We start from the raw sequence: 55,158 nt of genomic DNA, 5'->3' as shown, positions 1-55,158 counted from the left end.
CGGCCCGAACAACATCGCCTACTCCGCCACCAAGGCCGACCAGGCCCACCAGGTCCGCCTCCTGGCCGCCGAGCTCGGCGCGCACGGCATCCGCGTCAACGGCGTCAACCCCGACGGCGTGGTGCGCGGTTCCGGGATCTTCGCCGCGGGCTGGGGCGCCCAGCGCGCCGCCACGTACGGCATCGAGGAGGAGAAGCTCGGCGAGTTCTACGCCCAGCGCACCCTCCTCAAGCGCGAGGTCCTCCCGGAGCACGTCGCGAACGCGGTCTTCGCCCTCACCGGCGGCGACCTGACCCACACCACCGGTCTGCACATCCCCGTCGACGCCGGCGTCGCGGCCGCCTTCCTGCGCTGACGGCACACCTCGATGACCCTGGTGCGGCTGCGTGACGGCGGCACCAGGGTGGAAGGGCAGCGGATCGACGCCGGCTGTCCCTCGCTCTCTTTCCCTCCCCTCACCGCCACGAGCCACCCGCCCCGCGGAGGAAGCCCCACGTGACCACCACTCCCCCGTCCTCCGCCTCCGCCTTCGCCGCGGTCGATCTCGGCGCCACCAGCGGGCGCGTGATCCTCGGCCGTGTCGGCCCGGACAAGCTCGACCTCACCGAAGTCCACCGCTTCCCCAACACCCCCGTACGACTCCCCGACGGGCTGCGCTGGGACGTCCTCGCCCTCTTCCAGGGCATCCTCGACGGGCTGCGCGAGGCCGCCCGCTCCGGCGGTGTCGCCTCCATCGGCGTGGACACCTGGGCCGTGGACTACGGCCTCCTCGACGCCGACGGCGCGCTGCTCGGACACCCGTTCCACTACCGCGACGACCGGACCGACGGTGTCGCCGAACGCGTCCGGGCCGAGGTCGGCCGCGAGGAGCTGTACGGGATCACGGGTCTCCAGCACCTCCCGTTCAACACCGTCTTCCAGCTGGCCTCCACCGCGGGAACCGTCCAGCGGGACGTCGCCCGCACCCTGCTGCTGATCCCGGACCTGCTGGTGCACTGGCTGACCGGGTCCATCGGCGCCGAGGAGACCAACGCTTCCACCACCGGCCTCTTCGACGCCCGCACCGGCACCTGGTCCAAGGAGCTCCTCAACCGGCTCTCCCTCGACCCCGCCCTCTTCCCTCCGCTGCGCTCCCCCGGCGACCCGGCGGGAACCCTGCTCCCCCATGTCGCCGCGTACACGGGACTCGACCCGCGTACGCCGGTGACGACGGTCGCCTCGCACGACACCGCCTCCGCGGTCGTCGCCGTGCCCGCGACCGAGCCGGACTTCGCCTACATCTCGTGCGGCACCTGGTCGCTCGCCGGCCTCGAACTCGACGCCCCCGTGCTGAGCGAGGAGTCCCGGGCGGCGAACTTCACCAACGAGCGCGGCATCGACGGCACCGTGCGCTATCTGCGCAACATCATGGGCATGTGGCTCTTCGAGGAGTGCCGACGCACCTGGGATAAGGAGGGGCTGCCCAGCCACATCGCCACGCTCCTCGCCGACGCCGCCCGGGCCGAACCGTTCGCCTCCGTCATCGACCCGGACGCCCCCGAGTTCCTCGCCCCCGGCGACATGCCGGCCCGTATCCGGGAGTACTGCGCCCGCACCGGCCAGCGCGTCCCCGGCAGCCAGGGCGCGATGGTCCGCTGCATCCTGGAGAGCCTGGCGCTCGCCCACCGCCGCACCCTGCGGCAGGCCGCCGAACTCGCCGGCCGCGACATCCGCCGGATCCATCTCGTCGGCGGCGGATCACGCAACGACCTGCTGTGCAGGCTCACCGCCGACGCCACCGGCCTGCCCGTCGTCGCAGGACCCACCGAGGCCACGGCCCTGGGCAACATCCTCGTCCAGGCCCGGGCCGCCGGCCTGGTCGGAGACCTCGCCGACATGCGCCGGCTCATCGCCTCCACCCAGCGCCTACGGCACTACACGCCCCGGGGCGACAGCGCCGCCTGGGACGCGGCCGCCGCCCGACTCGACTCCGCCCCGAGGAACCCCTGATGCGCGTCGCTCTCTTCGCCACCTGCGTCAACGACGCGGTCTATCCCGCGACGGCCGTCGCCACCGTCAGGCTGCTCGAACGCCTCGGTGTCTCCGTCGACTTCCCCGTCGCCCAGACCTGCTGCGGACAGCCCCAGTACAACACCGGCTACCGCCGGGAGACCGAGCCCCTGGTCCACCGCATGGCCCATGCCTTCGAGGGCTACGACCACGTGGTCACCCCGTCCGGATCCTGTGCCGCCATGGTCCGCGACAACTACCCGAGGATCGGGCGCAAGGCACAGGCGGAGGGGCGCGGCAACGCGCTGGCCGAGGCCTCCGCATCCCTCGTCCTCAGGACGTACGAGCTGACGGAGTTCCTCGTGGACGTGCTGGGCCTGACGGACGTGGGCGCGTACTTCCCGCACCGGGTGACGTACCACCCCTCCTGTCACGGCCTGCGGCTGCTCGGGCTCGGGGAGCGACCGCGGCGGCTCCTGGAGGCGGTGAAGGGCCTGGAGCTGGTGGAGCTGCCGGGCGCGGAGGAGTGCTGCGGCTTCGGCGGCACGTTCGCGGTGAAGAACCCGGACGTCTCGGCGGCGATGGGCGCCGACAAGATCACGAACGCGCTGTCCACGGGCGCGGAGGTCCTGTGCGGCGCGGACAACTCCTGTCTGCTGCACGTGGGCGGCATGCTGAGACGTCAGGAGGCGCCGCTGCGCGCGCTGCACCTCGCCGAGATTCTCGCGAGCACGGAAGAGGAGCCCTGGGCATGAGCGGGACCTTCGTCGGTATGCCGGCCTTCCCGAAGGCGGCGCACGAGGCCGTACGGAACGAGACCCTGCGGGCGAACCTGCGGCACGCCACCCACACCATCCGCGACAAGCGGGCGAAGGCGGTCGCCGAGCTGGACGACTGGGCCGAGCTCCGCGAGGCCGGCAGGCGCATCAAGGACCAGACGCTCCGTCACCTCGACACATATCTCCTGCAGTTGGAGGAGACGGTGACGGCCGCCGGCGGGACCGTGCACTGGGCGGCCGACGCGGCGGAGGCGAACCGGATCGTCGCCGATCTGGTGAAGGCCACCGGGGAGAGCGAGGTGGTCAAGGTCAAGTCGATGGCCACCCAGGAGATCGGGCTCAACGAGGCCCTGGAGGCCGAGGGCATCGCCGCGTACGAGACGGATCTCGCGGAACTGATCGTGCAGCTCGGCGAGGACCGCCCCTCACACATCCTGGTCCCGGCGATCCACCGCAACCGCGGCGAGATCCGCGACATCTTCCGGGAGAAGATGGGGAGTTGGGGTCGCCCCGCGCCGGAGGGACTGAGTGACACGCCCGCCGAACTCGCCGAGGCCGCCCGCCTGCACCTGCGGGAGAAGTTCCTCCGCGCCAAGGTCGGCATCTCCGGCGCCAACTTCATGGTCGCCGAGACCGGCACCCTCGTCGTCGTCGAGTCCGAGGGCAACGGCCGCATGTGCCTCACCCTCCCCCAGACCCTCATCTCCGTCGTCGGCATCGAGAAGATCGTGCCCACCTGGCGGGACCTGGAGGTCTTCCTCCAGACCCTCCCCCGCTCCTCCACCGCCGAGCGCATGAACCCCTACACGAGCATGTGGACCGGCACGACCGACACCGACGGCCCCACCACCTTCCACCTCGTCCTCCTCGACAACGGCCGCACCGATGCCCTCGCCGACGAGGTGGGGCGACAGGCCCTGCGCTGCATCCGCTGCTCCGCCTGCCTCAACGTCTGCCCCGTGTACGAACGGGCCGGAGGCCACGCCTACGGCTCCGTCTACCCCGGCCCCATCGGCGCCATCCTCACCCCGCAACTGCGCGGCACGCAGAGCGAGGTCGACGCCTCCCTCCCGTACGCCTCCTCCCTCTGCGGCGCCTGCTACGAGGTCTGCCCCGTCGCCATCGACATCCCCGAAGTACTCGTCCACCTCCGCGAAAAGGTCGCCGAGCAGGGCGGGAAGGGACACCGCCTGGAGAAGGCCGCCATCAAGGCCTCCACCTGGGTCCTGAACCACCCCGGCGTCCTCGCCACCGGCGAACGCCTCGCCTCGAAGACCCGCACACTCCACCCGAAAAAGCTCCCCGGGCCGGGCATCGGCCCGTGGACGGACAGCCGCGACCTGCCCGACATGCCCGCCGAACCGTTCCGCGACTGGTGGAAGAAGAACCGCACGTGAACCAGAACTCCCGCGAACGCATCCTGGGCCGCATCCGGCGGGCGCTCGCCGAAGCACCGGTCGCCCCGGAACCCGCACGCGACTACCTCACCTCCCACACCCCGGACGACCCGGCCCGACTCCTCGATCTCCTGCACGAGAACCTCGCCGACTACCGGGCGATCGTGCACCGCACCACGGAGAACGAACTCCCCGTCCTGGTGGCCGCACTGCTCGACCGGCACGGCGCCCGCTCGGTCGCCGTCCCGCCCGGCCTGCCCGCCACCTGGCTGTCCGCGACGACGGCGGAGCAGCGCCACGACGACGGTGCCGTGCTCACCCCGTACGACCTGGACGCCACGGACGCCGTGGTGACGGGGTGCGCGCTGGCGATCGCCGAGACCGGCACGATCGTCCTGGACGGCGGTCCGGGCCAGGGCCGCCGCGCCCTCACCCTCGTCCCCGACCTGCACGTGTGCGTCGTACGCGCCGCCGACCAGGTCGTCGCCTCCGTACCGATGGCGCTGCCCCGCCTGGACCCGGCCCGCCCACTGACGTGGATCTCCGGTCCGTCCGCCACCAGCGACATCGAACTCGACCGCGTCGAGGGGGTGCACGGCCCGCGCGTGCTGCACGTCGTCCTGACCACCCCTTGAAACCGCGTCGGACACGGCGCCCCCTCAAGGAGTGGGGCGCCGTGTCCGCAGTCGGTTGTCGTGTCGCCGGGGTGTCTCAGCCGGCTTCGGCAGGCTGCGCCGGCGCGGCGTCGACGGAGGTGCGGGACGGGCCGCTCCCACCGTCCTGTCCTGCGCCGTCGGCTTCCTCGGCGAGCCGCTGCATGCCGCTGGTGGTCTTCAGCGGCTTCTCCTTGATGAACAGGACGGCGAGGAGCGCGAGGAACGCGAAGGGAGCCGCGACGAGGAAGATCTCGCCCGTGGCGACGCCGTAGGCGTGCTCCACGATCTCGCGGAGCGGGGCGGGAAGGGTCGTCATGTCCGGCACGGCGCGGTCCCCGCCGGAGCCTCCTCCGGTCGGAATGCCGGCGTCCGCGAGCCCCTTGGTCATCTCCGTGGCGACGCGGCCGGCCAGGACGGCGCCGAGCACGCTGGTGCCGATGGTGCCGCCGAGGCTTCGGAAGAAGGAGAGGACGGAGGTGGCGGCGCCCAGTTCGGTGGCCGCCACGTCGTTCTGCGCGGCCAGGACCAGGTTCTGCATCAGCATGCCGACGCCGATGCCCATGACGGCCATGTAGACGCTGGTCAGGCCGAAGCTCGTGTCGGAGCCGATCGTGGAAAGAAGGCCCAGACCGGCGGTCATCGTGATGCCGCCGGCGACCAGGTAGACCTTCCAGCGGCCGGTCTTACTGATGATCTGTCCGGCGACGGTGGAGGAGACCAGGAGGCCGAGGATCATCGGCAGGCTCATGAGGCCCGCGACCGTCGGCGACTTCCCGAGGGAGATCTGGAAGTACTGGGAAAGGAAGACGGTGCCGCCGAACATGGCGAGACCGACGAAGAGGCTGGCGACGGTGGCGAGCGCCACGGTGCGGTTACGGAAGATGCCGAGCGGGATGATCGGCTCGGGCACCCGGGACTCGACGAAGACCGCCGCGACGAGCAGCACCAGGCCGCCACCGGTCAGGGCGGCGGTCTGCCAGGAGGCCCAGTCGAAGCTGTTGCCGGCCAGCGACACCCAGATGAGCAGCGCGCAGACTCCGGCGACGATCAGGAGGGCGCCCAGGTAGTCGATCTTCGCCTCTCGGCGCGTGACGGGCAGCTTCAGCGTCAGCTGCAGCAGCACGATGGCGAGCAGCGCGAACGGGACGCCGACGAAGAAGCACCAGCGCCAGCCCAGCCAGGAGGTGTCCACCAGAACACCACCGATGAGCGGCCCGGCGACCGTGCCGACGGCGAAGACGGCGCCGAAGATGCCGGCGTACTTGCCGAGCCTGCGCGGCGGGATGATCGCCGCCATCACGACCTGCGCGAGGGCGGTCAGGCCGCCGGCGCCGATGCCCTGGGCGACGCGGCTGAAGATCAGCAGCGAGACGTCGTGCGAGAAGCCGGCGAGGAGCGAGCCGACCACGAACAGACCGAGGGAGATCTGCAGGAGCAGCTTCTGGTTGTAGAGGTCGGACAGCTTGCCCCACAGCGGCACCGTGGCCGTCATGGCGAGCAGTTCGGCGGTGACGACCCAGGTGTACGAGGACTGGCTCGCGCCGAGGTCGGCGATGATCCGGGGCAGCGCGTTGGCGACCACGGTGCCGGCCAGGATGGAGACGAACATGCCCGCCATCAGGCCGGACATGGCTTGGAGTATCTGACGGTCGGACATGGCGGCCGGGGACGCGTCGACCGGCGCCGCTGGTGATTTCACAGCATCTCTTCTCAGTGTTTCGTGGTTCACAGGGGTTCTGGGGGCCGCCGCTGGGGGCCCGCCTCGGCACTCGGAAACGCGAGAAGTGGGCTGCCGAGAACGGGAACGCCCGGGACGGCATCAGCCGGCTCGGAATCGCCCAGTACGGGATCGGCCGCGACGGGATCAGCCGGGACGGGATCAGCCGGGACGGGGGTCAGCCGGGACGGGATCGGCCGCTCAGCGTTCGTCGGTCTGAACGGGTGGCATGGGGAGGCCTGCGGCGAGGTGCTCGAACGTCTCCCGGAGCACGTCCGCGAAGGGGACTTCCCCCTGCCGGACGCACCAGTGCTCGAAGGCGACGCGGACGGCCGAGCCGCCGACGGCGGCCAGCAGGCGTGGGTACAGCCCCAGTGCGCGGCGTCGCGCCTCGTCCTCCGGCGACGCGAACGCGGGGCGGTCTTCGGCGAAGAGGGGCGAGCCCCTTCCGATGCGCTCCGCGAGCGCCTCGGCGAGGCCGAGTTCATCGGCCATGTGGGCGCCGATCCTGCGTGCGAGGAGCTGGGGTGCCTTGCGCAGGACTTCGGCGTGCAGACGCCACAGCTCCTGTTGCTGCTCGACCTCGCTGAGCTCCGCCGCCAGGGCTTCACGGAGCGCTTCCAGCGGGGAGAGTGCGGGCGGAGCGGCGAGGACGGCTCGGCGGACTCGGTCGCTGGCGTCCGCGCCGACCATGACGAAGACCTCGTCGCGGGATTCGAAGTAGTTGAAGAACGTGCGCGTGGAGACCCCCGCCGCCGCGCTGATGGCATCGACGGTCACGTGCTCGACACCGCGCTCCACGGCGAGACGTACCGCCGCCTCGACCAGCGCGGCACGCGTCGCACGCTTCTTGCGCTCCCTGAGCCCGCCCTCGACGGGAACCCCACCCTCCATAGATGCAGGGTACGCAAAAATGCAGGGTCTGCAAAAATAGCCGGGCGCGGCGCCGCCCCGTGCCGGCGTCCTGCTGGTGGCGACGTCCGCACACGAGGTCGGGTACGACGCACTCGCCGAGTCGACTGCGGTGGGGCGGCGGCCGGTCAGCGGGAGTGGACCCTCAGCAGGGTGTGGCCGGCCACGTCCTCGGTCACGCCCCAGAGCGTGGGGTGGGTGGTCAGGCGCTCGGCCAGGGTGTCGCGCAGGACATCCGCGGAGCCCCAGGTTCCGTACAGCTTGCTCTCGGTGAGCACCACCGGCTTGAGGCCCGCGGTGAGGACCGCCTCCCAGGTGGCCGCCGCGACCCCGGGGGTGTGGGGGCTGCGGAAGTCGTCGAGGGAGACCACCCCGTCCTCGATCAGCAGCTCGCGGGCCGCGGTGATGTCGGCGCGGACGTGGTGGTACAGGTGCGAGGCGTCGATGTGCACGAAGCGGCAACTGCCGGCGGTGACATGGTCGGTGACCTCGGAGGAAGGCCCTTGGATCACGGTCGGCAGCAGGCGGTGGAAGCGTAGATAGTTGGCCTCGAACACCTGACGGGTCAGGGTCGGGTAGTACACCCGCATCTCGGTGGCCGTGGAGTCGTCGGGCGCCTCGCCCGCGTCGAACAGATCACACACGGTGAACTGCTCGCCGTCTGCGGCGTGGTAGCCGATGACAATGGCGCTCTTGCCCTTGTAGACGCCGAGTTCCAGCAGGTCACCGTGGATGCCGTGGGCGCTCTGGTGTGTCAGGAGCCAGTCGAAGAGGAACCGGTCGGCGTCGAAGAACCATCCCTCGACCTCGTCGAGCCGGTCGCGCGTGAGCAGGGGCGGAGCAGTGTCCTGTGCGGTCATGACGGGTCCTCGTGTGTGCGTCGGCGGGGGCGGGTCCGCCACCGGGCGGCCGCAGCCCGTGGCGGGCTAGCCCCAGGACGGCCCGAGGTTACGGTCCCCCGCCGGCGCCCCGCCCGTACCACTCCCCCACCACGCACAACGTCCACGCGATAGGCGTAATCCCGCTGTCGGCCCACGCCGCGGGCGGCCCCATCCGCGGCCGCCGAGAATGATCACGGTCGGTTCACACGCCGATCGACTCGGCCGCCGGGGCTCACCGCGTGCATCGGCTCCTGGCGGCGCAGGTCGAGCAGCATCGCCTCGTAGCGGTCCTCGCCCGTTCCCCAGGGCACCGTCTCGCCGATCGTGCGGTATCCCCAGGCCCGGTAGGCAGCCGAAGCCGCAGTGGCGCCCGGGTGGACGTTCAACAGCACCCGCTCGGCGGCGATGCAGTCGAGGAGCGTCGTGTGGAGACGCCCCGCGATGCCGTGCCCGCGCCACGGTGCGCGCACGGCGAGTTCCATCAGCCCGAAGGTGCGGTGTCCGTCCTCCCGCCGCATGTCCTCGGGCACCGGCACGGCCAGTTCGTCCCACCACGGGGTGTCGGGGGCGAGCGGGTGGCCGTACGCCATGCCCACCGGCTCGCCGTCCTCGGTACGGGCCACGGCGGCACGGAAGGCGCGCTTGCCGACCTGGGAGGGGAAACGGGCGAAGGCCGCGGCGACGCCCTCCTCGGTCTCGCAGTAGGGAGGCTCGGCGAACACCTCTGCATAGATGAGCCTGAACGCGTCCACGGCCTGCGCTGCGGCCGATCCGTCCATGCGCTCGACCGCGATGGTCCCCTGCCACGCCATGTGATGCCCCCTCGGACGGTCTCGCGGATGCACCCTCCGCACCCGTCGGCCGCGGCTTCCCGCCCGGACCGGCTCAGGTCGCCACTTTCGCATCTTGCATGATGACCGGCATGAACACGGAAGCATGCGACCCGGCCGAGCTGGCCGCCCTCCGCGAGATCTTCGCGTCCCGCCCCGAGGCTGCGCCGCCGGCCGGCTGGGAGGCGGTGCGGGCCTTCGAGGCGGAGCACGGCATCGTGCTCCCCGAGCCGTACCGCACCTTCGTGGCGGAGGTCTGCGACGGGCTGCGTGCCGGACCGCCCTACTACGGTCTGCTGCCCCTGGCGCAGACCCCGCCGGACTGGGGCTCGGGCCGCCCCGAGCGTCTGCTGGCCGAGCCCTTCCCGCTCACGGCGGCATGGCTGTGGGACATGGAGGAGGACGAGGAGGTCCTGTCGGAGGAGGAGTTCGAGGCCGGGACGGCCGCCGTGTTCGACCACGGCTCGCTGCTGCTGGGCACCGACGGCTGCGGAATGTACTGGCACCTGATCGTCACCGGCCCACAGCGTGGTCACGTCTGGCAGATCGCCGGCGAGGGCGCGATGCCCTTCGGCACCCAGTCGCCCGACGCCCTGATGCCCGGCGTCCCCGGCTTCGCAGGCTGGGCGACCCACTGGGCCGAGGGGCGCGACTGGTTCGCGGACGCCTGAGTCCTCCTCAATTCGCTTGCGAATGCCCAGGTCAGCCGGGGCAAGATGCGCGCATGAACGTGGACAGGGAAAGCAGCGTGGCCGAGGTCATCGAGCGAGAGCTGCAGTTGTTGAGTCCGGCCGGGAGATCATCCAGGGCACTGGCGGAGCAACTCCTCGATCCGGAGTTCGTGGAAGTAGGTGCCTCGGGGCGAAGGTGGGATCGCCCGTCGATGCTCGCGGCGCTGCCGGTCATGCAGGGTGCGGCCGACGAAGGCCCGCAGTACGTGCCCTCAGAGATGACCGGCACCGTATTGGCGCCGGGAGTTGTGCACCTGACGTTCGAAACCGTGCTCGATGGCAGGCGGGCCCGGAGAAGCTCGATCTGGCGGAAGCTGGATGAGGAGTCCGGGTGGCGGATGTACTACCACCAGGCCACGCCTGTGCCGGATGCCTGAGGCAGTGAGCCTGTTCCGAGCCGACGGTGCCGACGGTGCCGACGGTGCCAACAGTGCCGACCACCCGACGCCGTCCCGACGGCCACCGCCCGAGTCGCCCTCGTAGTCCCCGCCGGGATCGTCGACGTGATGCCCGTCACTCTGCGGGGAACGCGGGGCGGGCATGCACGATCATGATCGGCATGGACGCTCGATTCCTCGGTATCGCTGATCTGACCGAAACCCCCTCCGTGGCGGTCGTCGTCGATGTCATGCGTGCCTACACCGTGGCTGCCTGGGCCTTCGCCCAGGGGGCGGAGAAGATCGTCCTCGCCGAGTCGCTGGACGACGCTCTGGAGCTCAAAGCCCGCCACCCGGATGGGGTGGCGCTCAAGGACGGTCCGCCCGCGCCCGGGTTCGACATGGTCAACTCGCCGGGCATGCTGCGGTCCGTCGACCTCACGGGGCGGACCGTCGTGCAGAAGACCACGGCGGGCACGGTCGGTGCCCTCGCGGTCAAGGAGGCGGAGCTGGTGCTGTGCGCCGGCTTCGTGGTCGCGGAGGCGACGGCTCGGTTCCTTCGGACGCGGGAGAGTGACCACGTCACTTTCGTCGTCACCGGCGAGGACGGCCGGGCCGACGAGGATCTGGCCTGCGCGCAGTACATCGCCGGGAGAGCCTCCGGGGCCGGGACGGACGCTGCTCCCTTCCTCCGCCGCGCTGCCGAGTCGCGCGCCGCCGACGAGTTGACTCAGCGGGTGCGTCGGGGAGTGCACTCCGACGACGTCGCGCTCTGTCTTGAGCTCGACCGGTTCCCCTTCGCCATGGTGGCGACCTTGGAGGACTCGCTCATGGTCCTGCGTCCGTACCCGGTGCCTTCGGCGGCTGACGAGGACCCGGTCCGATCGACGTGAGGCCCCCTGGGGCGTGGGTCGGAAGTGCTCTGGCTTGGCTGACGTGAGTGCGCGGGGGCGGAGTTACCGCTATGTCGGACCGGTCGAGCTGAAGGCTGCGGTCCGGCCTGGCAGCGGCGGGTGCCGGATCAGTTCGGCGGCCGAGTTCGGCGGCTGGATAGCCGAGCGATCGGCGGCGGAGCTGGCCGAGCCGTTCACCTTCGTGGTCGGCACGGACGGTGCGCTTCGGCTGGCGCCGCGGCGAAGCGAGCACGTGGCCTGCGCCGGCGGAGCCGTGGTTCTGAGTGCCGGTGAGATCGGCTTCGTGCGCGAGGAGGACCGGTGGGCCGTGAGCGAGGTCAGCAACCAGTCCACCGGGTACTGCCCGGACGTCACCTCCTGGTCGGAGGTCGCCCGCGCTGTGGACGCTGTCGAGCTCCGTCGGCCCTCCGGCTTCACCCACGAGGTGGTGTTCCGGCGGTGCCCTGACTGCCAGGAGCACAACATCGTGCGCGAGGACGACTTCGTCTGCGTCTTCTGCGGCAGTGATCTGCCGACGACGTGGAACGTGGATCCCGCCGCGGCACACCGGTAGGGACAGCGTCTGCCGGGGCGCCCTGTTCGGCGCAGCCCCGATGGCCTCGGGGGGCGTCCCGTCGGAGGGTGGTTCTGAAGACCGCCCGCTGCCCGAGCCCATGAGGACGTCGCCGATGCACCGCTATCCCCCGATCGCCGACCACGGGCTCATCGGAGACCTGCAGACGTGCGCGCTGGTCTCCGCCGAGGGCGTGGTGGACTGGTTCTGTTCGCCCCGCTTCGACTCACCGAGCATCTTCGCCAGACTTCTCGACCACGAGCGCGGCGGCCACTTCTCGATCACCGTCAACACGCCGGGCACGACGGTGCGTCAGCTGTACCTGGCCGACAGCGCGGTTCTGCTCACCCGCTTCCTCACCCCTGACGGGGTCGGCGAGGTGGCCGACTTCATGCCGCTGGCCGCCGATCCGACCGTACCGACCGACCGGCACACCCTGGTCCGGGTGCTTCGGGTGGTGCGGGGCACGGTCCGCTTCGCGCTGGAGTGCCGGCCCCGGTTCGACTACGGCCGGGAAGCGCACGAACTGGTCGTCGACGGCGCCGGCGCGCGTTTCTCCGGCGCCACCGCCGCCGCGCACCTCCAGGTGCTCGGGCCCGTCGTACTGGAGCGCGACGGTGCGGACGTCCGTGCCGAGGTGGAGCTGACCGCCGGTCAGCGCGCGGCCGCCGTGCTCACCGTGGACGGTCCTGAAGCCGAGCCGCCCGCGCCGGAGGACGAGGCGAGCCTGCTGGCCGCTTTCGACGGGGTCCGCGCCTTCTGGCACGAATGGATCAGCCGCTGCAGCTACCGAGGCCGCTGGCAGCAGCAGGTCAATCGCTCGGCGATCACGCTGAAGCTGCTCACGTACGCCCCGTCCGGCGCGCCGGTCGCCGCCGCCACCATGGGCCTGCCGGAGCAGGTCGGCGGTGAACGGAACTGGGACTACCGCTACACCTGGGTCCGGGACGCCTCCCTGTCGGTGCGCGCCATGGTCGACCTGGGCTTCACCGAGGAGGCCGACGCGTTCCGCCGGTGGCTCGGCGCCCGGCTCCAGGCCGGTGGCACCGTCAGCGGGGAGCCGCTGCAGATCATGTACCGGGTGGACGGCGACCCGCACCTGAGCGAGGAGGTGCTCGACCATCTGGAGGGCTGGCGCGGCTCCGCCCCGGTCAGGGCCGGCAACGGCGCCGCCGACCAGCTCCAGCTCGACATCTACGGCGAGGCCGTCTTCGCCTTCGCGCAGGCGCGCGACCTCGCCCAGCTCGCCGGCTACGACGGCTGGCTGCGCTTCGCCGCCACGGTGGACTGGCTGTGCGAGCACTGGGACCGCCCCGACGAGGGGATCTGGGAGACCCGTGGCGGCCGCCAGGACTTCACCTACAGCCGGCTGATGTGCTGGGTGGCCCTCGACCGTGCCGTACGGATGGCCGTCGCGCTCAGCCGTCCCGCCGACCTGCCGCGGTGGACGGCCGCGCGGGACGCGGTGCTGCACCAGGTCATGGAACGGGGGTGGTCCACCGAGCGGCAGGCCTTCGTCCAGCATTACGGCAGCGAGGTACTGGACGCGTCACTGTTGCTGATGCCGATCACCGGCTTCGTCGCGCCGCGCGACCCGCGCTGGCTGTCCACGCTGGACGCGATGGACAGCGAGCTGGTCTCCGACAGCCTGGTCTACCGTTACGACCCGGCCGCCTCCCCCGACGGGCTGCGCGGCTCGGAGGGCACCTTCTCCCTGTGCAGCTTCCTGTACGTGGACGCGCTCGCCCGGGCCGGCCGCGTCGAGCAGGCCCGCTACGCCTTCGACAAGATGCTGACCTACGCCAACCACGTCGGGCTCTTCGCCGAGGAGATCGGCCCGACGGGCGAGCAACTGGGCAACTTCCCCCAGGCCTTCACGCACCTCGCGCTCATCACCGCCGCGATGGCCCTCGACAAGGCCCTGGACCGCTGAGCGGCTTCCGAGGGCCAATGCCGTGGCGACGGCCGCCGTTTCCGGCGCCCGTCGGCGCGCTGCGGTGTTCTCGCGCGCGGTGGTTCAGGCCACGAGGAGGCGGAGGCCGAGTTCGGCCGCGTCGAGGGCGACGAGTTCGGGGTTCCGCTCGGCCCAGCGGCCTGAGGACAGGTCCTCGCGGAGCCGGTTCACCGCCCGCTGCTCGGCCTGCGGCCCGACTCTGGTCCATACGGACACCGCGCGGCGCACATGCTCGTCCAGGTACGCCTCGGGCCGCCGCCAGTACGCCTCGAAGAAGCCGTCCGCGCAGTCCCAGGGGATGAGCACCGGCTCCATGCGGGCGCCGATCGCGCCGGCCAGCCGGTCGACCGAGGGCCGGCCGGCGACAAGGCCCGCGACCTCCGGCAGATAGTCGCGGGTGAGCCAGAACCGGTCCCGCCAGCCGGTCTCACTGGCGTCGTGCGTGAACACCACCACACGGCGGGCCACGCGCCGCATCTCGCGCAGCCCTGCGATCGGGTCCTGCCAGTGATGAACCGTGCTGAAGGCCATCGCCGCGTCGAAGGACCGGTCCTCGAACGGCAGGCTCTCCGCCGTCGCCGCCAGGCACGGCGCAGCGCCCGCCGGACGCTGCGCCCGCATGACCGCCGAGGGCTCGACCGCGGTCACGTCACGGTCCGGGGGTTCGTAGGAGCCGGTGCCGGCGCCCACGTTCAGTACCGTCCGCGCGTCCCCGAGCGCCTCCCAGACCTTCGCGGCGATCCGCGGCTCGGTACGTCGCGTCGCCGGGTACGCGGAGCCGATGGCCTCGTACAACTGCGCTCCGAACACCTTGAGTTGTTCCTCCGGGTTCGTCCTGATCCCCAAGGCCCGTTCCTCCAGTTCCCTGTCGATGGCCGTCACCATGGCAGCAGCACGGTCGCGCTGGTCGACCAGCAGGCCGCGCATCCGGTGCAGGTGCGCGACCGCGTCGGTGGTCGGGTCGTCGACGAGATCCGCGATCTCGCGCAGCCCGAAGCCGAGCCGCCGGTAGCCGAGCACCTCCCGCAGGCGCTCGACGTCGCCCGCCGAGTAGGCCCGGTATCCGGCCGAGGTTCGCGCGGACGGCTGCACGAGGCCGATCTCGTCGTAGTGATGCAGCGTGCGGACGCTGACGTCGGCCAGCTCGGCCACGCGCCCCACGGTCAGGTGTTCTTCCACGCCACCGACGATGCGGCATGACGTCACGTGAGGGTCAAGCGCCTTCCCTCCTGGTGCGCGCGGAGCCACCCCCGCCGGGGGTCGACGGGGGTGGCTCCGGTGTGGATGGGCGACGCTCTCCGGCGGTCAGGCGCGTACGTGGAGCCCGAAGCCCGTGCGGCCCGTCGGCTCCAGGCCCTCCTTCAGGTGCAGCGAGGGGATCTCGTAATCGCCGAAGTTCTGCCGCCGGAAGGCGATCGGCTCGGTCGACTCCAGGGTGAGCAGGCGCTGCTCCCAGGCCTTGGCGACGTCGCCGTAGTCCTCGTCGGTCATCCGGTCGGTGCCGTACAGCACGAACGGCGGAAGGGCCTCGATGCCGGGGTAGTAGAGGATGCCGTGGTGGATCGGGAACAGCAGGTCGTCGATGGGACCGTTGATCCCGCGGGCCGCGTAATGGCTTTCCGGGCCGCCGGCGGTCACCGACAGCAGGGCCCTGCGGCCCGCGAGGGTGCCTTCGCCGAAGCGCTCGCCGTACTTGGTGTCGCTGTGCTCGCCGACGCCGTACGCGAAGCGGTACGTGAAGACCCGGTCGACCCAGCCCTTGAGGATCGCGGGCATCGTGTACCACCACAGCGGGAACTGGAAGATGATCGTGTCGGCCCACAGCAGCTTCTCCTGCTCGGCCAGGACGTCCGGGGTCAGCGTCCCGGTGTCGAAGGCCCGGCCCGAGTCCAGGGCCACCTTCAGCGGGCTGGACGCGGCGGGGCCGTAGTCGGCGGCGTCGACGACGGCCTTCCAGTTCATCGCGTACAGATCGCTCACCCGTACTTCGTGCCCGGCGGCCTCCAGCGTGGACACCGCAAGGTCCTTGAGCGAGCTGTTGAGCGACTTCGGCTCCGGGTGGGCGTGGACGATCAGCGTCTTCATGGCGACTCCTTCGGATCGGATGCCTTCGATCCTGGGCGCCGGGCCGCCCGTTGTTCAGGGGCGCCTCTTCCGTAGGACCGGGCTTCCTGGTACTGGCAGGGCCACCTTCGCGGGCGTCGCCGAGGTCATACTGGGGGCATGGACGATCTTGCGGGTTTCCTGCGGACGCGGCGCTCCCGGGTCGATCCGGCGGCGGTCGGCATTCCCACCGACAGTCGCCGCCGGGTCGAAGGGCTGCGGCGCGAAGAGGTCGCGCATCTGTCGGGAGTCAGCGTCGACTACTACGTACGCCTGGAGCAGGGCCGCGCGACTCAGCCCTCCGAGCAGGTCCTCGACGCGCTCGCCCGCGTCCTGGGCCTCGACGAGACCGAACGCGGGCACCTCTACCGGCTCGCACGGCAGCGCCGCCGGCCTGCGAAGGCCCCGGGCGGGCGGCTCCGGCCCGAGCTGATGCGCGTCCTGGACCTGGTCACGGACGCGCCCGCGCTGATCATGAACCACCGCCTGGACGTCCTCGCCGGGAACCGTCTCGCCGGGCTGCTCTACGGTCGTCCGATACCCGGCCTGAACACCGCGCGGCACATCTTCCTCGAGGAAGCCGAGCGCGGTCTCTACGCGGGCTGGGACGCATGCACGCTCGACGTCGTCGGGCACCTGCGCCTGGCCGCCGGGAAACACCCCGACGACCCGCGCCTGGCCTCGCTCATCGGCGAGCTCGCGATGGGCAGCGAACGCTTCCGCCGCCTCTGGGCCCGCGCCGACGTACGCGCCCGTACGCACGGACGCAAGGCGTACCGGCACCCGCTGGTCGGGCTGTTGGAACTGCACCAGGAGAACTTCGCGCTGCCCGACGAATCGGGCATGGAACTGATCGTGCTGTCCGCGGCCCCCGACAGCCCCACCGAGGACGGCCTGCGCCTCCTGGCGGGCCTGGGCGCGGAGAACGGTGCCGCGAGGCTTTCGGTGAACGCTCAGGTCCACGAGTAGCCCGACTCCCCTCGACCATCGGAGAACCGCAGGCCGGATACGGTCTGGGCATGACACAGCACCTCCCCCCTGACGTGGCTTCCGTTCTGGAGGTACTCCTCGGCGGCGACGATCCGGTTCACGTGGCGCTCCGTGCTCAGGTGCCCCACCTGAGCGTGTGCGGGCGTTGTACGTGTGGGTGCGGTACTGCCTACTTCGAGCTCGACTCGGCCTCGGTCCAGCCGGCGCCGTCCGGGCCGGGCACCGTGGTCGCGGCCGAGGCCCTTGTCCTCACCGAGGACGGCGACTGCCCCGGTGAAGTCCTGGTCTTCGCCGCCGCCGGCTACCTGTCGTGGCTGGAGGTGTGTTCCTGGAGCGACGACATCGAGGTCACACTGGCCATGGCCGAACGGACCCTGTGCCGTTGACCCCGCTCAGCGGGGTCGAACGCTCCACGGAGCCTCTGCTCCTGCAGATCGGTCATGCGGATCGGTCATGCGGATCGCTCATGACGACGGATCAGGCTCCGATGCCGACCGACGAGACGTACGCGTAGGCGGCGTAGTCGGAGTCGAGATCCGAGATGACGTCGTCCCAGATCTCGTCGACGAGGTTCTGGTCGCGGGTGGCCCAGGCGTGGACGAGGTCGGTCCAGATGTAGCGGACGGTGATGGTGCGTTGGCTGATGTTGGGGCGTTGGTACTTGGTTTCGACGTGGCTCTGGTCGACGGGGTACGCAGATTCCGCATACGGCATGCGACGGCCGCATCTCGCTCCGTCGACGTGGGCTGTGCCGGCGGGTGGTCCGAGGGTCGGTAGGCTCGGCGTGCCGCGTCGGTGTCAGCAGAGGAGAGAGACGTGTTCGTGAAGGTGTGCGGGCTCGGGACGGCCGCCGACATCGATGTGGCCGTCGCGGCCGGGGCGGACGCCGTCGGCCTGGTGATCAGCCGGACCAGTGTGCGCGGGCTCGACCGTGACCGGGCGGCGCGGCTCGCCGCCCATGTTCCGCCGGGCACCCTGTCCGTTCTCGTCGTCAACGACACGCCTGCCGCCGACGCCGCCCGCCTGGCCGGTGAGCTGGGCTTCGGCGCCCTGCAGCTGCACGGCACCGCGTACCGCGAGGAGGACTTCGCGGCCGCGGCCGGGATCTTTCCGCGGCTGTGGCGGGCCACTTCGCTGAGCGACCGGCCCGACACCCGTGTCGGCGCCCACGGCGAGGAGGTCCTCCTCCTCGACTCGCCCCGGGCCGGTTCCGGCGAGCCGTGGGACCTGTCCCTGCTGGAGACGGCCCGCCCCGAGGGCACGTGGCTGCTCGCCGGCGGCCTCACCCCGTACAACGTCGCCGAGGCGATCGAGCGTGCCCGCCCCTGGGGCGTCGACGTCTCCAGCGGCGTCGAGTCCGCCCCCGGCGTCAAGGACCACGACCTGATCCGTACCTTCGTCGCCGTCGCGAAGCAGGCCGCCCCGCAGGGGGCCTGAGCCCGGCCGGGGCGGCCTGCGCACGACTGCGGCGGGTTTCAGGATTCGTCGCCGACGTCGTCGCCCAGGTCGTCCTGGACCCGCAGCCCCGCCACCCACAGCGGCATCATCCAGTGCACGGCGAGCACGCCGACGAGAACCGGGGTCACGGCCGCCCGCAGGGGTGCGTCCGTCAGGGCGCCGTAGGCGCCGGCGCCGAATGCCACGGCCACGAGCAGCCACAGGGTGATGCGGTGGGCCAGGGCGCGCACCCGGTCGCGTTCGACCAGCTGGCGCTCGTCGAGCATCCGGCCGCGCAGTTCGAGCAGTCCGCGCGTGGAGCCGTTGAGCATGCCGGTGAGCAGGATCCAGGGCAGCAGCACCACGGCGACCACGACGACCGGTCCGTATCCGGGCCCGAAGACCGTGGCGATCCAGGCGCCCACTCCCGTGACGGTGAGGGCGAAGTGCGCCCCCACCAGGAGTCGGCGCCGGGGCCCGGTGGCATAGACCGCGGCCGCCCGCCGGTCGTTCATCACGGCGTACATCCGTCGGTCGTAGCGCGTCGTGGTCATCACTGCTTCCTCCCGTAGACCTCGTCGGTGAGCGGCTGGAACGGCTCCAGGGAGAACAGCGCCTCCACCGGAAGCCCGAAGAACCGGGCCACTTTCAGTGCCAGGTCGAGGCTGGGGTTGTACTGGCCGCGTTCGATGTAGCCGATGGTCTGGTAGTGGACGCCCACTGCCTCGGCCAGTGCCTGGCGCGACACTTTCCGCTCTGCCCTGACAACGGCCAGCCTGTTGTGCACCTGCTCGCTCATGTATAAGAAGTACTACATTCGAATGCAGGAGCACAACATCTGACGTCGCCATGTCGGGTGTTGCACGGGCATGTCGATCATGCGAACTACGCGCGTCAACCAGGCCGTACGCCGTTGACGCCCCCTCCCGACCCGGGCAAGACTCCTGCCCCATGCAGCCCTTGCGTGACCGCTCGGTCACCCTCGTCCAGCGCCGACACGTGGACCTCGTCCGTGTCGCAGGCGCGACCTGTCGCTGCGCCTGACGGCCGGGTTTCCGCTCGCCCAGCCGTATTCCACGCTCCTCCGCCCGTCCCGGAGGCATGCCCGTACGTCCGCACGCTCTTCTGGAGACCCGTATGTCCACGCCCCTGTCCCGCCGTGCCCTCGGCGGGGTCGCCGCCGGTGCCGCAGCCGCGGCCGCCCTCGGCTCCGCCGCCCCCGCCGCACAGGCGGCCCCCGAGCCCCACGCGCAGGAGCGTCCGTTCCGAGCCGCGCAGCCGCGCCGCCACTCCCGCCGGCCCAACATCCTCTTCATCCTGGGCGACGACCTGGGCTGGGCCGACCTCTCCTCCTACGGCTCCCCGCACATCCGCACCCCGCACCTCGACCGCCTCGCCCGCCAGGGCGTCCGCTTCACCGACGCCTACTCCGGCTCCGCCACCTGCTCCCCCACCCGCTTCAGCCTCTACACCGGCCGCTACCCGGGCCGTACGAAGGGCGGGCTGGCCGAGCCGATCGCCGACCAGTCCGTCGGCCTGGAGCCCACCCATCCCACGCTCGCCTCGCTGCTCCGGGACTCCGGCTACGCCACCGCCCTCATCGGCAAGTGGCACTGCGGCTACCTCCCGGACTACTCCCCCACCAAGTCCGGCTGGGACGAGTTCTTCGGCAACTTCGGCGGCGCCCTCGAGTACTACTCCAAGCTCGGGCTCGGCGGCGAGTACGACCTCTACGAGGGCGACGCCGAGTACAAGGACCTGCGCTACTACACCCGCATCCTGACCGAGCGCGCGAGCGAGTTCGTCGGCCGTGACCACGAGAAGCCGTGGCTGCTCAACCTCAACTTCACCACCCCGCACTGGCCGTGGATCGCCGACGGCGACGAGGAGCAGAGCGCCGAGATCGTCCGCCGCATCAAGGCCAGCGACCGCTCCGCCCTCTGGCACCAGGACGGCGGCTCGGTCGAGAAGTACAAGGAGATGGTCGAGGACCTCGACCGCTCGATCGGGCAGGTCCTGGCGGCGCTCAAGCGCTCCGGCCAGGAGCAGGACACGCTCGTCTTCTTCGCCAGCGACAACGGCGGCGAGCGCTTCTCCTACAACTGGCCGCTCGCCGGCAACAAGGCCTCGCTCCAGGAGGGCGGCATCCGCGTCCCCTCGATCCTGCGCTGGCCCGCCCGGATCGACGGCGGTCAGTTCAGCGACCTGCCGGTGTTCACGCCCGACTGGACGGCGACGCTCCTCGAACTGGCCGGCGCCCGCCCCCACCCCGCGTACCCCCTCGACGGCACCAGCCTCGCCGGGCATCTGCTGCGCGGCGCCGAGGTGCCCGAACGGGACCTCTTCTGGCGGGTGCGGGGCGAGCGGGCCCTGCGCCGCGGCAACTGGAAGTACTACCGCGGCAAGTCCGGCCGCGACCAGCTCTTCCACCTGTCCGAGGACTCCCGCGAACAGGCGGACCGGGCGCCGTTCGAGCAGGCGCGCATCGGCGAACTGCGGGCCGCCTGGGAGCGGATCGACGCGGGGCTGCTGCGCTACTGAGGTTGTCAGTGCCTCCGTCTAGGTTGTGTCCGTCCGGCCCGAACAGTGGGCCGGGCGGACAGAGGGGACTACCAGCGGTGAGCATCCACCTGCATTTCCGCGCCGTCGCGGAATCCGAGATCCGGGACGACCACACCTGGCTCGCGGCGTTCATGCACGAGGCGTGGGAACGCGTCGAGGAGGAGTACGAGGCGGGCATCGCCGCTTCGATCAACAAGACCTGGGGCCAGGTGAACGACCTCTACGGTGCGGCCGAAGTCCCCGGGGCGGATGCCGAGACGTCTTCGCTGCCGATCTACGGCGGTCGCCCCGTGTGGCACAGCGCCGACGCCGGTCTGGGCGACCCGCCGATGATGGTCCTGGACCCGCCGGGGGTGTCCGAGGCCGCCGCATTCCTCGCGTCGGTCTCCTTCGACGAGTTGTGGAAGGTCGCGGGAGCCAGGTTCGGGGGCCATGGCGAGCACGATGCGCTGATCCGCCAGGAGTACTTCGAGTACCACGAGTTCCTCCTGGCGTTCTACCGTCAGGCGGCTTCGGCGGGCCACGCCGTGGTCAAGGTCGTGTGGGCTTGAGACCTCGTCAGATCAGACCCTGAGCGAGGGCGACGGAGCCCGGGCCCGGTTCCCCGGCGGCGGTACCCTCGCCCTCTCCTCCGCCGTTCCGCTTGCGAGACGTGAACGGCACGCCCTCGCGTTCTGTGACGGCCCGTTCCGGCCAGGCTGGTCCCCGGGCTCGTTGTCAGTGCCGGATGACACGATCCGTCCATGAGCGATGTGTCCTTCGACTGGCATGATTTCCTGCGGCGTTGGCAGGAGGAATGGGTTCCGCCCGCCGACGGGGACGAGGACGACGAGGCCGTCGGTCCCCTGGGGGCGCCCGGGGCGGACGAGAGCGCCATCACGGCGGCCGAGGAGCGTCTTGGTCGGCGGCTGCCGCCCTCGTACCGCGAGTTCCTGGCCGTGAGCGACGGGTGGCATGTGGAGCAGACCGCCGGGGTCTACCAGCTCGGCGGGGTCGCGGACGTCGACTGGTTCCGGGACCCCTACGACATGACCTCCCTGTACGAGGAGAACCTGGGCGAGAACCCGCGCGAGGAGGACGTCCTGCTGGCCGGGATGTGGCGGCGGGCGCTGCGGCTCGAGACGGACTCCGACATGTCGCACGCCCTGCTCGACCCGGGCGACAGCGATCAGGACGGCGAGTGGGCGCTCTACGTGTACAAGGGGTGGGGCGGCGAACTGCCCGACCGTTACCCGTCGTTCCGCGCGTACATGGAGGCCATGTACCGCAGCTTCCACGGCGATCGGGCGGGGGACCCCGCCTTCGTGAACGCGACCACGCGCGTTCAGGACGGCCGGGTGGACGCGGCCCGCCTGCTCGCCCTGCGCGGGCGGTACGAGGAGGCCGTGCCCCTGCTCGAGGAGGCGCTGTCCTTCGGACGGCCGCGGAGCGCCGTGCTGCTGGACCAGATACGGCATCTCCTCGCTCCGGGCGGCGCCCGGGACTACGGCCACCTGCTGGTTGCCGATCCGCGGTATCTGTCCGAGCTCCTCCCGGTGCAGGCCATGGCGCCGGCCCGCGGCGAATGGCGGCTCGGCGGGGACGAGCACTGGCTCGGGATGACGACCGCGCGCGGGGTCGACCGGGAGACCGCCGAGACCGTACTGGGCACGATGCGGGACGGCACCTACCGCTACGCGCCTCCCGGTCCGTGGGGCCGGGCCGTCGCGAAGGCCCGGGAGTCCGCCCGCTGGGGGCGGACCGACGCCGCCTGGCGGGCTCTGCGGGAGGCGTTGCCGTTGTGGGAGGCGCCGGGACCCCTGCTGATCGCCCCGGTCGGTCTGCTCGCCGATCCGGTCCTGGGGGCGCTGGTCACCCCCGAGCGCGGTCGGGAGATCCTCGGGACCCCGCGGGCCGGGGAGACGGGACCCGCTCCCGAACCGGTGCCGGATCTCGACCCGCCCGGCCTCGCGTGGCTGACGGAGCCCGCCGGTAACCAGCAGGCGTTCGACGGCTACCGCTGCGTGTGGGTCGAGGGGGCCGACCCCGCCGACCTGCCGGCCCTGATCGGTGAGGAAGGCGCCGAACTGAGCGCGCCCGTGGATCCGCGCAGGGCTTCCTGGCGGGCGCCCAAGCCGCACGAGCGCGAAGGCGTGGAGCTCTGGGAGGACCGGGCCGTCGTGGCCGTCGGCCGCACCGACGAGGCATGGGCCTTCGCCTTCGACGGCTACTCCCATCGCCACCTGCACTCGTTGTTCGAGTCCCCCGCTGTGGCCGCCTCCTCGTCCGGCCGCGCCGTGGTCGTGTGGTGCGACCCCAGGCGCTCGTCCCCGGACGACGACGCGGTCGCGTTCCACCTGTCGGTGGCCGAACACGGCCGGGAGCTCTACGCCTTCACCGTCCGGGGCACGGAGATCGAGCGCTCCGGCACGATCCCCGAGGAGCTGGACCCGACCCGGCTGTTCCGCCCGGAGGACGGACCGGAGGAGGGCGAACGGTGGTTCCTGGAGGCCCTGCACACCGCGTTCGGTCTCTCACTGCCCCGCTTCGCACTGACCGAGGGCAGACTCCGTACCTTCACCACCCGGTCCTGGACCCGGGCGCCGCGCGAAGGCGAGGGTTTCGCCTACCTCACCCTCGTGCGGCACCGCCCCTGATCCGGGGTGGGCGAGCGGCGTCAGCGCCGGTTCTCCTCGCGCAGCCCCCACGGAGCGCCGTAGGCGCCCAGCAGGTCGAGGAACGGGCGCGGCGGCAGGGCCTCGGGGCCCAGGACGCCGCTCCCCTTCCACGTGCCGTCGGCGATCAGCTCAAGCGCGATCACCGGGTTGAGGGCGGTCTGCCAGACCACGGCCTGGGAACCGTATTCACGCATGGTCCACTCGTTGTCGACGACGTGGTAGAGGTACACCTCGCGCGCCGCGCCGTCCTTGGTTCCCTTGACCCACGTCCCCGCGCAGGTCTTGCCCTTCATGCGGTCGCCCAGCGTGGCCGGGTCGGGCAGACAGGCGGCGACCACGTCGCGCGGCGAGACCTGGACCGGTCCGTCCGTACCGGGGACGGTGACCTTCGCCGTGGAGTCGAGGCCCAGCTCGTGGAGGGTCTTCAGCTTGGCGATGAAGTCGTCGCCGAGGCCGTACTTGAACGTCACCCGCCGGGCGTCCACCCAGCGGGGCATGAGGAGGACCTCCTCGTGCTCGACGTTCACGCACTCCACCGGGCCGATGCCCTCGGGGAAGTCGAAGACCTCCGGCTCGCTGAAGGGTGCCGTGGTGAACCAGCCGCGGTCCTTCTCGTACACCACGGGCGGGTTGAGGCACTCCTCGATGGTGGTCCAGATGCTGAAGGAGGGGGCGAAGTCGTACCCCTCGACGGTGAGGTTCGCGCCGTCGCGGACGCCGAGTTCCTCGATCTCGTCGAAGAGTTCGTCCGCCGCGTAGCGCGCGAACACGTCCGACAGGCCCGGCTCCACGCCCATGCCGACCAGGGCGAGGCGGTCGGCCTTCTCCCAGGCCTCGGCCAGGGCGAACTGCTCGTCGCCGAGCTTGACCCCGCACTCTTCGTAGGGGGCGGTCGGGTGGGGCAGGGACAGCGACATCGCCATGTCGACGTAGTGCGCTCCGGCGGCGAGCGCCGCGTTGAACAGCGGCATCACGAACCTGGGGTCGGTCGCGTTCAGGAGCACGTCGCAGTTCTCCGCTGCGAGGAGCCGGCGGACCGCGGCCTCGTCGGAGGCGTCCAGGCGGTGCGCGCTGAACCGGTCCTCCTGCTCGCCGAGCGCGGCGACGGCGGCCTCCGCGCGGGCCGGGTCGTAGTCGGCGACGACCATGTGGGTCAGGAAGTCACGGCGGGCCGCGATACGGGTGACGGCGGTTCCGACGCCGCCCGCACCCACGAGAAGTACACGCATGTCACACACCATTTCGTCGAGTCCGTCCCGGCGATTGCCCGGGGATGTCTCGATGGAACACGACCCTTGCGGTTAAGGTCTACGGCGTTGGCATAAGGAGCGGGAGAAGCGACGAGGCGGTGGCGCGATGCCGAAGAAGGTGGTTCCGGAGGCGGAGCGGCGCAGGCGGCGGCCGACCCGGCAGGGCACCGTGCTGTCGGAGAAGCTGATCGTGCGGACGGCGCTGCGGATGCTGCACGAGCACGGGAGTGCGGGCCTGACCGCACGCCGGCTCGGCGCCGCGCTGGGCGCCGACCCGAGCACCGTGTACCGGTACTTCGCCGGCCTCGACGGCCTGACCCGGGCCATCGGTGAGGAGCTGATGGGGCGGGCCCTGGACAGCTGGACCGCCACGGGGAACTGGCGTGCCGACCTGCGTGCGCTCGGCCTCGCCGTCCACGCCTCCTACCTCGCCCATCCCGAGGCCGCGCTGCTGACCGCCAGCCGCGTCACCGGCCGCCCCCGGGAGATCGAGGTGGACGAGACGATCCTCGGGATCCTGCGCGGCGCGGGCTTCACCGACGCGGACGCCGTCGGCGTGTACCACGCCTTCATCGACCTGGCTCTGGCCTTCGCCGCCCTGGACGCGGGCGCTCTGGCCATCAAGGACGAGGTGCGGGAGGCGGACGAGGACATGTGGACCACCACCTACGCCCGGCTGCCGGCCGAGACCCACCCCCACATCGCGGCCACCGCGCACCTGCTCGCGGAGCGGATGAACCACAGCGCCTATCCCGTCGTCCTGGACACGCTCCTGGGCCGGGCCGCGGCGCAGCTGGCGGCGACGCCGCGAGCTCCCCGTACGTGACGGGGCCCCTCCCGCGTACGGGAAGGGCCCCTCCTGCTCTGCCGGTGTCGTGCCGGTCAGCTGCCGGTGTTCGCCCTGCGGCGGCGCCACCAGACGAGTGCGCCGCCCGCGGCGATCGCGGCGGCGGCGATCCCGACGATCAGGCCGACGGGGGCACTGCTGCCGGTGTCGGCGAGGTCGCCGTCGGGGTCCGTCGGGCCGGGCGGGGTGGTGGCCCCGGGGCCAGGGGACTGGCTGCCCGTCGGGGACGGGGTGGGCGTCCCCGTGCCGGTCGGGCTCGGGGTCGGCTGTCCGGTGCCGGTCGGCGTGGGGGTGGGGGTGGGAGTGCCGGCCTCGGAGTGTCCGGCGCTGTTGCCGCCGAACATCAGGTAGCCCTCCTTGTTCGGGTCGTCCGCGATCGTGTCGACCGCGAAGCCGACGGTGCGGGGCTTGTAGCGCTGCTCGGTGCGGAAGCGCGCCGGGTTCATGTTGCGCTTGGGCTGCTTGGAGAAGTCGACCCCGCCCACGGTGTAGACGTAGACGTCCTCGCCGTTGGACCACTTGTACTTGAAGGTGCCTTCGGTGAAGGCCTTGTAGTAGCGGTCCCAGACCTGCTTGCCGGTCCAGTCCCGGTGGGGCGCGCGCAACGGCCAGCGCGACACGTCGTTGCTGTTGATGATCTTGCGGTACTCGACGGGCATGTCGGCGGCGTTCTGGCGTACCCATTCGGCGGCGACGCGGGCCGTGTAGACGCGGCGCAGATCGGCGTAGTAGTCGCCGTTGTTGACCTTCTCGGCGACCAGGGGCGTGATGTAGCGGTCGAGTACGCGGTCGGACTGCTGCGTCTCCGCCTCGGTGAGGTCGCAGCCCTTTCCGCCGGGCGGCTGCGTGTGGGTCTCCTGCGGCACCGTGGACAGCTTGAGCGGGGTGTCGAGGATGTGGATGCCGCCGTCCTGCTCGCGCACGACCGCGGTCTCCGGCTCGATCCAGTAGCGGAAGCCGGCCCAACAGGGGAAGCCGTTGCGCTTCGGCAGGGCGTTCATGAAGTTGCGGCCGGCTTCCGTCTCCGGGTCCATGGCCCGGAAGATGTCGTGCTTCAGCTCCAGGTCCGCTTCCAGGAGCACCCGGCCGGCGTCGGTCCTGCCGAACTTCTCGTCGATGATGCGGTTCGGCTCGTCCGGGTTGAGGTTCACCCAGAACGTGGACGGGTCCAGGGCGAGCCAGGTGAAGAAGGAGTCGGAGATCAGGTCGCCCTTCTCCTGGCCGCCCCACCCGGCCGCGTACTCGTCCTCCACCGACTTGGCGGAGAACGCGTAGTCGAGTCCCTTGCCGCCCTTGCCCTTGCCGATGTACCGCAGGTCGAGGGTGGTGAAATCGATGCCGCCGAGGCCGCGGTTCATCAGGGACCGCTGTCCGGTCTTGCCCAGCCGGTCGAGCTGTTCCTTGAGGGTCTGCGGGTTCGGCGGGGACTGGCGGATGACCTGGTTGCCGGAGCCGCGGGACCCGGTCGACGTGCCGTTGCCCGGCGACATCGTCGTGCCGTTCGCGCGGTACGGGCCGTTCTCGGTGCCCTTGGGAGGCAGGCCCTTGTGGTGGGACTGGTAGTCGTAGGTACGGACCCGGTCGCGGCCGAGCGTGTCCTTGCCCGCGGTGTCCTTCAACTCCTTCATGAAGTTCTTGGCATCACGGGTCTGGTTCTCCGCGAAGACGTACGTGTACTTGTACGAGCGCCAGCCCTGGTTCTTGGCCCAGGCGCGGTCCGCGGGCTTCTCGCGGCCGTCGGGACTGCCGTTGGACTTGGCCTCCACGATCTCCCGGGTGCGCTTGTTGTACGCGTCGAGCCGGCGCTTGTAGCGCTCGCCGGTCTCGGGGTCCTTGAACCAGAACTCCTTCTCGCAGATCCAGTCCGGGCCGGTCAGCCCCATCTCGCGCACGACCTTGCCCATGAAGGCCTTGCCGCGGGCGTCATAGCCCTGGTTCGGGATGTAGACCTTCGACAGGTAGTCGCTGAAGCTCTTCCACCGCTTCTGCGCGTTGAACCGGGCGTAGATCCGCCTCGGGTCGCTGTGGTCGAACTTCTTGTAGTCGGTGCCCGCGGCGTCCAGTTCGGCCTGGGTCGGATTGAGGCCGTCGAACTGGAGACCGGGGTTGGTGTACTCGTACGTGTCCCAGCGGTCCACCGCGCGTGAGGCGTCCCCCATGGGCAGGCCGCCGGTGGGAACGTCCTTCACCCCGTACATCTCGTCGCACCGCTTGCCGGGCTTCAGCGCCGGCGCCGGCGCGGCTTCGGCGACGCCGCCGACGCCTGTGACGGGTTGGCCGGTGACGGTGATGACGGTGGCGCAGGCGAGCGCGAGCAGGCTGTTCCTGAGCGCGCGCCAGCGGCTTGCTATTCGTGCTGGCTTCACAGTGCTTTTCCCCCGGGAGCCCCCACGGGTCAGAGTCCGGCCGTGTGGCGCCAGGGCCCCCGATGCTCATGTGGGCGCCGCACGAGCGGTCCGATCCTAGGGCGTCGGTTTGCCGCCGCAACGTCGTTTCGACGGCGTGGAGTGTGTTAACTCCGTGCAGATTCGAGGCACTTACGGTCACACAAGGAGAGCTAGGGTTAGCTGCTGTGAGCAATGAAATCTGGGACGACGAGGACGGCGACGAAGGCGAGGACGAGTACGCCGTCGCCGAGCGCATCGACAAGGAGCACGCCGACAATCCCCGCCTTGCGGCCTGGCTGGGCGAGCAGGAGGACGGCTTCGGGGACTGGAGCCGTGACCACGGCGGTGGATGGGACTTCGGCGAGCGCTCGCTCGACCGGATGGAAGCCGTCATCCGTGAACACCTCACGTCCGTGGACGATCTGTTCGCCCACGAGCACACCCCCTTGGTGCAGGTCGCCTGCTGGTACGTCGGCGAGGTGCACAACCGCACCCGGGGCACGGAGTGGCGTATGGACCCGGACCCCGCAGACAGCCACCCCTGGTCCAGGCGCCCCTACGTGATCGTGCCCTTCACGCGCCTGCACGAGTACCGGGACCCGGAGGGCATCGACTACGACGCCCGCCCCCGGCACCACCCGCTGAGCAGCTTCCTCACCCTCCTCCGCGAGGGCCCCGCAGCGGGCCCGGGCTCCCTGCGGGGAGAACTGGAGGATTACGAGCCCGGTGGCGACGGCCAGGACGAGGAAGGCTGAGGGCCCGCGCCCGACCGTTGGCGATCCGTTGGCCAGCCGTTGGTGGCTGTTCCTAGGGTCGCGGCCGTGCGCGGGACCGGCCCGCGCACACCACGGGCGGGACTCCAGGAGGACCTGATGAAGCGTCGAGCAGCCATGACGGCACTTGCAGTGAGCACGATGGTGGCCGGGGTGCTGGTCGGAGGCGCCGGCAGCGCTTCGGCGGCGCACTCGTACACCGACCGCCTCGTCCGGGGCGAGTCGCTCGGGCCCGGCGAGTACATCACGCGCTGGATCAACGACTACTCGTTCTACCAGCTGGTCATGCAGAAGGACGGCAACCTGGTGGAGTACAAGGGGGACGTGATCGGCGACCGGCAGATCTGCTGGGCGGCGAACACCCAGTACTCCGGCTACTACGCCGTCTACCAGAACGACGGGAACTTCGTCGTCTACCCCCAGTGGAGCACGCGGGCGGTGTGGAGCAGCAACAGCCAGTGGGGCGGTGGGTCCACCGTCGACATCAACTCCAGTGGTGTCGTGTACGTCGGTACGAAGCCGATCACCGGATCCTGCTGACGCGAACGTCCGAGCCGCTGGGGCGCCGGTGGGGCGGGACTCGTGGTCGAGGCGTGACAGGTCCCGGCCGGTGAGGGCCGGGACCTGGTCGATGCGGTCGATGCGGTAGTGGACGGTGTTCACGTGCGGGCCAGGGCCTCCGGTCCTGGCCCAGGAGCAGTTGTGCGCCAGGAAGACCTCCTGGGTGTCCAGGAGGGTCGCGTTCGAGCCCTTGCCGGCGCGCAGCAGCGGACCCAGGACGGTCTCCAGGTACACGGCCCGCACGTCGGCGGGGATGCCGGCGAGGAGCGTCCTGAGGTCGGCGAGATCGGCGCGCCGCGCCACGCGTGCGGCCGCCGGTGTCGTGGAGTGGGCGCCGCCCAGGGTGTAGCGGGCCTGGGCGAGGACGCCCCGAAGGTCGGCGGGCCTGCGCACGGGGTCGCTGACGCCGGCGTGGAGGGATGCGCCCGGGCGGCAGGCGTACAGCAGTGGCCACACCTCTCGGAGCCGTGCCGACACGTCCTCGCCCGGGTCCGGCTCGCGGGCCGGCACGGCGACGACCTCCCCCTCCGGGCGTCCGGCGGCGGCGAACGCGACGGCCCGCTGGGGCCGCAGCGCCTCCGTGAGGGCCGCGGCAGCGTCGCCCCGGTCCTCCGCGTCGTCGCCGTAGGCCGCGACCACCACGGTGTACGCGGCGGCGTCGGCGAGCCCGCAGGCGCGCAGGGCCTCCTCCAGGCCGTTCGGCCCCGTACGCCGCACTCAACCGGGCCACCAGCTCCTCGTGAGCCTGCCTGCGGGGTGCGGCCGACCGGTTCTCCGATCTCGTGCAGAATCCGGGGCGGCACGTGGCCGTCGTCGGGCAGGTACAGGTACAGGTACAGGTGCAGGTACCAGGCGACGAAGACGGTGTCGTCCGCCTCGATCCGCACGCTCGCGCCGTCCCTGCCGCGCAGCGCCTCCACCGCGCGCGGTGCCGGGATCGCGGGCGCCGTCGTCGTCCGGGCGACCGTACGGCCACTGCCGGTGAGCAGGTGGCAGGCGGGGATGCCGAGGCGGGCGACGGAGAGGTCGAGCAGTTCGCACGGCGACGCGCCTCGTTGCAGCGCCCGGTCGAGGTCTGCCACCGCGCCCGCCTCGTGCAGGCCCCAGACCGGAGAGAGGTCGAGACGGTCGAGCCCTACGAGCCGCAAGCGGGCGCCGCGCTCCCCTCGTACCTTCCTCCAGGCCCGCTCGCATTCGCGATGGAGGGTCGCACGGAGTTGTTGCAGATGAGAGCCAGATCGCCCTACGGTGTCGCACATGCAGACCAACACGATCGGGCAGGCCGCACGGTTGCTGGGCGTGAGCCCCGACACCGCGCGGCGCTGGGCGGACGCGGGCCGGGGTGCGACGCACCGCGACGCGAGCGGTCGGCGCGTCATCGACGGCAAGTCGCTCGCCGCGGTCTCCATGGAGATCGCCCAGAGCGGCGACGACGCGTCCTCCGCCTCGGCGCGCAACGCCTTCCCGGGCATCGTCACGGCGATCAAGCTCGGCAACATCGCGGCCCAGGTCACCATCCAGGCCGGACCGCACCGGCTGGTCTCCCTCCTCACCCGTGAGGCCGTGGAGGAGCTGGGACTGGAAGTCGGCATGCAGGCCACCGCCCGCGTGAAGTCGACCAGCGTGCACATCGACCGCACCTGACCACCCCTCACGCAGTACCGAGATCCCTCGGCCGTGGGCGCGGCCGGCCGTTTTACCGCACCTTCCGTTCGTCCCAAGGAGTTCCGACCCTCATGTCCGTCACCCTCACCCCCGCCAGACGCCGTACGGCCGCCGCCGTCCTCACCGCCACGCTGCTCGTGCCGCTCGCGGCCTGTTCGAGCGACGACACGAAGAAGGACACCGGCTCCGCGAAGGACGCGCCCCAGGCCAAGCTGACGGTGCTCGCCGCTGCCTCCCTCACCGACGTCTTCAAGACGGCCGGCGCCGCGTACGAGAAGTCCCACCCCGGTACGAAGATCACCTTCTCCTTCGCCGGCTCGCAGGAGCTCGTCGCCCAGGTCTCCCAGGGCTCCCCCGCCGACGTCCTGGTCACCGCCGACACCAAGAGCATGGACAAGGCGAAGGCCGAGACCGGCACCCCGACCGTCATCGCGAAGAACCGCCTCGTCATCGCCACCGCCCAGGGCAACCCCTTCAAGATCGACGAGCTCAAGGACCTCGCGGCCCCCAAGCTCAAGGTCGTCCTCGCCGCACCCGAGGTACCCGCCGGCAAGTACAGCAAGAAGGTCCTCGACGCCCAGAAGATCACCGTGAACCCGGTCTCCCAGGAGCCCAACGTCCGCGCGGTGCTCAGCAAGGTCGAACTCGGCGAGGCCGACGCCGGACTCGTCTACAAGACCGACGCCGACAGCGCCAAGGACAAGGTCGACGCCGTCGAGATCCCCGACGCGCAGAACGCCATCGCCCAGTACCCCGCCGCCACGCTGAAGGACTCGAAGAACACCGAGGCCGCCACGGCGTTCGTCGCCTGGCTCTCCTCGCCCGAGGGACAGAAGATCCTCCAGGACGCCGGCTTCCAGAAGCCGTAACGGATCCTGGTCGTCCGGATCACGACGGGCTGTCCGGTTCGGGGGAACGGACAGCCCGTCGCCCTCATGTCGTCATCTCTGCGGGGTCACTCGATGAAACACACAGGCGCGCGTAGGTCCGGTACCCGTCCGCCGCTGACGCTGGCCGTGCCCGCGCTGCTCGCCGTGGCGTTCCTGACGCTGCCCCTGATCGGGATCCTCGTACGGACCGAGTGGGGCGAGCTCGCCGGCCATCTGAGCGCACCGGGCACGGTCACGGCGCTGAAGCTCTCGTTGCTCGTCTCCTTCTGGGCGCTCGGGCTCTCACTGCTGCTCGGGGTGCCGCTCGCGTGGCTGCTCTCACGGGTGCGCTTCCCCGGCAAGGCGCTCGTCCGCTCGCTCGTGCTGCTGCCGATGGTCCTGCCGCCCACCGTCGGCGGTGTCGCGCTGCTCCTCGCCTTCGGGCGGCGCGGCCTGCTCGGGCCGTGGCTGGAGTCGACGTTCGGGATCACCTTCCCGTTCCACACCTCGGGCGCCGTCCTCGCGGCCACCTTCGTCGCCATGCCGTTCCTGGTCATCAGCCTGGAGGGCGCGCTCGGCGGACTACGGCCGCGGTACGAGGAGACGGCGGCCTCCCTCGGCGCCTCACCGGTCCGCGTCTTCTTCACGGTGACCCTGCCCATGGTGGCGCCGGGCGTCGTAGCGGGCGCCGCCCTCACCTGGGCGCGGGCGCTAGGCGAGTTCGGCGCGACCATCACCTTCGCCGGGAATCTGCCCGGCACCACCCAGACGCTCCCCCTCAAGGTCTACCTCCTGCTCCAGGACGAACCGGAGGCGGCGACCTCCGTCTCCCTGCTCCTGCTCGCCATCGCGATGGGTGTACTCGTCGCCCTGCGCGGACGGTGGACCGGCACCCCGGTCGACCGCAAGGCCCGGCCCGCCCCCGAGCCCGTGGAGGATCCCGTCCCCGGGACGTCCCCCTCCGACTCCGCCGAGGCGGAGCAGTCCGGGGAACGCTGGTCCCTGCATGCCGAGGTCACCGGCTTCACGCGCCTCACCCTCGACGCCGAACCGGGCACCACCATCGCCGTCGTCGGCCCCAACGGTGCCGGCAAGACCACCCTGCTCCGCGCCCTTCTCGGCCTCACTCCCCGGGCCCACGCGGACCTCACCCTCGGCGGCACCGACGTCACCGCTCTCCCCCCGCACCGGCGGCGGGTCGCCTGGGTGCCGCAGGACGGCGCCCTCTTCCCGCACATGTCGGCACTCGCCAACACCGCCTACGGTCTGCGCGCCCAGGGCGTCCCCCGTACGGAGGCCCGGCGCGCGGCCCTGCGCTGGCTCGACCGGCTCGGCGTCGGCCACCTCGCCCACCGCCGCCCGGGCCAGCTCTCCGGCGGCCAGGCGCAGCGGGTCGCCCTGGCCCGGGCGCTCGCCGCCCGCCCCCGGCTCCTCGTCCTCGACGAGCCGCTCGCCGCCCTCGACCAGACCACTCGGGGCCACGTACGCCACACCCTGCGCACCCACCTCGCGCGCTTCGGCGGTGTCTGTCTCATCGTGACCCACGATCCCGTCGAGGCCGTGTCCCTCGCCGACCGCGTCCTCGTCCTCGACGAGGGCCGGGCGCTCCAGGACGACAGCCCCGCCGAGGTCACCCGGCACCCGCGCTCCCCCTGGGTCGCCCGCATGCTCGGCCGCAACGCCTGGCCCGGCACCGCCACCGCCGAGGGTCTCGCCCTGGAGGAGGGCGGCGTCCTGGTCGCGGCCGACCCACCGGCCGTCGGCACTCCGGCGCTGGCGATCGTGGCGCCCGAGGCCGTGTCCGTCCACCGCGAGAAGCCCGCCGGCAGCCCCCGTAACGTCTGGCCCGGCACCGTACGCGAGATCACCGCGAGCGGCAGCCGGCTGCGAGTCCTGGTCGCCTCCGACGGCGTCCCCGACCTCGTCGCCGAGATCACCCCGCAGGCCGCCGCCGAGCTCGGGCTCGCCGACGGGGTGTCCGTGTGGACCAGCGTCAAGGCGACCGAGACGACGGTCGTGCCCCTCTGATCGACACCGAGACAGGCGTGTCAGCGGCCGAAGGTGTCGATGTTCTCGACGAGCCAGCGGCCGTCACGGCGCACGACGTCCACGGCGAACATGGCGCCCGCGTAGACGCCTTGGTCCTGGCCCTTCGGCTTCTGCTTCCCTCCGCCGGTCCTGCCGGTTCCCGCCGTGCTCACGCTGCTCTGGTCGGCGTAGACCAGGACCCGGGCGCGGTCGCCGTCGATCCGCTCGACCGCGCTGTCGGTGACCGTCGTGGTGATCACCGTCTTCTGCCGGGCCGCCTGGGCGAGCACCGCGCCGAACAGCGTCCGGTGCTGGGCCACGGCCTTGCCGGTGAGGAGCGTCTTCCCGGCCCGGTCGAAGGGACCCGTGTCGGCGTGGTCGTACGAGAAGAGCGCGGCGACGGCCGCGGCGGTCTGCCCCTTGATCTCGCTGCTCCGGGCGAGGTCGGTCAGGGCCGTGTTTCCGCGCGCGGGGTCGGCGCGTAGTTCCCCGGCCCTGCTGTGCGCCCATCCGGCGAAGCCTCCGAGGAGGAGGGTCAGGACGCAGAGGACCACCAGGGGGGCGAGGGGACGCGCCCGCGTCCCGTCCGCCGCCTCCGGTTCGGGCGTGGGCTTGGGCTTGTGCTCGGGTTTCGGCTCGGGCCCGGGGTCCGGCAGGAGGGCGACCGGCGCGTGGGACCTGGACGCGGGGGCCGACGGGGCGGCGAGGGCCTGGCGGCGGCGCTGGCGGTTGAGGTGGTGGCGGGGCGTCGGCATCGTGCGGGTCCTTTCGGGTCCTTGCGGCTGTCGCGTACGGGACGGTCCGGTCAACCGGTCGCCGTGCCGCCCACGGGGGCCTGCCCCAGAGCACTGAGCTTCCACTGGCCGTCGGTGCGGGTCAGCTCGCCCAGCATGCGGCTGTCCTTCTCCGTGCTCTTGCTGTCGGGCGTCGTGACGGTGATGCGCAGCGCGACGAGCAGCCGGGCCCGCCCCGCCCTGTCGTCGAGTTCGGTGACGGCGCCGGACAGCACCCGGGCCGTGGTCACCGTCTTCGCCGTCTTCACCTGACTGGTGAACTCCGCGCGCCCGTCGACCAGTTGCTGGTGGAGCTCGCCGGTCGTCGAGGTCTCCCAGAGGTCGAGGCCCTGGTCCACGCGCCGGTGGTCGAGGGTGTTGAGGTTCTGCACGGCCTGCTCCCCCGCCGCGAGCGCCCGGTCGCGCTGCACGGCGTACGCGGCCGAGTCGTCGTGGGCCGCGGCGTACCAGCTCCGGCCCTCCCAGGCCGCGAAGCCGCCCGCGACCAGCGTGAGCACGAGGGCGACGGCCAGGGCCGGCCGGTTTCCCGCCGAGGCGCGGACCTGGCGTTTCATGGGCTTCTCCTGTCTCCCGCTCATCGTCAGCGGGCCTTGATGTCGACGATCAGCCACCGGTCTCCCCGGTACTCGGCGGTGACGGTGAGCTGGGCCGCGGCGGAGGTGGCGGCGGCCTTGTCCCGCCGCGAGCTCTGGTCGAGGAACACGAGGAGGCGCGCGCTGTCCCCGTCGAGTTCGATCACCCCGGTGCGGACGGCCTGGGTGGAGAGGGTGATGCGCTGGTCGACCAGGTTCGCGCGGACCTGGGCGAGCAGGTCGCCGTACTGGCGGGCGGCGCGCCCGGCGAGGACGGTGCGGGCGGATCGTTCGGCGGCGTCGGTGTTTGCCGCGTTGTAGGAGAAGACCCGGGCGAGTCCTTCGGCCACGTCGCCGCTCACCCGGGTGGTGTTCTCGGTGTCGGTGAGGGCGTGGTTGCGCGCCGATGGAGTGGAACGGAGCTGGTGGGCGGCGTAGAAGAGCCCGCTCCCGCCGAGGAGGAGGACGGTGAGGGCGGCGGCGAGGGCACCTTTTCGCCACAGGGTGGCGGAACGGCGTCCGGCTTTGCTGGTGGTCCCGGTCGCATCCACGTCCATGGCCGACCCGGTGGTCCCGGTCCCATCCACGTCCGGGGTCAACCTCGTCTCCGGCCGGTCGTCGCCGACGGCCTCCGGTGCCTCTCCCCCGTCGGTCCCCGTGTCCCCGCCGGTCTCCTCGCGCAGCAGTCGTGTCATCGGTCCCCGTCCTCCGCTCCGGCGACCGGCACCGCGCTCAGTGCCGCGACCTTCCAGGTGTTCTCGTCCGTGCGGGTCAGGACGGCCTCCAGGCGTTTGCGGTCGGTGGTGGCGGTCGTGGCTCCGCGGGGTGTGACGTCGACGCGTACGGTCGCGATGAGTTTCGCCGTACCGGCCCTCGTGTCGAGGGCGGTGAGCGCGGCCTCGGTGACCGTGGCGCGTGCCGAGGCGCCCACCGTGGGTTCGGTGCGGCCGAGCTCGGTGCGGAGCGGTCCGGTGGAGGCCTCGCGCCAGGCCCGGATGCCGGCTTCGGCGTGTTCGCGGGTCGAGGCGTCGAGGGTGTTCAGGACGGTGATGCGGCTGCGGCCTTCGGCGAGGGCGGTGTCGCGTTCCCGGCCGAAGGCGAGCTCCTCGTCGGTACGGGCCTGGGCGTAGGTCCAGGCTCCGGTCCCGCAGAATCCGAGGGCGGCGACGAGGGCGCCGATGGCCAGGGACTTCGCCCGCTTCATCGGGTGCTCCCGGTGGTCAGGCCGAGGAGTCCGGCCATGTCCGTCGGCCCGCCGGTCGCGCCCGGCAGGGCGAGCGCGCCGGGCAGGGCCTGGTGCGTGTCGCCGGTGGTGCGCGCGCTGCCGGAGGGCAGGGAGCCGGGCCGGGCCGGGGTGGGGACGCCGCCGTTCCCGGGGGCGTGGGCCGAGCCGCGTACGTTGACGCCGGTGGAGGCCGGGGACGTGCAGGCGGCGCGGGTGTTGAGGGCGGGCGCCGTCCCCAGGTCGAGTCCGTTGCGATAGCGCGTACCGCCGTAGCCGGAGGTGCAGGGCAGCGGCTTGAAGAAGGTGACGGCCATGCCGAAGTTCACGTGTCCTCCGTCGACGGTGGTGGCTCCCGCCGAGACGGCCGCCGGGAACTTCACGAGGAGTTCCTCCGTGCCGCGCTGCCGGGTCACGGCGATCTCCGAGGTGGTGAGGAGGTTGGCGAGGACGACGCCGAGGCTCGGGTCGAGGTCGCGCAGGAGGCCGCTGACCTGCCCGGTCGCGTCGGGGGTGACGGCGAGGAGGCGGCGCAGGTCGGTGTCGGAGCCTTTGAGGGTGGCGGCGAGGTCGCGGGCGCCGGTGGCGAAGTCCCGGATGGCGCGGCTCTCGTCGGCCTGGGTGCGCAGGACGACCTCGCCGTCGTCGATGAGCCGGGTGGTGGCGGGCAGGGACCGGTCGGCGGCCTGGACGAGTCTGCTGCCGTTGTCGAGGAGGACCTGGAGGTCGTCGCCGTGTCCCTCGAAGGCCGTGCCGAGTTCGTCGACGACCGTGCGCAGGGAGTCGAGGGGTACGGAGCGGGTGAGGTCGTTCATGCTCGCGAGCACGTCGGTGACGGGTGCGGGCACTTCGGTGTCGGACTGTTCGACGCGGGCGCCGTCGGCGAGGAAGGGTCCGTCGTCGCTCTCGGGGCGGAGGTCGATGTACTGCTCGCCGACCGCGGAGAGTCCGGCGACGACGGCGCGCGCGTCCGCGGGGATCCGGGGCGCCGACTTCTTGATGCGCAGTTCGGCGACGACTCCGTCGGCGGTGAGGTCGATGGCCCCGACGCGGCCCACGGAGACGCCCCGGTAGGTGACGTCGGAGTGGGTGAACAGTCCTCCCGTACGGGCGAGGTGGACGCGGACGGTGTAGTGGTCGGCGACGCCGGCGTAGCGGCCGAGGTCGGCGTACCGGACGCCGACGAAGCCGAGGACGAGTACGGCGATGACGAGGAACGCGAGGTTCTTCAGTCGGATCGTGCGGGTGATCACCGGTTCTCGCCTCCGTCCTTGGATGGGGTGCCCGTCGTGACCGGGGGCAGGGGCAGCGCCGATTGCGGGCTCCGCGGGGAGTACTTCGTTCCCGTTCGCCGCTCGGAGGTCGGCTCCGGGGCCGGCGGGGTGGGGGTCGGGGTGGGCTCGGTCCTGGGGATCAGGGGCGGGATGACCTCGGTGCCCGGGGCGGCGGCGAGGTGGAGATAGGTGTTGAGGTAGTCGCCCTTGATGCCGCGCATCACCTCGTCGGTGAAGGGATAGGTGAGGAGCACCTGGAGTGATGCGGGCAGGTCGGCTCCGGCGTCCGCGAGCGCGGTGAGGGTCGGCGCGAGGGCCTTGAGGTCGGCGACCATGTCCTTCTTGCTCGCGTCGACGGTGGAGACGGCGACGCCGGAGAGGGTGTCCAGGGCCCGCAGCATGGTGAGCAGGGAGCCTCGCTGGTTCTCCAGGGTCTTCAGGCCGGGCGAGAGGCCGGTGAGGACGGTGTCGACGTCCTTCTTGCGGCCGGCGAGGGTGGCGGAGAGCCGGTTGACGCCGTCGAGGGCGCGGGTGATGTCGCCGCGGTGCGCGTCGAGGTTCGTCACCAGGGTGTTCACGCGGTTCAGCATCGAGCGGACCTCGGGTTCGCGGCCGCCGAGCGCAGCGTTGAGTTCCCGAGTGATGGTCTTGAGCTGGTTGACGCCGCCGCCGTTGAGGAGCAGCGACAGTGCGCCGAACACCTCCTCGACCTCCGTGTTGCGGCTGGTGCGCGCGAGGGGGATGACGCTGCCGTCGGTGAGGCGTGTGCCGCTGTCCTTGCGCGGGGCGACGAGCTGGATGTACTTCTCGCCCAGGAGGCTCGACTGTTCGAGCCGTGCTCCGGCGTCGGCGGGGAGCCGGACGTCGCCGTTGATCTTCAGGGTGACGCGGGCGGACCAGGTGCCGGTGCCGAGTTCGATGGCGGTGACGCGGCCGACGGCGACGTCGTTGACCTTGACCGCGGACTGCGGGGCGAGGCTCAGGACGTCGTCGAGCTCGGCGGTGACGGTGTAGGGGTGGGGGCCGAGGTCGGCGCCGCCGGGCAGCGGAAGGTCCTCGATGCCGTCGAACCGGACGGGGTCGGCGGGGAGCGCGCCGAGGACGACGGCGAGTCCGAGGCCGAGCGCGAGGGCTCCGACGGCGCCGGCCCCGACGGCCTTCCGGGAGGGCAGGGAGTCCCGGTTCACCGCTCCCCCTCTCCGCTGCTCGCCGAGGAGCCTCCGGTGACCGGCAGGGGCAGCAGCGGTCCGCCCATGCTGATCTCGTTGAGGTTGGCGCGGCCGTCGAGGGTGCGGGTGTCCTTGTTGTAGGCGTTGACGACGTTGCCGGCGGCGAGCGGGGCGACGTCGAGCGCTTCCGCGAGGGAGGCCCGCTGGTCGACGAGGGTCTGGGTGAGGGGGACGAGCCGGTCGATGTTCTTCTTCAGCTCGCCACGGTTGTCCTTGATGAAGGTCTTGACCTGGGCGAGGGCCTTGCCGAGTTCCTTGAGGGCGCCGGCGAGGTCTTCCTTGTTCTCGGCGAAGTAGCCGACGACCTCGTCCAGGCGTTCCTGCGCGGTGCGGACGTCGCCGTCCTTCTTCTTGAGCATGGTGGTGAAGGTCTGGAGCCGGCCGAGGGTGGTGAACAGGTTCTCGCTGCTGCCGTCGAGGGTCTTGGCGGCCTTGCCGAACTGTTCGATGGAGGTGCCGATGGCCGTGCCGTTGCCCTTGAGGTTCTTCGCTCCGGTGTCCAGGAGTTCGGAGAGGGCTCCGGCGGAGTTGGCGCCGTCGGGGCCGAGCGCCTTGCTCAGTTCGGTGATCGAGTCGTAGAGCTGGTCGATCTCGACGGGGGTGCGGTTGCGGGAGGCGGGCAGCTGGGCGCCGGCGGCGAGGGTGGGGCCGGTGCTGTAGGCGGGGGTGAGCTGGACGTACCGGTCGGCGACGATGCTCGGGGCGACGACGAGGGCCCGGGCGTCGGCGGGGACGCGGACGCCTTCGTCGAGGCGGAGTGCGACGCGTACCCGGGTGCCTTGCGGCTCCACGGATTCCACCTCTCCGACGCGTACGCCGAGGACGCGCAGGTCGGATCCGGCGTAGATGCCGACCGCCCGGTCGAACCAGGCGGTGACGCGGATGCCGTCGTCGTCGAGGACGCGGACGGCGACGAGGCCGCAGGCCGCGAGCACCGTGAGGGCGAGCCCGGCGACGAGGGGCTTTCTGGACTTGGTCATCGTTCACCGCTTCCCTTGGCCGTCGCCGTCTGTTTCGGCGGCAGGCATCCGGTCTTGGGCTGCGAGGCCTCGGGCAGATAGGTGCGGGGCACCACGCCGCACAGGTAGCTGTCGAACCAGCGGCCGCTGCCGAGGGTGTTGCCGACGAGCCGGTAGTACGGGCCGATGAGCGCGAGCGTCTTGTCGAGCTGGCCGCTGTTCTTCTCCAGGACGCCGGTGACGCGGCTGAGGGCCTTCAGGGTGGGGCCGAGCTGCCGTTTGTTGTCGCCGACGAGGCCGCTGAGCTCGGTGCCCAGGTCCCGGCTTCCCTTGAGGAGTGCGCGGATGGCCTCGCGGCGCTTCTTGAGCTCCCCGAGCAGCGAACCGCCGTCCTCGATGAGGATCTCGAAGCTGGACTTCTTGTCCTCCAGGGTCTTGGTGAACTTCTTGCTGTTCTCCAGGAGCCGGGCGAGTTCGGTGTCGCGCTTGGAGACGGACTTCGACAGTTCGGACAGGCCGGTGGCGGCGTTGCGTACGTGCGGCGGGGAGTTCTTGAAGGTGTCGGAGATCGTCTGAAAGCTCTCCGCTAGTTTCTCTGTGTCGATGGCGTCGACGGTGCCGCTGAGGTCCTGGAAGGCCTGTGTCACGTCGTACGGGGAGGTGGTGCGGGACTGCGGGATGCGGGTGCCGGCGTCCTGCGGGGCGGAGCCCAGCGGGTCGAGCGCCAGGTACTTCTCGCCGAGGAGGGTCTTGATGGCGATGGCGGCGGTGGAGCGGTCGCCGATCCAGGCGTCGCCGACCTCGAACGTCACCTTGACCTTGGGTCCGTCGAGGGCGACCTCGGTGACCTTGCCGACCTTGACCCCGGCGATGCGGACCTCGTCGCCGGCGTCGAGTCCGGCGGCCTCGGTGAAGTCGGCGCTGTAGGCGGTGTCGCCGCCGACGAGGGGCAGCCGTTCCACGTTGTACGCCAGGACGGCCATGAGGGCGAGGACCACGAGGCCGACGAGGGCGACGGCGACGGGGGTGCGCTCCTTGACCGGCTTGAACCGGCCGAGCGGGCTCATCCGCGGCACCTCGTCTCGGTCACGGCGATGCCGGTCGGCGGCTTGGAGCCGTCGGAGGTTCCCACGCCGCTCACGCGCGCCTCGCAGAGGTAGAGGTTGAACCACGATCCGTACGAGGAGAGCCGGGCCAGGGCCGTCATCTTGCCGGGGGTGTTGGCGAGGAAGGTCTCGATGGTGGGGGTGTGGTCGCCCAGGGTGCCGGAGAGCCGGCCAAGTTCGCGGATGTCCTTCTTGAGGGGGGCGCGCCCCTCCTGGAGGAGTCCGGCGGTCGTCGTCGTGAGGTCGCCGATGGCCTTGACCGCCTCGCCGAGGGGTTTGCGGTCGGTGTTGAAGCCGGTGACGAGTTTCTGCAGGGTGACGACGAGGTCTCCGAAGGCGGCCTCGCGGTTGTTGAGGGTGGTCAGGACCGTGTTGAGGTGGGTGACGACCTCGCCGATGACCTTGTCCTTGGCGGCCACGGTCCTGGTGAGGGAGCCGATGTGCCGCAGGAGGCTGTCGACGGTTCCGCTCTCGCCCTGGAGGACCTGCACGAGCGAACCGGCGAGATCGTTGACGTCGGCGGGCGAGAGTCCCTCGAACAGGGGCTTGAAGCCATTGAACAGCAGGGTCAGGTCGAGTGCGGGGGTGGTGCGGTCGAGCGGGATGGTGTCCCCGGCGTTCAGGGTGCCGGCCAGGTCGCCGGTGCCCCGGCCGAGGGAGACGTACCGCTGCCCGACCATGTTGAGGTACTTCACGGCGGCGGTCGCCGACCGGGGCAGGGTGCGGTCCTCGCGGACCGTGAAGGTGACCTGGGCGGTGCGCCGCTGGACGACGCGCACGTCGGTCACCTCGCCCACCTTCACCCCGGCGATGCGTACGGAGTCGCCCTCGACGAGCCCGGTGACGTCGGTGAACAGCGCCTTGTAGGAGCGGGTGGCGGAGCCGACGCCGGTGTTGGCGATGCTGAAGCCGAGGACGGTGGTGGCGAGCGCCGTGACCAGGACGAACGCGAGGGACTTCAGGACGGTCCCGGTCAGACCGCGACGTCGCGTGGGGGAGGGGCGTGTCGTCATCGGAGGGTCACCTCCGCACCGCGGAACGCCGGGCCGGCGAGCAGGCTGCTCCAGTCCGGCAGGTCGCCGGGCCGCTTCTTCGCCGCGGGGGCGAGGAGTTCGTTGACGAGGTCGTTCTCCTGCGGGGAGTTGGCGGGCCCGAGGTCCTGGTCGGCCGCGGCGGACGCCCGCGCGGCGGGTGCGGCCGGGACGCCGAGGTAGGGCACGGGGTAGCAGTGGGGGCCGCCGCCCGTTCCGTACGAGGGAGTGTCCCGGCCGGGGACGTAGGCGCCGCGCGAGGGGACGGTGGTCACCTCGACGTGCAGTCCGGGCTGGTTCGTGCCCTTGCCGAGGGCCTTGTCCATCGCGGGCACGAACTGGGCGAGGGTCCGCAGGGTGCAGGGGAAGGACGGGGAGTACTCGGCGAGCAGTTCCAGGGTCGGCCTGCTGGTGGCGCTGAGGCGGATGATGTTGTTCTTGTTCTGCCGGAGGAAGGCGGTCAGGTCCTGTGCCGTCCGGGTGGTGGCGCCGAAGGTGCCGGCCAACTCGCCCTCCTTCTCCGCGAGGGTGCCGCTGGTCCTGGTGAAGTCGGTGAGCGCGGTGACGATGTCCGGGGCGGCGTCCGCGTAGAGGTGGCTGACCTTCACGAGCTCTTTCAGGTCGCGGGTGAGGGCGGGCAGATGGGGGTTGAACTCGCGGAGATGGGCGTCGAGTTGGGCGAGCGTCTCGCCGAGCTTGTCGCCGCGCCCCTCCAGGGCGCGGGAGACGGCGGACAGGGTCGCCGACAGTTTCTGCGGCTGGACGGCCGTGAGCAGGGGCAGGACGTTGTCGAGGACCTGCTGGAGTTCCACGGCGTTGCTCGATCGGTCCTCGGGGATGACGTCTCCGGGGCCGAGTGCCCGGGCGGAGGGGGTCGCGGGCGGTACGAGGGCCACGAACCGTTCGCCGAAGAGGGTCGTGGGCAGCATCTGCGCGCGGACGTCGGAAGGGACGTGGCGCAGGGTTCCGGGCCGCATGGCGAGGGTGAGCCGGGCGCCGCCGTCGGTGGCGTCGATGGCGCGGACCTCGCCGATGACGACGCCGCGCAGTTTCACCTCGGCTCCGAGGTGCATCTCGTTGCCGACGCTGCCGGTCTCCACGACGATCGGGTCGGAGTCGGTGAAGCGCTTGTCGTAGACGGCGACCGCGAGGGAGGCGAGCAGGACGGGTACGAGCAGGAAGACGACGCCGGCGAACCGGCGGCGGACGGTCTCGGCACGTGAGTCGCTCATCTCACCCCGCCACCTTCACGGTCGTGGTCGCGCCCCAGAGGGCCAGCGACAGGAAGAAGTCGGTGACGCTGATCAGCACGATGGCGTTGCGTACGGAGCGGCCGACGGCGATGCCGACGCCTGCGGGGCCGCCGGTGGCCCGGAAGCCGTAGTAGCAGTGGGCGACGATCACCATCACGCTGAAGATCAGCACTTTCAGCACCGAGAGGAGGCCGTCCGTCGGTGACAGGAAGAGGTTGAAGTAGTGGTCGTACGTGCCCTGGGACTGGCCGTTGAAGAGGACCGTGACGTAGCGGGAGGCCAGGTAGGAGGAGAGCAGGCCGATCGCGTAGAGCGGGACGATGGCGACGACGCCCGCGATGATGCGGGTGGTGACCAGGTACGGCATGGAGCGGATGCCCATGCCTTCGAGGGCGTCGACCTCTTCGTTGATGCGCATGGCGCCGAGCTGGGCGGTGAATCCGGCGCCGACGGTCGCGGAGAGCGCGAGCCCGGCGACGAGCGGGGCGATCTCGCGGGTGTTGAAGTACGCGGAGACGAATCCGGTGAAGGCGGCGGTGCCGATCTGTTCGAGGGCCGCGTAGCCCTGGAGGCCGACGACGGTTCCGGTGAACAGCGTCATCGCGATCATGACGCCGATGGTGCCGCCGATGACGCCGAGGCCGCCGGAGCCGAAGGCGACCTCGGCGAGCAGCCGTTGCACCTCCTTGAGGTAGCGGCGCAGCGTCCGCGGGATCCAGAGCAGGGCTCGGACGTAGAACAGGAGCTGGTCACCGGACCGGTCGAGCCATACGAACGGGGAGGCCATCGGTCTCAGCCTCCCTTCGGCGGGACGATCTGCAGGTAGATGCCCGTGAGCACCATGTTCACGAAGAACAGCAGCATGAAGGTGATGACGACGGACTGGTTGACGGCGTCGCCGACGCCTTTGGGTCCGCCGCGGGGGTTGAGTCCCCGGTAGGCGGCGACGATGCCGGCGATGAACCCGAAGATCAGGGCCTTGAGTTCGCTGATGTAGAGGTCGGGCAGCTGGGCGAGGGCGGAGAAGCTGGAGAGGTACGCGCCGGGGGTGCCGCCCTGGAGGACGATGTTGAAGAAGTAGCCGCCCAGCGTGCCGACGACCGAGACCATGCCGTTGAGGAGCACGGCGACGGCCATGGTGGCGAGAACGCGCGGGACGACCAGGCGCTGGACGGGCGAGACGCCCATGACCTCCATGGCGTCGAGCTCCTCCCGGATCTTGCGGGAGCCGAGGTCGGCGCAGATGGCGGAGCCGCCGGCGCCGGCGATCAGGAGGGCCACGATGAGCGGGCTGGCCTGCTGGATGACGGCGAGGACGCTGGCACCGCCGGTGAACGACTGGGCTCCCAGCTGTTGGGTGAGGGAGCCGACCTGGAGGGCGATGACGGCGCCGAACGGGATGGAGACGAGTGCGGCGGGCAGGATGGTGACGCTCGCGACGAACCAGAACTGCTCGATGAACTCCCGGAACTGGAAAGGGCGCCGGAAGACGGCCCTGCTCACCTCGGCAGCGAGGGCGAAGAGGCGGCCGGTCTGCCGCAGCGCGCCGGTGATCACGAGCCGCTCCCGGTGGCCGGCATGGTCAGGGTGGGCGCGGCAGCGGTGCGCGCGTAGGTGTCGCGGATCGCGGCGCGGGCGGCGGGCGGCAGCTGGTCGAGCATGCCGAGGACGCGCTCTCGCCGCCGGGTGACGGCCGCGCGGGGCGGCAGACCCGGGGACGGTTCCAGCTGCGGGACGATGACGCGGGGCGCCGTCGAGTGGCCTGCCAGGTTCTCCGCCTCGGCGGCGAGGAGGGCGGCGTCCTTCTCCTCGGACATGCCGATGGGGCCTTCGCGGCGGCCGGCGAGGAACTGGGTCACGACCGGTTCGTCACTGGTGAGGAGGACCTCGCGGGGCCCGAAGGTGACGAGCCTGCGCCGGAAGAACATCCCCATGTTGTCGGGGACGGTGGCGGCGATGTCGAGGTTGTGGGTGACGATGAGCATCGTCGCGTCGATCCGCGCGTTGAGGTCGATGAGCAGCTGGGACAGGTAGGCGGTGCGGACCGGGTCGAGTCCGGAGTCCGGCTCGTCGCACAGCACGATCTGCGGGTCCAGCACGAGCGCGCGAGCCAGTCCGGCGCGCTTGCGCATGCCTCCGCTGATCTCGCCCGGCAGCTTGCCCTCCGCGCCGAGCAGACCGACGAGTTCGATCCGCTCCATGACGATGCGCCGGATCTCGGACTCCCGCTTGCGGGTGTGCTCGCGCAGCGGGAAGGCGATGTTGTCGAAGAGGCTCATGGAGCCGAACAGGGCGCCGTCCTGGAACATGAGGCCGAAGAGCTTCCGGGTCTCGTAGATGTCCCGTTCGGGGCTGCCGACCATGTCGACACCGTTGATGAGGACACGGCCCTGCTGGGGTTTCAGCAGTCCGATGAGCGATTTCAGGAAGACCGTCTTCCCGGTACCGGAAGGGCCGAGCATGACGCTGACCTCTCCGGCCGGCAGGGTCAGTGACACGTCCTGCCAGATGTTCTGCTTGCCAAAGGACATGGTCAGACCCTCAACGACTACTTCGATTCCCATCCCACCTCCAGCAAGCGTGCGTCGGGTGTGCGCCGCGGGCGCACGTTAAGGCGGTGCGGATCATCCGGACAATAGGCGGGCGCCATATTTCTTGATCCGCTCCTGTATTTGTCTCCGCGGAGACAAGGTCGGGATCGACTTTTGTCTCCGCGGAGACACAGAGCTGCGCCGACCTGCGACGGTGCGCCGCCCCGGGAACGCTACGGCCGAGTAACCTCTCGCGGCAATAGCGGATTCCGAGTTTTCCCGACAGGAAATCAAACGGCGGAACATTTATCAGTCGGGAGACAGTTCCGCCTCACCGTTTATCACCGGGGAGAGTGGCGGGTCACCCCGGCGATCGATCAGAATTGTCGACATTGCGCACCCGGGAACCAAGGGGATTCACGCCATCGCTCACCCACTTGACAGGCATTTCGACATCTCCAAAGAATCATGGGCTGCGCCATTGTTCAGCTAAGTTTCCCGCAAGTAACGTCTGGTTTCGCGGCCGAGAAATGTCGGGCCGCCGGCCGCTCGACCCCCACCGCGGCCACCCCTCTGCCGGTCAATCCCCAAGGAGAGTCCCAGAGCCATGAAGAAGCCCATCAGAAAGCTCGCCGTCGTCGCCGGAGCCGCCTCGGCCGCGTTCGGCCTGGCCGTCAGCCCCGCCTCGGCGGTGGCGTCCACGGTCTGGACCGTCAGCCCGTCCCCGGCCAGCATCACCGCGGTCAACAGCGGGAACATCGTCCTCAGCGTCAACGGCATCGCCATGACGTGTACGAAGTCGAACGGTTCGGGCACGGGCCAGAGCACCACCGGCAACCCGGCGACCGTCGGCACCATCAACTCCATCGCCTTCGGCGTCGCCGGGACGCCCTGCACCAGCGTGCTGGGCCCCGTGACCGCCGTCCCGACCACCCCCTGGACGATCGTGGCGCAGGACTACACCGCCGCGACCGGCGTCACCAAGGGCTACGTCGGCAACGTCGACGCCAAGGTGACCGTCGGCGCCTGTGTCTTCCGCGTCACGGGCAAGGCGTCCAGCACGTACACCAACTCGACGGGCGCGCTCGCCGTCAACAGCCTCGCGGGCGAGCTCACCGTCGTCTCGTCCTCCGGCTGCGGTTCGGCCGTCCCGGTCGGCGCCAAGCCCACCTTCAAGGGCACGTACCTCTTCAAGGTGGCGGGCACCACGACCATCCCGACGATCGTCGGTTCCAACCCGTAAGGACGCAGAAACCCGCGTCCGTCCGGCCGGCGACCCCGGCCGGGCGGACGCGGGCCTGTGCCCGCGCCCTTCGCCGGCCCCCTTCCCCCGTCGGCACACGAACGACCCGAGCGGAGCAACAGATGAGAGGCCCCGGGCCCACCCCTCGACCTTCCCGTATCCGCGCGCGCGGCGCGACGATCGCCGCGTTCGTGGCGCTCGCCCCCCTGCTCCCGGCGGCAGCCGTCGCCGTCGGGACGCTGAAGGTCGACACCGCGCTGCCCTATGTCTGCGCCCTGCCCTCGGGACAGCGGCCCGCGACGGTGCGGATCACGGCGGCCTTCCCCGACCGGGCGGCCCCCGGCGAGGAGATCAGGCCCACCGACGTCACCACGACGGTGGAGTTCCCGGCCGCGGCCGACCTCACCGCCTCTGCGGGCTCCAAGGTGCGGGCGGAAACCCGGCTCACGGTCGACGTGGCCCAGAACGAGCAGCGCGCGCAGGCGACCTGGAGCGGTACGGCGCAGTCCCTCGACGTCCCCGCCGAGGGGCCTCTCGTGCTCACCACGACCGGCGACGTGCCGACGCTGACGACGGACACGGCCGGCGATCTGACCCTCACCGCCGCGGGCCTCACCCTCGATCTCGCCCCGAGCACGGACACCGGCGCGCCCGCCACCGCGTCCTCTCTCTCCGTGAGCTGCGTCCCCGGTCAGGACGCGGAGGGCCGGACTCTGCTCGCCACGGTCCCGGTAGGCGCCGACACCGGCACCGGGAATCCGAGCACCCCTCCCACCTCGCCGTCCGCCCCTTCGGCGTCTCCTTCCTCCTCCCCGTCCTCCGGGCCGTCCTCCCCCTCGGGACGGACGGTCCCGGTGCGTCCGGGAACGGCGGACGGCCACGCCCCGAAGGACCCGCGGACCGGGCAGCAGACGGACAGGGGCAAGGGCCTGACGGTGACCGACGAGGACGCACCCGGCACCGCGGCGGGCCGGCCGGCCGCACCGCCCTGCGTCACCGGGGAACCGACCCCCACCTCACTGTCGGCGTACATCACCGGCTACTCCAACGTGCGCAAGCTGAACGGCGCCAACATCATTCCGGTGTCGTGCGTCCTGATCGAGCAGGGCCAGCCGGAGTTCGTCGTCCGGCCGGACGGAAGCATGCACCTCCTCACTCCGTCGACCGGACACCTCTCCTACCAGGGGCGCAAGCAGACCCCGCCGTTCAAGGCCACCTTCCTGACGTTCGGCTTCGCGCCGGCCACGGCCACCATGGTCCTGGAGCAGACAGGGCCCCTGACCGTCGACTCGGACGTCCTGCTGGTCTTCCCCGACAACCTCTCGGAGACGTACATCCGCGCCCGCTTCGTGCTGCGGGTCCTCGACGTCCGGGTGAACGGCACCCGGCTGGACGTCGGGCCCGACTGCCGCACCGAGAAGCCGCTCACCTCCCGCGAGCCCGACCCCGCCAAGTACCCCGGGGACCACCTCGTACTCCTGGGCAAGGGACAGCTCATCAACGGCACGGACGCGACCGGTTACCTCCTCACCGGCGGCGGGCCGCTCACCGGCGAGGTGTCCATCCCCGCCTTCAAGGGATGCGGCGCCGGCGGTGAGAACCTCGACCGGCTCCTCACGGCGTCCATCTCCGGCCCCGGCAACTACATCAAGCAGATCCAGGGCCAGACCTGCGCCGTGGGCGTCGACGTGCCCACCGAAGGCCAGTGCACCGAGGACCGCCAGCCGTACGTGGTCCCCAAGCCCGAACGCTGATCAGACCGCCCTGTCCCCCCTTCACCCCGACGGAAGGCATCCGCCATGTCCCTCGTCACCTCCCGCACGAGACTCGCCACCCTGTCCGCGCTGACCGCGCTCGGCGCCTTCGTCTCCATCGGCACGGCGACCGCGGCCTCACCACAGCTGAACGGCAGCTGGGCCCCGTTCGACCGCTGCCCCGTCGACGCCCCCGCGATACTCGCCGCCGACGGCCTCGACAAGGCGCCGCAGTGCGTGTCGTCCTCCTCGGCCGGCGGCTCCATCAAGCTCGGGAACACGACCGTGGTCACCGGCAGGACCAACCTCCAGTTCGGTGTGATCCAGAACGCCGACGGCACCAACACCGTCGTCCCCCCGCCCGCCGGCTCCCTCATCGCGGACTCCGCCACCGTCCCCGGCGGCCTGCTCGGCCTGATGTGTCCGAGCGACATCCCGTTCATCACCGACATCTGCCGGCAGCTGTCCGACGCCGACCTCAACAGGATCACCGCCACCATGGAATCGGTCGGCACGCCTTCGAACTTCGACCAGATCGCGGGCGTCCTCACCGACATGCCGATCGTGACCATCCCGGTCCGCATCCACCTGGAGAACCCGTTCCTCGGCAGCAACTGCTACATCGGGTCCAAGTCCAACCCGATCCTGCTGCGCCCGAGCAACAAGACCGCGCCCGACTTCGGCGTCGAGCGCTACAGCGGCGACGGCACCCCGAACGAGGAAGGCGACATGAGCCGCCTCAACCTCCTCGGCTCCACCCAGGTCGACACCACCTTCGCCGTCCCCGGCGCCAGCGGCTGCGGCCTGGGCCTCGGCCTGGTCAACGGCGCCGTCAACCTCAAGACGGGGCTGCCCTCCGCGGCCGGGAAGAACAGCCTCACGCTCAACAACACCCAGACCTACCTGACCGGCCTCTACGCCCCCGGCGTCCTCGCCCCCGACGCCGGAAAGGTGTTCTCCCAGAACTGGCACTCGGCGGTCAGGTAACGGCCACCCAGGGGCGATTCCCGGCCTAGTCCGGCGGCGCACGGGCCTCCGGACCGCCAACTCTTGCGCAAGTTGTGTACAGCACACAGCAGTTGATTTAGCTTCAGCAGTCCCCGTTGGTACGCACCTGACGGCCGGGGCGGCGCCCACCCCACCCGGGAGGGCGCCGCACCGCCGCTCCCCACCGGTCGCGCAGGAGAGCAAGGGATCACCCCATGCCCGCAATCGCACAGTCACCGAACATCGGCGAGCCGCTCGACCCGCTCCCCAGGGAGTTCGCCGACCTGATGAGGCCGGAGATCCCGGGCCTCATCAAGGAGATCGGCGTGGAGATCCAGCGGACCTATCCCGTGTACGCCCATCTCTTCAACGGACCGCACTCGGACGCCATCCGCCAGGGCGTGGAACAGGCCCTGGCGGCCTTCGTGGAACGGGTCGCCGCCCCGGGGACCAAGTCGGCCCTCAGGGACGAGTTGCTGCGCAAGTTCGGCCGCGTGGAGGCCTACGAGGGCCGTGACCTCGACTCCTTACAGGGTGCCTATCGCCTCGGGGCCCGCATCGCGCTGCGCCGGGCCAAGAGCATCGGCCGCACCTACAACCTCTCCCCCACCCTCATCCTGGCCTTCGCGGACGCCCTCTTCGCCTACGTCGAGGAGCTCGAAGCCCTGTCCCGCGAGGGCTACGTCATGGCCCAGGCCCGCGCGGTGTCCGACGCGGCGGCGCGGAGAAGACAGTTACTCCACCTCGTCGTCGCGGGTCCGCCACTGCCCCGGGCGACGATCGCCGAGCTCTGCGAGGAGGCCTCCTGGCAGCTCCCCGCCGAATGCACCCTGGTGGCCCTCCGTCCTCCGGTCGCCGAGCTCATCCAGGCGGGTCTCGACCGGGACGTCCTGGCGGACCTCAGCCTCCCCCAGCCGCATCTGCTCATCCCGGGGCCGCTCACCCCGCAGCGCCTCGCGATGCTCGAATCCGCCCTGGCCGGCACCCCCGCCGTCGTCGGCCTGACCGTGCCGCCGGTGCAGGCCGCGCACTCCATCCGCTGGGCGCGGCGCGTGCTGCAGCTCATCGACGACGGCATCGTGGCGGACGCGCCCCTCGTGCGCTGCGAGGAGCACCTGACAACGTTGTGGCTGCTGTCCGATCCGGCCCTCACGGCGCAGCTCGCCGCGCGTGAACTGGCCCCGCTCGACGATCTCTCGGGTACCCGGCGCGAACGGCTGATCGAGACCCTGCGCGTCCACATCTCCACGCGCGCCCCCGCCGAACAGGTCGGCGAGATGCTGGGCGTGCACGCGCAGACGGTCCGCTACCGCCTGCGGAACCTGGACAACCACTTCGGCGACCGGCTCCTCGATCCCGACCATCGGTTCGCCCTCGAAGCGGCCCTTCGCTCGCTGCACCTCCACAGCAGGAAGCGCGCGGACTGAGCCTCGTACCCCTTCTCGCGCCGCGGGAGCGTCAGTCGCGACTCCAGTCGGGGTGCAGGCGGATCTCGATGTCGTCGGACGACGGATCCGGCGCCGGGTCCGCGGTCACGCGGACGCTCAGCGGGCAGCCGCTCTCGGCGTCGACGAAGGCCAGCGGCGGACGGCCGTCCTGCAGGTACGTGTCACCCCACCGGATCAGCGACAGGAAGACCGGCAGCAGGTCCTCGCCCGCCTCGGTGAGCCGGTACTCGTCGCGGGCCCGCTTCCCCGGCTCCTGGTAGGGGGTGCGCGCCACGACCCCGGCCGACTCCAGCTGCTTGAGCGCGCGGGAGACCGAGGGCGCGGAGGTGCCGATCCTCGCCACGAAGTCCTCGAACCTGGTCGTGCCGTAGAAGCACTCCCGCACGACCATGAAGACCGTCCGGGTGCTCAGCAGGTCGAGCACCCGGCCGGCCGAGCACCCGTCGCCGATCGACCACGCGTCCCGGTCACTCAGTCGCTTCTCGAACCTCATCGCCACCGGCCCATTGTAACTAATGCTTGCGTTACTCAGACCTGGCGTGTTTGCATCTGACTAACGAGGTCGTTATCCAGATGAGGAGTGAGTGCCGTGGTTACGGTGGCGGGCAAGGTGGTCGTGGTGACCGGCGGGCGGCGAGGACTCGGTGCCGCGCTCGTCGACGAGGTGCTGGCGCGCGGGGCGAGCAAGGTGTACTCCACCGCCCGCTCGGCCTACGTCGACAAGCGCCCACGGGTGGTGACCGCCGTGCTCGACGTGCGCTCGGCCGAGTCGGTCGCCGCCCTCGCGGAGCTCGCCCCGGACGCCGGGATCGTGTTCAACAACGCCGGGGTCCTGCTGCCCGCGCCGCTGCTCACGGGCGAGTTCGAGCAGACGGCCGAGACCTTCGACGTCAACGTCTTCGGGCCGTTGCGGGTGGCGCGGGCGTTCGCTCCCGTCCTCGCCGCGAACGGCGGCGGAGCGCTGGTGAACATGCACTCCGTACTGTCGTGGCTGGCGGGCAGCGGGGCGTACGGGGCCTCCAAGGCGGCGGCCTGGTCCCTCACGAACTCGCTCCGGCTCGAACTCGCGCCGCAGCACACGCACGTCGTCGGCGTGCACGCCGGATTCATCGACACCGACATGGTCTCCGCCCTCGACCGGAGCAAGGCCAAGCCCGCCGACGTGGCCGCGCGGATCGTCGACGGTCTGGAGGCCGGGGCCGTCGAGGTGCTCGCCGACGACGTCAGCGTCACCGTGAAGTCCGCCCTGTCCGGGCCCGTGGAACACCTGACGTTCCCGGCCGCCGGCTGACCTCCCCGCCCCCCTGACTGAGGAGCTACGAACCCCCATGCCCCTGTGGACCGTTCACCACACCCCGGGAATCTTCTCCGCCGAAGAGAAGCACCGGCTCGCCTCGTCCATCGCCGACCACTACGAGAAGGTCGGCCTGCCCCGCTTCTATGTGGTCACCCTGTTCCAGGAGACCCGGCCCGAGGACTTCTACGTCGGCGGGGAGCCCGCCCCGGTCGGGGTCCGCATCACCATCGACCACATCGCCCGGCGCAACCCCGACGAGGAGAGCAGGCGCCGCACGGCCCGCTGGATCAGGGAGATGGTGCGCCCGCACCTCGAACGGCACGCCGGGCTCCACTGGGAGTTCCACGTCGACGAGACCAGCGAGGAGCTCTGGATGATCAACGGGCTGGTTCCTCCGCCCGGCGGCTCCGACACGGAACGGCTCTGGGCAGAGGAGAACAGGGCGACCGCCTACTGACCCGGCTCGCCGGAGACCGCGGGCACGGTGATCTCCCTCTTGAGGATCTTGCCGCTGGGCCCCAGCGGCAGTGCGTCCACGAGCCACACCCTGCGCGGGTACTTGTAGGCGGCCACGCGGTCCTTGACGTACTCCCGCAGTTCCTCGGGAGCGGCCTCCACCCCGGGGCGCAGCACGACCGCGGCCGCGACCTCCTCGCCGAGCTCGGGGTGCGGGAATCCCACCACCGCGGCGAGGGCGACGGCGGGGTGCTCGTGGAGGACCTCCTCGATCTCGCGCGGGTAGACGTTGTAGCCGCCGCGGATGATCATGTCCTTCTTACGGTCGACGACGTACAGGTAGCCGTCCTCGTCGGCGCGGGCGAGGTCGCCGGTGCGCAGCCAGCCGTCGGGGACGGCGGCCTCCGTCTCCTCCGGGCGGTTCCAGTACCCCTTCATCAGGTTGGGCCCGCGGACGGACAGTTCGCCGATCTCGCCGGGAGCCACGTCCTGGCCCTTGTCGTCGAGCAGCCGCACCTCGACGTCCCGGATGGGGGTGCCGATGGAGCCGGCCTTGCGCGGCCGGTCGGGGTGGTTGAAGGTGACCACCGGGCTGGTCTCGGACATGCCGAAGCCCTCCAGGACCGGACAGCCGAAGCGCCGCTCGAAGCCGTGGAGGATCTCCACCGGCAGCGAGGCGCCGCCGGAGATGCACATCCGCAGCGTCGACACGTCCGCGTCCGCGGGGTGCTGGAGCAGCGCCGCGTACATGGTCGGCACGCCTTCGAAGACGGTGGCCCGCTCCCGGGCGATGGCCGCCAGGACTGCTCCCGGCTCGAACCGGGGGATGAGGACGAGGGAGGCGCCGCTGCGGACGGCCGCGCTCATGGTGCAGATCTGGCCGAAGATGTGGAACAGCGGCAGGCAGCCCACCACCACGTCCTCCGGCGTCATCTCCTGGATGTGGACGCTGTTGACCTCGGTGTTGTGCCGCAGGCCGGCGTGGGAGAGGACGGCGCCCTTGGGGCGGCCGGTGGTGCCGGAGGTGTACAGGAGGACGGCCATGTCCTCGTCGTCCGTGTCGGCGACCTCGGGCAGCGGCTCCTGCTCCGCCAGCGCCGCGGCGAACGCGGCGGGCTCGACGGCCGTGTGCCGCACCCCCGCCGCGGCCGCTCCCTGAGCGCCCTCGCCCGGCGCCTGGTGCCACTCGAAGAGCCACACCGCGCCGGAGTCGGCGAGGTGGAACTCGGTCTCCCGGGTCTTGAGCAGCGGGTTCATCGGAACCACGACCGCTCCGGCACGCAGGACGCCGTAGTACAGGACGACGAACTCGGGAACGTTCGGCAGCATCAGCGCGACCCGGTCTCCGGGCCGGACACCCTCGGACCTGAGCAGGGCGGCGGCGCGGGCGCTGCGCTCGTCCAGCTCCGCGTAGCTGATGACCCGCTCCCCCAGGCGCAGCGCGGGGCGCTCGGGCTGCCGCGCAGCCGTCTCCACGAGGAACCCTGCCAGATTGGCCATGACCTGCCTCCGTTACACGGCATCATCGAATGTTTACATCGTCGACATACTGCCGTCGTATGCACGCCCGGCCTATGGCCGGTGTGACAACGCATGACGTTCCGGATTGTCCCTGACCACAATGTGACGGCGTTAAGCTGCGGGAATGATCCTTTCGGGCGTGGCGGAGACGCTTCAGGCAGGGCTTCCGGAACTCGGCGAGCGCATGGTACTGCGCATCCGTGCGGAGGTCGAGGCGTACGAGGACGAGTCGCTGATCCCGCTGGACTCCCTGCGCCGCTCCTGCACCGCCAACGCGGGCCTGATCCTCACCCACCTCCGCCTCGGAGGCACTCCGGACGCGAGTTCGGCCCGTGACACGGGTCGGCTCCGGGCGGAGCAGGGGGTACCGCTGGCGGACACCCTCCACGCGTACCGGATCGGCTCGCAGCTCCTGTGGACGGAGATCCTCGCCGAGGCCCGCACCCGCCCGGAGATCTCCGTCGACCTCCTGCTGTCGGAGTCGACGCAGTTCTGGGCGTTGTCCGGTCTGTACGCCGAGTCGGTGGCGGTGGCCTACCGGGAGGCGGCCGCGGAGCTCACCTCGCAGGGACAGGCACGGCGGTCCGCCCTGGTGGAGGCGCTGTTCACCGGGATCGTCACCGACCGCACGCTGTGGGAGACCGCCCGCGAACTGGAGCTGC

The 55,158-nt window shown here is 71.1% G+C and carries 56 protein-coding genes and 1 pseudogene (2 of these 57 running past the window's edge); 30 read left to right on the top strand and 27 right to left on the bottom strand.

Translation table 11 applies throughout. The features are described 5' to 3' along the window. From AC07AW_RS16620 to AC07AW_RS16600, 5 genes are all read left to right on the top strand, one after another. On the top strand, positions 1–355 hold the 3' portion of the coding sequence (locus tag AC07AW_RS16620; RefSeq protein WP_478816148.1) for a bifunctional aldolase/short-chain dehydrogenase. The gene continues 1,685 nt to the left of window position 1, outside the view; only the last 355 of its 2,040 coding nucleotides appear in the window; the start codon falls outside the window, past its left edge; the stop codon is at positions 353–355. A gap of 140 nt (positions 356–495) precedes the next feature. Beyond that, on the top strand, positions 496–1,989 hold the full coding sequence (locus AC07AW_RS16615; protein WP_478816147.1) for a rhamnulokinase: 1,494 nt from the start codon (positions 496–498) through the stop codon (positions 1,987–1,989). Next, positions 1,989–2,744, top strand: coding sequence for a (Fe-S)-binding protein (locus AC07AW_RS16610; RefSeq protein ID WP_478816146.1), 756 nt, complete (start codon positions 1,989–1,991; stop codon positions 2,742–2,744). Before AC07AW_RS16615 ends, AC07AW_RS16610 begins: the two co-directional genes overlap by 1 nt. Continuing rightward, positions 2,741–4,165 carry a LutB/LldF family L-lactate oxidation iron-sulfur protein gene (locus tag AC07AW_RS16605; protein ID WP_478816145.1) on the top strand — a complete coding sequence of 475 codons (1,425 nt, stop codon included), beginning with the start codon at positions 2,741–2,743 and terminating at the stop codon, positions 4,163–4,165. The genes AC07AW_RS16610 and AC07AW_RS16605 overlap by 4 nt, the downstream gene beginning before the upstream one ends. Next, positions 4,162–4,800 (top strand): LutC/YkgG family protein, encoded by a 639-nt coding sequence (locus AC07AW_RS16600; protein WP_478816144.1) that lies wholly within the window; start codon positions 4,162–4,164, stop codon positions 4,798–4,800. The genes AC07AW_RS16605 and AC07AW_RS16600 overlap by 4 nt, the downstream gene beginning before the upstream one ends. A gap of 76 nt (positions 4,801–4,876) precedes the next feature. On the opposite strand, the gene AC07AW_RS16595 is transcribed toward AC07AW_RS16600, so the two are convergent. The 4 genes from AC07AW_RS16595 to AC07AW_RS16580 all read right to left on the bottom strand — a co-directional run bounded on the left by AC07AW_RS16595 (position 4,877) and on the right by AC07AW_RS16580 (position 9,143). Continuing rightward, entirely contained in the window at positions 4,877–6,478 is a 1,602-nt protein-coding gene (locus AC07AW_RS16595; RefSeq protein WP_478816265.1) for an MDR family MFS transporter, read from the bottom strand. Between the two features lie 261 nt (positions 6,479–6,739). Continuing rightward, positions 6,740–7,432, bottom strand: coding sequence for a TetR/AcrR family transcriptional regulator (locus AC07AW_RS16590; protein ID WP_478816143.1), 693 nt, complete (start codon positions 7,430–7,432; stop codon positions 6,740–6,742). 146 nt (positions 7,433–7,578) lie between these two features. Continuing rightward, positions 7,579–8,310, bottom strand: coding sequence for a class I SAM-dependent methyltransferase (locus AC07AW_RS16585; protein ID WP_478816142.1), 732 nt, complete (start codon positions 8,308–8,310; stop codon positions 7,579–7,581). Between the two features lie 212 nt (positions 8,311–8,522). Beyond that, entirely contained in the window at positions 8,523–9,143 is a 621-nt protein-coding gene (locus AC07AW_RS16580; RefSeq protein WP_478816141.1) for a GNAT family N-acetyltransferase, read from the bottom strand. Positions 9,144–9,241: 98 nt separating this feature from the next. On the opposite strand from AC07AW_RS16580, the gene AC07AW_RS16575 reads away from it, so the two are divergent. From AC07AW_RS16575 to AC07AW_RS16555, 5 genes are all read left to right on the top strand, one after another. Then, positions 9,242–9,832, top strand: coding sequence for an SMI1/KNR4 family protein (locus tag AC07AW_RS16575; protein WP_478816140.1), 591 nt, complete (start codon positions 9,242–9,244; stop codon positions 9,830–9,832). A 53-nt stretch (positions 9,833–9,885) separates the two neighbouring features. Continuing rightward, entirely contained in the window at positions 9,886–10,269 is a 384-nt protein-coding gene (locus AC07AW_RS16570) for a nuclear transport factor 2 family protein (protein WP_478816139.1), read from the top strand. Positions 10,270–10,451: 182 nt separating this feature from the next. Next, positions 10,452–11,162, top strand: a complete 711-nt coding sequence (locus AC07AW_RS16565; protein ID WP_478816138.1) for a 2-phosphosulfolactate phosphatase — start codon at positions 10,452–10,454, stop codon at positions 11,160–11,162. Positions 11,163–11,205: 43 nt separating this feature from the next. Continuing rightward, a complete protein-coding gene (locus tag AC07AW_RS16560) occupies positions 11,206–11,736 on the top strand; it encodes a hypothetical protein (protein ID WP_478816264.1) in 531 nt (176 codons plus the stop codon). A 115-nt stretch (positions 11,737–11,851) separates the two neighbouring features. Next, positions 11,852–13,669 (top strand): glycoside hydrolase family 15 protein, encoded by a 1,818-nt coding sequence (locus AC07AW_RS16555; RefSeq protein ID WP_478816137.1) that lies wholly within the window; start codon positions 11,852–11,854, stop codon positions 13,667–13,669. Positions 13,670–13,753: 84 nt separating this feature from the next. Here the strand turns inward: AC07AW_RS16555 and AC07AW_RS16550 are convergent, their stop codons facing one another. Continuing rightward, on the bottom strand, positions 13,754–14,869 hold the full coding sequence (locus tag AC07AW_RS16550; protein ID WP_478816136.1) for a MerR family transcriptional regulator: 1,116 nt from the start codon (positions 14,867–14,869) through the stop codon (positions 13,754–13,756). A 126-nt stretch (positions 14,870–14,995) separates the two neighbouring features. Beyond that, positions 14,996–15,775, bottom strand: a complete 780-nt coding sequence (locus AC07AW_RS16545; protein WP_478816135.1) for an NAD(P)H-dependent oxidoreductase — start codon at positions 15,773–15,775, stop codon at positions 14,996–14,998. 138 nt (positions 15,776–15,913) lie between these two features. On the opposite strand from AC07AW_RS16545, the gene AC07AW_RS16540 reads away from it, so the two are divergent. Together AC07AW_RS16540 and AC07AW_RS16535 are read left to right on the top strand one after the other, a co-directional pair. Next, a complete protein-coding gene (locus tag AC07AW_RS16540) occupies positions 15,914–16,762 on the top strand; it encodes a helix-turn-helix transcriptional regulator (protein WP_478816134.1) in 849 nt (282 codons plus the stop codon). A 50-nt stretch (positions 16,763–16,812) separates the two neighbouring features. Then, complete coding sequence (locus AC07AW_RS16535; protein ID WP_478816133.1) at positions 16,813–17,169, top strand: hypothetical protein; 357 nt, start codon at positions 16,813–16,815, stop codon at positions 17,167–17,169. 91 nt (positions 17,170–17,260) lie between these two features. Here the strand turns inward: AC07AW_RS16535 and AC07AW_RS16530 are convergent, their stop codons facing one another. Continuing rightward, positions 17,261–17,497 (bottom strand): hypothetical protein, encoded by a 237-nt coding sequence (locus AC07AW_RS16530; RefSeq protein ID WP_478816132.1) that lies wholly within the window; start codon positions 17,495–17,497, stop codon positions 17,261–17,263. Positions 17,498–17,599: 102 nt separating this feature from the next. Between AC07AW_RS16530 and AC07AW_RS16525 the strand changes: the two genes are divergently transcribed. Beyond that, positions 17,600–18,220 (top strand): phosphoribosylanthranilate isomerase, encoded by a 621-nt coding sequence (locus AC07AW_RS16525; protein WP_478816131.1) that lies wholly within the window; start codon positions 17,600–17,602, stop codon positions 18,218–18,220. Positions 18,221–18,258: 38 nt separating this feature from the next. Here AC07AW_RS16525 and AC07AW_RS16520 read toward each other — a convergent pair whose 3' ends face one another. Then, positions 18,259–18,774, bottom strand: a complete 516-nt coding sequence (locus AC07AW_RS16520; RefSeq protein ID WP_478816130.1) for a hypothetical protein — start codon at positions 18,772–18,774, stop codon at positions 18,259–18,261. Further along, a complete protein-coding gene (locus tag AC07AW_RS16515) occupies positions 18,774–19,019 on the bottom strand; it encodes a helix-turn-helix transcriptional regulator (RefSeq protein ID WP_055639523.1) in 246 nt (81 codons plus the stop codon). The genes AC07AW_RS16520 and AC07AW_RS16515 overlap by 1 nt, the downstream gene beginning before the upstream one ends. A 50-nt stretch (positions 19,020–19,069) precedes the next feature. Between AC07AW_RS16515 and AC07AW_RS16510 the strand changes: the two genes are divergently transcribed. The 4 genes from AC07AW_RS16510 (at position 19,070) to AC07AW_RS16495 (ending at position 23,418) form a co-directional block, all read left to right on the top strand. Next, on the top strand, positions 19,070–19,264 hold the full coding sequence (locus AC07AW_RS16510) for a putative leader peptide (RefSeq protein ID WP_478816129.1): 195 nt from the start codon (positions 19,070–19,072) through the stop codon (positions 19,262–19,264). A gap of 93 nt (positions 19,265–19,357) precedes the next feature. Beyond that, on the top strand, positions 19,358–20,761 hold the full coding sequence (locus AC07AW_RS16505; RefSeq protein ID WP_478816128.1) for a sulfatase family protein: 1,404 nt from the start codon (positions 19,358–19,360) through the stop codon (positions 20,759–20,761). Between the two features lie 77 nt (positions 20,762–20,838). Then, positions 20,839–21,333: a DUF1877 family protein gene (locus AC07AW_RS16500; protein WP_478816127.1), complete on the top strand. Its 495-nt coding sequence runs from the start codon at positions 20,839–20,841 to the stop codon at positions 21,331–21,333. Positions 21,334–21,525: 192 nt separating this feature from the next. Further along, positions 21,526–23,418, top strand: a complete 1,893-nt coding sequence (locus AC07AW_RS16495; protein ID WP_478816126.1) for an SMI1/KNR4 family protein — start codon at positions 21,526–21,528, stop codon at positions 23,416–23,418. A 20-nt stretch (positions 23,419–23,438) separates the two neighbouring features. On the opposite strand, the gene AC07AW_RS16490 is transcribed toward AC07AW_RS16495, so the two are convergent. Next, positions 23,439–24,668: a saccharopine dehydrogenase family protein gene (locus tag AC07AW_RS16490; RefSeq protein ID WP_478816125.1), complete on the bottom strand. Its 1,230-nt coding sequence runs from the start codon at positions 24,666–24,668 to the stop codon at positions 23,439–23,441. A 127-nt stretch (positions 24,669–24,795) separates the two neighbouring features. Here AC07AW_RS16490 and AC07AW_RS16485 point away from each other — a divergent pair, with 127 nt between their 5' ends. Next, entirely contained in the window at positions 24,796–25,515 is a 720-nt protein-coding gene (locus AC07AW_RS16485) for a TetR/AcrR family transcriptional regulator (protein ID WP_478816124.1), read from the top strand. Between the two features lie 56 nt (positions 25,516–25,571). Here AC07AW_RS16485 and AC07AW_RS16480 read toward each other — a convergent pair whose 3' ends face one another. Then, positions 25,572–27,902, bottom strand: a complete 2,331-nt coding sequence (locus AC07AW_RS16480; RefSeq protein WP_478816123.1) for an LPXTG cell wall anchor domain-containing protein — start codon at positions 27,900–27,902, stop codon at positions 25,572–25,574. 206 nt (positions 27,903–28,108) lie between these two features. Between AC07AW_RS16480 and AC07AW_RS16475 the strand changes: the two genes are divergently transcribed. Further along, positions 28,109–28,678: a hypothetical protein gene (locus tag AC07AW_RS16475; RefSeq protein ID WP_478816122.1), complete on the top strand. Its 570-nt coding sequence runs from the start codon at positions 28,109–28,111 to the stop codon at positions 28,676–28,678. Between the two features lie 117 nt (positions 28,679–28,795). Further along, positions 28,796–29,236, top strand: a complete 441-nt coding sequence (locus AC07AW_RS16470) for a hypothetical protein (RefSeq protein WP_478816121.1) — start codon at positions 28,796–28,798, stop codon at positions 29,234–29,236. A 372-nt stretch (positions 29,237–29,608) separates the two neighbouring features. On the opposite strand, the pseudogene AC07AW_RS16465 reads toward AC07AW_RS16470, so the two are convergent. Beyond that, positions 29,609–29,974: pseudogene (locus AC07AW_RS16465) on the bottom strand (PucR family transcriptional regulator); the annotation flags it as partial. 540 nt (positions 29,975–30,514) lie between these two features. Here AC07AW_RS16465 and AC07AW_RS16460 point away from each other — a divergent pair. The 3 genes from AC07AW_RS16460 to AC07AW_RS16450 all read left to right on the top strand — a co-directional run bounded on the left by AC07AW_RS16460 (position 30,515) and on the right by AC07AW_RS16450 (position 33,819). Further along, positions 30,515–30,901: a TOBE domain-containing protein gene (locus AC07AW_RS16460; RefSeq protein ID WP_478816120.1), complete on the top strand. Its 387-nt coding sequence runs from the start codon at positions 30,515–30,517 to the stop codon at positions 30,899–30,901. Between the two features lie 92 nt (positions 30,902–30,993). After that, a complete protein-coding gene (modA, locus tag AC07AW_RS16455) occupies positions 30,994–31,791 on the top strand; it encodes a molybdate ABC transporter substrate-binding protein (protein ID WP_478816119.1) in 798 nt (265 codons plus the stop codon). 93 nt (positions 31,792–31,884) lie between these two features. Continuing rightward, positions 31,885–33,819, top strand: coding sequence for an ABC transporter permease (locus AC07AW_RS16450; RefSeq protein ID WP_478816118.1), 1,935 nt, complete (start codon positions 31,885–31,887; stop codon positions 33,817–33,819). Between the two features lie 20 nt (positions 33,820–33,839). Here AC07AW_RS16450 and AC07AW_RS16445 read toward each other — a convergent pair whose 3' ends face one another. Genes AC07AW_RS16445 through AC07AW_RS16385 form a run of 13 tightly spaced genes read right to left on the bottom strand, consistent with a single transcriptional unit; the run spans position 33,840 to position 45,823 of the window. Further along, positions 33,840–34,574 (bottom strand): hypothetical protein, encoded by a 735-nt coding sequence (locus AC07AW_RS16445; RefSeq protein WP_478816117.1) that lies wholly within the window; start codon positions 34,572–34,574, stop codon positions 33,840–33,842. 50 nt (positions 34,575–34,624) lie between these two features. Continuing rightward, positions 34,625–35,167, bottom strand: a complete 543-nt coding sequence (locus AC07AW_RS16440; protein WP_478816116.1) for a nuclear transport factor 2 family protein — start codon at positions 35,165–35,167, stop codon at positions 34,625–34,627. A gap of 26 nt (positions 35,168–35,193) precedes the next feature. Further along, positions 35,194–35,880: a hypothetical protein gene (locus AC07AW_RS16435; protein ID WP_478816115.1), complete on the bottom strand. Its 687-nt coding sequence runs from the start codon at positions 35,878–35,880 to the stop codon at positions 35,194–35,196. Then, on the bottom strand, positions 35,877–36,389 hold the full coding sequence (locus AC07AW_RS16430; protein WP_478816114.1) for a hypothetical protein: 513 nt from the start codon (positions 36,387–36,389) through the stop codon (positions 35,877–35,879). The genes AC07AW_RS16435 and AC07AW_RS16430 overlap by 4 nt, the downstream gene beginning before the upstream one ends. After that, positions 36,386–37,660: an MCE family protein gene (locus tag AC07AW_RS16425; RefSeq protein WP_478816113.1), complete on the bottom strand. Its 1,275-nt coding sequence runs from the start codon at positions 37,658–37,660 to the stop codon at positions 36,386–36,388. Before AC07AW_RS16425 ends, AC07AW_RS16430 begins: the two co-directional genes overlap by 4 nt. Further along, complete coding sequence (locus AC07AW_RS16420; protein WP_478816112.1) at positions 37,657–38,868, bottom strand: MCE family protein; 1,212 nt, start codon at positions 38,866–38,868, stop codon at positions 37,657–37,659. Before AC07AW_RS16420 ends, AC07AW_RS16425 begins: the two co-directional genes overlap by 4 nt. After that, the gene (locus AC07AW_RS16415) at positions 38,865–39,890 is read right to left on the bottom strand and encodes an MCE family protein (protein ID WP_478816111.1); all 1,026 of its coding nucleotides are present in this window, start codon (positions 39,888–39,890) and stop codon (positions 38,865–38,867) included. Before AC07AW_RS16415 ends, AC07AW_RS16420 begins: the two co-directional genes overlap by 4 nt. After that, on the bottom strand, positions 39,887–40,936 hold the full coding sequence (locus tag AC07AW_RS16410) for an MCE family protein (RefSeq protein ID WP_478816110.1): 1,050 nt from the start codon (positions 40,934–40,936) through the stop codon (positions 39,887–39,889). Before AC07AW_RS16410 ends, AC07AW_RS16415 begins: the two co-directional genes overlap by 4 nt. Next, complete coding sequence (locus AC07AW_RS16405; protein WP_478816109.1) at positions 40,933–41,988, bottom strand: MCE family protein; 1,056 nt, start codon at positions 41,986–41,988, stop codon at positions 40,933–40,935. The genes AC07AW_RS16410 and AC07AW_RS16405 overlap by 4 nt, the downstream gene beginning before the upstream one ends. Next, on the bottom strand, positions 41,985–43,238 hold the full coding sequence (locus tag AC07AW_RS16400) for an MCE family protein (RefSeq protein ID WP_478816108.1): 1,254 nt from the start codon (positions 43,236–43,238) through the stop codon (positions 41,985–41,987). Before AC07AW_RS16400 ends, AC07AW_RS16405 begins: the two co-directional genes overlap by 4 nt. Before the next feature lies 1 nt (position 43,239). Further along, positions 43,240–44,046 carry an MlaE family ABC transporter permease gene (locus tag AC07AW_RS16395; RefSeq protein ID WP_478816107.1) on the bottom strand — a complete coding sequence of 269 codons (807 nt, stop codon included), beginning with the start codon at positions 44,044–44,046 and terminating at the stop codon, positions 43,240–43,242. A gap of 5 nt (positions 44,047–44,051) precedes the next feature. Beyond that, a complete protein-coding gene (locus tag AC07AW_RS16390; RefSeq protein WP_030212814.1) occupies positions 44,052–44,816 on the bottom strand; it encodes an MlaE family ABC transporter permease in 765 nt (254 codons plus the stop codon). Further along, positions 44,813–45,823, bottom strand: a complete 1,011-nt coding sequence (locus AC07AW_RS16385; protein WP_478816106.1) for an ABC transporter ATP-binding protein — start codon at positions 45,821–45,823, stop codon at positions 44,813–44,815. Before AC07AW_RS16385 ends, AC07AW_RS16390 begins: the two co-directional genes overlap by 4 nt. A 574-nt stretch (positions 45,824–46,397) precedes the next feature. Here AC07AW_RS16385 and AC07AW_RS16380 point away from each other — a divergent pair. From AC07AW_RS16380 to AC07AW_RS16365, 4 genes are all read left to right on the top strand, one after another. Further along, positions 46,398–47,033 carry a hypothetical protein gene (locus AC07AW_RS16380; RefSeq protein WP_478816105.1) on the top strand — a complete coding sequence of 212 codons (636 nt, stop codon included), beginning with the start codon at positions 46,398–46,400 and terminating at the stop codon, positions 47,031–47,033. Between the two features lie 122 nt (positions 47,034–47,155). Beyond that, complete coding sequence (locus AC07AW_RS16375) at positions 47,156–48,787, top strand: DUF6801 domain-containing protein (protein WP_478816104.1); 1,632 nt, start codon at positions 47,156–47,158, stop codon at positions 48,785–48,787. Between the two features lie 45 nt (positions 48,788–48,832). Beyond that, positions 48,833–49,774 carry a hypothetical protein gene (locus AC07AW_RS16370; RefSeq protein ID WP_478816103.1) on the top strand — a complete coding sequence of 314 codons (942 nt, stop codon included), beginning with the start codon at positions 48,833–48,835 and terminating at the stop codon, positions 49,772–49,774. A 215-nt stretch (positions 49,775–49,989) separates the two neighbouring features. Next, positions 49,990–51,201, top strand: coding sequence for a PucR-like N-terminal domain-containing protein (locus AC07AW_RS16365; RefSeq protein ID WP_478816102.1), 1,212 nt, complete (start codon positions 49,990–49,992; stop codon positions 51,199–51,201). Between the two features lie 31 nt (positions 51,202–51,232). Here the strand turns inward: AC07AW_RS16365 and AC07AW_RS16360 are convergent, their stop codons facing one another. Beyond that, positions 51,233–51,715: a winged helix-turn-helix transcriptional regulator gene (locus AC07AW_RS16360; protein ID WP_478816263.1), complete on the bottom strand. Its 483-nt coding sequence runs from the start codon at positions 51,713–51,715 to the stop codon at positions 51,233–51,235. A gap of 96 nt (positions 51,716–51,811) precedes the next feature. Here AC07AW_RS16360 and AC07AW_RS16355 point away from each other — a divergent pair, with 96 nt between their 5' ends. Together AC07AW_RS16355 and AC07AW_RS16350 are read left to right on the top strand one after the other, a co-directional pair. Continuing rightward, positions 51,812–52,513, top strand: coding sequence for an SDR family oxidoreductase (locus AC07AW_RS16355; RefSeq protein ID WP_478816101.1), 702 nt, complete (start codon positions 51,812–51,814; stop codon positions 52,511–52,513). 37 nt (positions 52,514–52,550) lie between these two features. Further along, positions 52,551–52,976, top strand: coding sequence for a tautomerase family protein (locus AC07AW_RS16350; RefSeq protein ID WP_478816100.1), 426 nt, complete (start codon positions 52,551–52,553; stop codon positions 52,974–52,976). Here the strand turns inward: AC07AW_RS16350 and AC07AW_RS16345 are convergent. Next, positions 52,970–54,475 carry a long-chain-fatty-acid--CoA ligase gene (locus AC07AW_RS16345; RefSeq protein WP_478816099.1) on the bottom strand — a complete coding sequence of 502 codons (1,506 nt, stop codon included), beginning with the start codon at positions 54,473–54,475 and terminating at the stop codon, positions 52,970–52,972. The genes AC07AW_RS16350 and AC07AW_RS16345 overlap by 7 nt on opposite strands. Positions 54,476–54,635: 160 nt before the next feature. Between AC07AW_RS16345 and AC07AW_RS16340 the strand changes: the two genes are divergently transcribed. Beyond that, a protein-coding gene (locus AC07AW_RS16340; RefSeq protein ID WP_478816098.1) for a PucR family transcriptional regulator crosses the window boundary here: on the top strand, positions 54,636–55,158 show its start. 629 nt of this gene lie beyond the right edge of the window; 523 of the gene's 1,152 nt are visible here — the first part of the coding sequence; the start codon lies at positions 54,636–54,638; its stop codon lies off the right edge, out of view.

Source organism: Streptomyces sp. NPDC044003 (genome assembly GCF_056435185.1).
The sequence above is the reverse complement of the archived record's forward strand: the minus strand, read 5'-3'. Positions and strand labels throughout refer to the sequence as shown.

Coding starts and splice junctions, on each gene's coding strand:
- AC07AW_RS16535 (WP_478816133.1), top strand. CDS start 16,813: ATGACACAGCACCTCCCCCCTGACGTGGCTTCCGTTCTGGAGGTACTC.
- AC07AW_RS16570 (WP_478816139.1), top strand. CDS start 9,886: ATGAACGTGGACAGGGAAAGCAGCGTGGCCGAGGTCATCGAGCGAGAG.
- AC07AW_RS16610 (WP_478816146.1), top strand. CDS start 1,989: ATGCGCGTCGCTCTCTTCGCCACCTGCGTCAACGACGCGGTCTATCCC.
- AC07AW_RS16370 (WP_478816103.1), top strand. CDS start 48,833: ATGTCCCTCGTCACCTCCCGCACGAGACTCGCCACCCTGTCCGCGCTG.
- AC07AW_RS16530 (WP_478816132.1), bottom strand. CDS start 17,497: ATGCCGTATGCGGAATCTGCGTACCCCGTCGACCAGAGCCACGTCGAA.
- AC07AW_RS16575 (WP_478816140.1), top strand. CDS start 9,242: ATGATGACCGGCATGAACACGGAAGCATGCGACCCGGCCGAGCTGGCC.
- AC07AW_RS16415 (WP_478816111.1), bottom strand. CDS start 39,890: ATGACCAAGTCCAGAAAGCCCCTCGTCGCCGGGCTCGCCCTCACGGTG.
- AC07AW_RS16430 (WP_478816114.1), bottom strand. CDS start 36,389: ATGAAGCGGGCGAAGTCCCTGGCCATCGGCGCCCTCGTCGCCGCCCTC.
- AC07AW_RS16515 (WP_055639523.1), bottom strand. CDS start 19,019: ATGAGCGAGCAGGTGCACAACAGGCTGGCCGTTGTCAGGGCAGAGCGG.
- AC07AW_RS16395 (WP_478816107.1), bottom strand. CDS start 44,046: ATGGCCTCCCCGTTCGTATGGCTCGACCGGTCCGGTGACCAGCTCCTG.
- AC07AW_RS16580 (WP_478816141.1), bottom strand. CDS start 9,143: ATGGCGTGGCAGGGGACCATCGCGGTCGAGCGCATGGACGGATCGGCC.
- AC07AW_RS16360 (WP_478816263.1), bottom strand. CDS start 51,715: ATGAGGTTCGAGAAGCGACTGAGTGACCGGGACGCGTGGTCGATCGGC.
- AC07AW_RS16510 (WP_478816129.1), top strand. CDS start 19,070: ATGTCGGGTGTTGCACGGGCATGTCGATCATGCGAACTACGCGCGTCA.
- AC07AW_RS16520 (WP_478816130.1), bottom strand. CDS start 18,774: ATGACCACGACGCGCTACGACCGACGGATGTACGCCGTGATGAACGAC.
- AC07AW_RS16350 (WP_478816100.1), top strand. CDS start 52,551: ATGCCCCTGTGGACCGTTCACCACACCCCGGGAATCTTCTCCGCCGAA.
- AC07AW_RS16485 (WP_478816124.1), top strand. CDS start 24,796: ATGCCGAAGAAGGTGGTTCCGGAGGCGGAGCGGCGCAGGCGGCGGCCG.
- AC07AW_RS16365 (WP_478816102.1), top strand. CDS start 49,990: ATGCCCGCAATCGCACAGTCACCGAACATCGGCGAGCCGCTCGACCCG.
- AC07AW_RS16405 (WP_478816109.1), bottom strand. CDS start 41,988: ATGACGACACGCCCCTCCCCCACGCGACGTCGCGGTCTGACCGGGACC.
- AC07AW_RS16595 (WP_478816265.1), bottom strand. CDS start 6,478: ATGTCCGACCGTCAGATACTCCAAGCCATGTCCGGCCTGATGGCGGGC.
- AC07AW_RS16470 (WP_478816121.1), top strand. CDS start 28,796: ATGAAGCGTCGAGCAGCCATGACGGCACTTGCAGTGAGCACGATGGTG.
- AC07AW_RS16400 (WP_478816108.1), bottom strand. CDS start 43,238: ATGAGCGACTCACGTGCCGAGACCGTCCGCCGCCGGTTCGCCGGCGTC.
- AC07AW_RS16380 (WP_478816105.1), top strand. CDS start 46,398: ATGAAGAAGCCCATCAGAAAGCTCGCCGTCGTCGCCGGAGCCGCCTCG.
- AC07AW_RS16495 (WP_478816126.1), top strand. CDS start 21,526: ATGAGCGATGTGTCCTTCGACTGGCATGATTTCCTGCGGCGTTGGCAG.
- AC07AW_RS16385 (WP_478816106.1), bottom strand. CDS start 45,823: ATGGGAATCGAAGTAGTCGTTGAGGGTCTGACCATGTCCTTTGGCAAG.
- AC07AW_RS16585 (WP_478816142.1), bottom strand. CDS start 8,310: ATGACCGCACAGGACACTGCTCCGCCCCTGCTCACGCGCGACCGGCTC.
- modA (WP_478816119.1), top strand. CDS start 30,994: ATGTCCGTCACCCTCACCCCCGCCAGACGCCGTACGGCCGCCGCCGTC.
- AC07AW_RS16375 (WP_478816104.1), top strand. CDS start 47,156: ATGAGAGGCCCCGGGCCCACCCCTCGACCTTCCCGTATCCGCGCGCGC.
- AC07AW_RS16460 (WP_478816120.1), top strand. CDS start 30,515: ATGCAGACCAACACGATCGGGCAGGCCGCACGGTTGCTGGGCGTGAGC.
- AC07AW_RS16565 (WP_478816138.1), top strand. CDS start 10,452: ATGGACGCTCGATTCCTCGGTATCGCTGATCTGACCGAAACCCCCTCC.
- AC07AW_RS16505 (WP_478816128.1), top strand. CDS start 19,358: ATGTCCACGCCCCTGTCCCGCCGTGCCCTCGGCGGGGTCGCCGCCGGT.
- AC07AW_RS16410 (WP_478816110.1), bottom strand. CDS start 40,936: ATGAGCCCGCTCGGCCGGTTCAAGCCGGTCAAGGAGCGCACCCCCGTC.
- AC07AW_RS16590 (WP_478816143.1), bottom strand. CDS start 7,432: ATGGAGGGTGGGGTTCCCGTCGAGGGCGGGCTCAGGGAGCGCAAGAAG.
- AC07AW_RS16605 (WP_478816145.1), top strand. CDS start 2,741: ATGAGCGGGACCTTCGTCGGTATGCCGGCCTTCCCGAAGGCGGCGCAC.
- AC07AW_RS16345 (WP_478816099.1), bottom strand. CDS start 54,475: ATGGCCAATCTGGCAGGGTTCCTCGTGGAGACGGCTGCGCGGCAGCCC.
- AC07AW_RS16440 (WP_478816116.1), bottom strand. CDS start 35,167: ATGAAACGCCAGGTCCGCGCCTCGGCGGGAAACCGGCCGGCCCTGGCC.
- AC07AW_RS16445 (WP_478816117.1), bottom strand. CDS start 34,574: ATGCCGACGCCCCGCCACCACCTCAACCGCCAGCGCCGCCGCCAGGCC.
- AC07AW_RS16540 (WP_478816134.1), top strand. CDS start 15,914: ATGGACGATCTTGCGGGTTTCCTGCGGACGCGGCGCTCCCGGGTCGAT.
- AC07AW_RS16490 (WP_478816125.1), bottom strand. CDS start 24,668: ATGCGTGTACTTCTCGTGGGTGCGGGCGGCGTCGGAACCGCCGTCACC.
- AC07AW_RS16545 (WP_478816135.1), bottom strand. CDS start 15,775: ATGAAGACGCTGATCGTCCACGCCCACCCGGAGCCGAAGTCGCTCAAC.
- AC07AW_RS16435 (WP_478816115.1), bottom strand. CDS start 35,880: ATGACACGACTGCTGCGCGAGGAGACCGGCGGGGACACGGGGACCGAC.
- AC07AW_RS16450 (WP_478816118.1), top strand. CDS start 31,885: ATGAAACACACAGGCGCGCGTAGGTCCGGTACCCGTCCGCCGCTGACG.
- AC07AW_RS16555 (WP_478816137.1), top strand. CDS start 11,852: ATGCACCGCTATCCCCCGATCGCCGACCACGGGCTCATCGGAGACCTG.